The sequence below is a fragment of the Sediminivirga luteola genome, assembly GCF_014639315.1.
GTDB lineage: Bacteria > Actinomycetota > Actinomycetes > Actinomycetales > Brevibacteriaceae > Sediminivirga > Sediminivirga luteola.
This window is the reverse complement of sequence record NZ_BMFY01000001.1, coordinates 171,630-228,525: the sequence shown is the minus strand read 5'-3', so window position 1 is coordinate 228,525 and position 56,896 is coordinate 171,630. Positions and strand designations below refer to the sequence as shown.

The window sequence follows — 56,896 nt, the reverse complement described above, 5'->3', positions numbered from 1 at the left end:
CTGGCCAACTCGCCGCCATCGGCGTAGACCGGCTCGTGCCCGAGCACCACGGCGGCCGGATCGTCCAGCAGCAGGCAGACCAGCCGGCGCCGCACGGGGGCGGTCAGGGCGGCATCGGCGGCCGGGGAGTGCCCTTCTCGCACGGCGAAGCCGAGGCCGGCTTCCGCTGGGGTGTCCTCCCGGGTGAGGTCGGCACCCCACATCCGGTAGCCCTTCTCCAGCCGCATGCTCTCGAAGGCGCGCCTGCCGGCGGCGACGAGCCCATGCTCCCGGCCGGCCTGCCACAGCGCATCCCACAGCGCCCGGCCGAACTCCGCCGGCGTATAGAGTTCCCAGCCGTGCTCACCGACGTAGCTGAGCCGCTGGGCCAGCACCGGCAGGCCGGCCAGGCGCATCTGCCGGGCCTGGTAGAAGCCGAAGCCGGTGTCCTGCCGGTCCTCGGCGGCCAGGACGTCGAGGATCGCCGCTGCCTTCGGTCCCCACAGCCCCAGGCCGCAGGCCCCGGAGGAGACCACCCGGACGCTCAGATGCCCGGGTAGCCGCTCCCGCAGCCAGGCGGTGTCCAGGGGCCCGTTGACCCCGAGCTGGAGTTCCTCCTCCCCGAGGCGGGTGACCGTGACGTCGGAAAGGACGCCCCCGTTGCGATCTAGGAGCAGGGCGTAGACGATCCTGCCCGGCCTGCCCACGGGCCTGCTCAGCAGCCGCGAGAGCGCCTCGGTAGCCCCGTCCCCCGCGACCTGGACCCGCATGAGCGAGGAGATGTCGAACAGCCCGGCACGGGCCCGTGCCGCCCTGGCCTCAGCCGCGGCAATGGGGCTCCAGTGCCGCCCGGCCCAGGCGTCGCGAACGGGATACGGGCCGGCCCGTAGCAGTTCCGCATCCTGCAGGAGGCCAGCGTTCGCCTCGTACCACAGCGGCCGCTCCCAGCCGCCGGCCTCGGCGAAGACGGCGCCCAGCGCGGCCTGGCGGTCGTGGAACGGCGGGGTGCGCATGCCCCTCATCCGCGCGGTCGAGGCGCGGGGGTGCACGATGTCGTAGACCTCGTCATAGGCTTCCTCGCCGCGCTGCCGGGTGAGGCCCGCGCTGACCACGGCCGGGTCGAACCGGTTCAGGTCGAGGCCGTGGGTGTCGATGCCGGGCTCGTCGCGGACGATCCAGTCGGCCATCACCTGCGCCACTCCGGCCGATTGCGTCACCCACACGGCCTGCGCCGACCAGAGCCCCGCGGTGCCCGGCACCGGCCCCAGCAGCGGACCGCCGTCGGGGGTGAAGGAGAAGATGCCGTTGAACGCCCGGGAGGCATCCAGCCGGGCCTCGCGCAGCTCCGGCAGCAGCCGCTGTGCTTCCCGCCAGGTGGGCGCGAAGTCCTCCGGGGTGAAGGGGTGAACGGCCGGGTGGATTCCGGTCGCGGCGAACTCGTCCGGGCCGGCGATGCCCTCCGGCTGCACCGGGATCGGGCGGTGCTCATAGGCGCCGATGGCGATCCGGTCGCCCCATTCGCGCAGGTACATGGCGTGGTCCTGGTGGCGCAGCATGGGGCGGCGCACCTCCTCCGCCTCGCCGATGCCGCTCAGCGCCGGCAGGGGCTCGCTGAAGCCGAAACCGTGCTCCATCGGCTGCATGGGCAGCTCCACGCCCAGCAGCTCGCGCGTCAGACCCGGACCCCACAGGCCCGCGCAGGCGATCACCACATCGGCGTCGATGATCTCGCTTCGCCGGTCATCCGGTGGCCCTGACCGGACCGGGACCACCTCGACGCCGGTCACGCGGCCGTGCGCGGTGCGCAGCCCCACCGCACGGGTGCTCCCCACGATCCGGGCGCCCCCGTCCGCGGCGCGGCGCGCCTGCCACTCGACCGCGCGCACGCCTTTGACCACCGCGTCGGTGGGGGTGAAGAACCCGCCCAGGACGGGGCCGGGGTCCAGGCCGGGCCAGAGCCTGGCCGCTTCCTCGGCGTCGACCAGCCGGGACGGGATGCCCCAGGAGGAGGCGAGGCCGTGCCTGCGGCGCAGCTCCCGCAGCCGTTCGGGTGTGGTCGCGATTTCCAGGCCGCCGGTGCGGCGCGCCACCCAGCTGCCGTCGGGCAGCGTGCGGCCGTCCAGTTTCGCCAGGGTCCGCTGGGCCAGCAGGCTCATGGTGCGGCTGGGGGTGGTCTGGAAGACGAATCCGGGGGCGTGGGAGCTGGATCCGCCGGTGACGTAGAGCGGGCCCTGATCGATCACGGTGACCCGCGCCATCCCCCGCAGCACGAGTTCATCGGCGAGGGCGGCGCCGACTACCCCCAGCCCTATGACGACGATGCGTGGCTGTGCTCCCATGCGGCCGCTCCTTGCCGGGCGTCACTCGAGACGCCGATACTGTTGCGTGATACAGAACGCAACTGTGCATGATGCAACGAGCGTACGGAAGCCGTGCCGACGAGCACAAGGGATCCGGCGGAACTGTTTACCGGGACGTAACGCCGGCAGCCCGCCGCGCGGCACGCAGCAGGCACCGAGGATCTGGCCCTCAGTGCGCTGCGGACTCCGGTCGCAGGTATCCCGAACGAGCGCCCAGGTCATCGGCGCCCTCACGCAGGGCCGCGACGACATCCTCGAAACCCGATTCGGGCAGGCGATAGCTGGGGGCGGTGACGGAGAGAGCCGCGATCACCGCGCCACCGGCGCCGCGCACCGGGACGGCCACGGCGTTCGTGCCCTCCTCCCACTCCGCGACCGCGGTGGCCCAGCCACGCTCACGGACGCGTTCGAGTTCCGCGGCCAGCTGCGCGGGCTCCACGATCGTCGAGGCGGTGAACCTCTCCAGCGGCGCGGTCAGGACCCGCTGCTGCTCGCTCAGGCCGGCGTGCGCCAGCAGGAGCTTGCCGGTGGAGGTCGCGTGCAGGGGCACGCGCTGACCCACGTACTGTCGGGCCACGCCGATCATCTGGTCCCCGGAGGCCTGCGTGATGGTGACCGCCGCATCGGCGTCGAAGATGGACACGTTCATGGTCTCGTTCAGCCGGCCGGCCATCTCGTCGCAGCAGGCCTGCGCATCGCGAGTGAGGTCGCTGCGAGCGGTGAGCGCCCCGGCCATCCGCAGCACGCCCAGACCGAGCCGGTAGTCCCCGCGCACATCGACCTGCTCGACGAGGTTGCGCGCCTCCAGCGTGGCCAGCAGGCGGAACGCGGTGGACCGGTGCACACCGAGCTCCCGGGAGACCTCGCTGACACCCATGGCGGGCTGCTCGCTCAGGAGTTCCAGGATGCGCGCCGCCCGGTCGACCGACTGCACCAGCCCTGGTTCCATCGGGCGTTCGGTGCGCTCGCGGTCCATCGACGGCCTCCTCAACGTGTTTCGCTCAGGTGAAATCCTCCCACAAACCGCCAGACCCCCTTGACGAACCCCCTGTGAGCGGGATCACAATTGTTGTGTATCACGAACACTGTTGCACTATCAGCAACACTCGCGGGAGGCCCCCATGCGGAGAGTCTGCGCACTGAACGATCTGGAGCCCGGTGAGGGATTGCGGATCGACGACACCAGCCCGCCCATCGCCGTCTTCCTCACGGAGGAGGGCACCGTCCACGCGATCGACGACACGTGCACGCATCAAGATGCCTCACTCGCCGCCGGCTGGGTGGAGGACTGCCGGGTGGAATGCCCTCTCCACGCGAGCGCCTTCTCCCTGCTGACCGGAGAGGCGGACCAGCCGCCGGCGCGCCGCCCCGTGCGGGTGCACCGCGCGGAGGTCCACGATGGCGAGGTCTGGGTCGAAGTCTCCACCGCGGCGCCGAACCTCCCGCCGGGGGTGACCCTGCCATGACCGCGTCCATTCCCGGCAGCGTGCTGATCGTCGGCGCCGGCCTGGCCGGGTTCCAGCTCGCGGCGACGCTGCGGCGGAGCGGATACGACGGCGAAATCGAGATCCTCGGCGCCGAACCGCATCGCCCCTATGACCGCCCGCCGCTCAGCAAGGAGTTCCTGACCGGCACGATGAGCGCCCACGATCTGGGGCTGGACGATCCGGGAGCACCGCTCCAGGCGCGGTGGTCGCTCGGCGCACCTGCAGCGGCCCTGGATCCGGCCACGCTGACGGTGCGCACCTCCACCGGCGCGACCCACCGCGCCGAGGCCGTCGTCCTGGCCACCGGCTGCACACCGCGAATTCCCGCTGGCATGGGTCCTGCCGGCGCGGATTCCGTCGGCGGGGGCGCTGCCGGCCTGCCGGAGGGCGCCTTCGTCCTCGGTTGCCTGGACGACGCCGTGGCCCTGCGTCAGGCTCGGGTCGCCGGGGCCCGCGTGGCGGTGCTCGGCGGCGGCTTCATCGCCCTCGAAGCTGCCGCCACCGCCGTCGCGCGGCAAGCGGCCGAAGTCACCCTCGTCGCGCCGGAGTCACTTCCCCTGGCCGGCCGCATCGGCGCTGAGGCGGCGCATGCGCTGCGGGAGCTGCACCTGCGTCACGGTGTCCGGTTCGCCCCGCCCGCCCGCGTCCACGGCCTGAGCGCCGATGCCGGCGGGCGATTGCGCGCGGTCCGGCTGCAGCACGCCGATGGAGCGAGAGCCGAGCTGCGCGCGGACATCGCGATCTGCGGACTCGGCGCCGCCCCCACCACCGGCTGGCTCGCCGGGACCGGCCTGGCCTTCGACGGCGCCGGGCGCATCCTGTGCGACGCGGCCGGCCGCACCTCGCTTCCCGGAGTCTGGGCCGCCGGGGACTGCGCGAACTGGGAACCATCGGGCCCGGTACCGGTGCCGCGGCCGGCGGGCGGGCACTGGCAGGACGCCGTCGATCACGCCACCGTCATCGGCGCCGCCCTCCTGGGTTCCGGGCCGCCGGCGCTGCCGCCACCGTATTTCTGGTCGGAACAGCACGGCGTCCGGCTCCAGGCCGCCGGCCACCTCATCGGCCACCCCCGCCTGAGCGCCGGCGGCATCGAGACCGCGGACCTCCTCCTCGTCTACGAACTGGACGGACAGGAGACCGGGATCCTCGGGATGGACCGGCCGCGCGAGGTCACCCGGTGGCGCCGGGGCCGCGCGCGCCGGCCCGCCGTCGTCGCCGCCTGAGGGCCCGCTGCATCTGGCGGCGGTCTCCGGCGGCCCGGCGGGGGGCACGACACCTCATCCGCTTCACATCCACCGCAAGGAGCACCCATGATCATCGATCAGCTCGAGGCCCCGCTCTCCGGTTCGCTCATGCCGACCCTGCCGGGGCACTCCTACACAGACCCCGACCTGTTCGCCCTGGAGCAGGAGAAGATCTTCGAGCAGATGTGGAACTGCGTCCTGCGCGCGGACGAACTCACCGCGCCCGGCGACTGGCGGGTGGTCACCGTCGGGCGGGAGCGCATCATCGTCACCCGGAACCGGCGCCGGCAGCTGCGCGCGTACTACAACGTGTGCCGGCACCGCGGGATGCGCGTGTGCACAGAAGACGCCGGCAATGCGCGCACCCTGCAATGCGGGTACCACGCCTGGACCTACGATCTGGACGGCACGCTCATCGCCGCGCCCAATCTGACCAAGATGCCCGATGTCGACCGTGAGTCCTACGGGTTGCGGAAGGTCGCCGTGCGCGAATGGCTCGGCTACGTGTGGCTGTGCCTCGCAGAGGACCCGCCGTCGTTCGAGGAGACGGTCCTGGGCGAGGTCTCCGACCGGATGGGCACCACCCACAGCATCGACAGCTACGGCATCGACGGGCTCAAGGTCGGCAAGCGCATCTCCTACGATGTTCAGGCCAATTGGAAGCTCATCATCGAGAACTTCATGGAGTGCTACCACTGCGCGACGATCCACCCTGAGCTGACCGAGGTCATCCCGGAGTTCGCCGAAGGGTGGGCCTCCCAGGCCGGCGAGAAGATCCACGGCGCGGCGTTCGGCGAGGAGGTGCGGGGATTCACGGTGGACGGCTCGGCGGGGGTGTCCACGCTGCCGACGATCGCGCCGGACCAGGACCGCAAGTACTATGCCATCACGGTCCGGCCCCAGGTGTTCATCAACATGGTCCCGGACCATGTGATCTGGCACCGGATGACGCCGGTCTCGGAGTCGCGCACGCTGGTCGAGTGCGACTGGCTCTTCCTGCCGGAGGTGGTCGACGCCGGAACGGACGTCTCACGCTCGGTGGAGCTGTTCCACCGCGTCAACGAGCAGGACTTCGACGCCTGCGAGAAGACCCAGCCGGCGATGTCCTCGCGCTCCTATGCCGGCGGCGGGGCGCTGGTGCCCAGCGAGCACCACATCGCCGGATTCCACGCCTGGGTGCAGGAGGTCCTGGGCGGCTGAGCCCTCCGGCCGCGGGCGCGACCCGGGATCGTCCTGGGCGCGGGCCGCGCGGCTGGGTGCGCCGGACCGCGCTCCGCCTGCCCTCCCACGGACGGCTCGGGGCCAGTCGCTCTCCGGAGCCGCGCCGCCGTCAGCGCCGCGCCGGCCGTGTGGTACTGCGTCTCGGGCTAGGTGCGGGCCGGCAGGGTGGTGGGCCGCCAGGACTCGCGCCGGGCCTCGTAGGCGGTGATGTCCTCCTCGTGCCGCAGGGTGAGCCCGATGTCGTCCAGGCCTTCCATCAGCCGCCACCGGGTGTAGTCGTCGATCTCGAAGGGCACCGTGACGGTGTCGCACCGCACGGTCCTGGTCTCCAGGTCCACGGTCACCTCGGTTCCGGGCTGGTTCTCCAGGATCTTCCAGATTAGCTCGATGTCGGCCTGCTCCACGACGCCGGCCACGAGGCCCTGCTTGCCGGAGTTGCCGCGGAAGATGTCACCGAAGCGGGCCGCCAGCACCGCGCGGAACCCGAAGTCCTTGAGCGCCCAGACCGCGTGCTCGCGGGAGGATCCGGTGCCGAAGTCCGGTCCGGCCACCAGGACCGAGCCCCGGGAGTACGGCTCCCGGTTGAGCACGAACTCCTCGTCCTGCCGCCAGCCGGCGAACAGCGCATCGTCGAATCCGGTCTTGGAGACCCGCTTCAGGTACACCGCCGGGATGATCTGATCGGTGTCGACGTTGCTGCGCCGCAGCGGAACGCCGATGCCGGTGTGCGTGATGACCTTCTCCATGGCTTACGCGCTCCTCCGCTCGATGGTGACATCCGGCTGGGCCGGACCGCCGATTTCCGTCGGCTCGGCCGGTGGCAGGTCCGCCGGGGAGGACAGCTTGCCGCGCACCGCCGTGGCAGCCGCCACCACCGGCGAGACGAGGTGCGTGCGGCCGCCTTTGCCCTGGCGTCCCTCGAAGTTGCGGTTCGAGGTGGAGGCGCACCGCTCGCCGGGGGCAAGCTGGTCGGGGTTCATGCCCAGGCACATCGAGCAGCCTGCGAAACGCCATTCGGCGCCGAACTCCTCGAACACGTGGTGCAGGCCCTCCGCCTCCGCCTGGAGCCGGACCCTCGCGGAACCGGGGACGACCATGACGCGCACGCCATCGGCCTTCTTCCGGCCCTTGATGATGGACGCGAAGGCGCGCAGGTCCTCGATCCGGCTGTTGGTGCACGAGCCCATGAAGACCGTGTCGACCTCGATCTCCTTCAGCGGCGTGCCGGGGGTCAGGTCCATGTACTTCAGGGCGTTCTCCGCCGCGACGCGGTCGGTCTCGTCCTCGAAGTCCTGGGGGTCCGGCACGCGCGCGGAGAGCGGCAGGCCCTGCCCCGGGTTGGTGCCCCAGGTGACGAAGGGCTCGATGTCCTCAGCCTGGAGCACGACCTCGGCGTCGAATACGGCATCGTCGTCGGTGCGCAGCGTCTTCCAGTACTCCACCGCCGAGTCCCAGTCCGCTCCGGTGGGCGCATGCGGGCGGCCCTTGACGTACTCGAACGTCGTCTCGTCCGGGGCGATCATCCCGGCACGGGCGCCGGCCTCGATGGACATGTTGCAGATCGTCATCCGGCCGTCCATGGACAGCTGCTCGATCGCCTTGCCGCGGTACTCCAGCACATAGCCCTGCCCGCCGCCGGTGCCGATCTTCGCGATGATCGCCAGGATGATGTCCTTGGCCGTCGAGCCTTCAGGCAGATCGCCCTCGATGGTGATCGCCATGGTCTTGAAGGGCTTCAGGCTCAGGGTCTGGGTGGCCATGACGTGCTCGACCTCGGAGGTCCCGATGCCGAAGGCCAGAGCGCCGAAGGCACCGTGGGTCGAGGTGTGCGAATCGCCGCAGACGACCGTCATGCCGGGCTGGGTCAGGCCCAGCTGCGGACCGACGACGTGGACGATGCCCTGCTCCGCATCGCCGAGCGAGTGCAGCCGGACACCGAACTCCTCCGCGTTCTTGCGCAGTGTCTCGATCTGCGTCCGGGAGGTGAGGTCCGCGATCGGCTTGAAGATGTCGGCCGTCGGCGTGTTGTGGTCCTCGGTGGCGATGGTCAGGTCCGGCCGGCGGAGCTTGCGGCCGGCCAGGCGCAGTCCCTCGAACGCCTGAGGCGAGGTCACCTCGTGCAGGAGGTGGAGGTCGATGTAGATCGTGTCCGGCTCATTGCCGCCCCCGGAACGCACGACGTGCGCGTCCCAGACCTTCTCGGCCAGGGTCTTGCCCATGGTCCCTCCCTCGCTCGGGTCCGGCCGGGCGTGCAGCGTCCGCTTCGTGAGCGGGCACGGCCGGCCGGGATGCTTGTCCTTGGCATCCGATTCTAAAGAGGCCGTCTTGATATCTGGTGTTGCATCTCAATTATCAAGACTGCAAGATGGAGGGCATGACTTCTGGCAGCGGCGTAGGCGTGATCGACAAAGCCTCCCTCGTTCTCTCCGCCCTCGAAGCGGGTCCGGCTAACCTCGCGGAGCTGGTGGCCGGCACCGGCCTGGCTCGTCCGACGGCGCATCGCCTGGCGGTGGCACTGGAGTATCACCGGCTGGTCAGCCGCGATCTCCAGGGCCGCTTCGTGCTGGGTCCGCGACTGGGAGAGCTTTCCTCCGCGGCGGGCGAGGACCGGCTGCTCGCGGCCGCGGGCCCGGTGCTGGCCAGATTGCGGGACCGCACCGGTGAGAGCGCCCAGCTCTACCGTCGGCAGGGCGAGGGGCGCCTTTGCGTGGCCGCCGCCGAGCGGCCGGTGGGCCTGCGCGACTACGTGCCGGTGGGAGCAACCCTGAGCATGCAGGCCGGCTCCGCCGCGCAGGTGCTGCTGGCCTGGGAGGAACCCGACCGGTTGCATTCGGGCCTGCGCGGCGCCCGCTTCTCCGCCACGGTCCTCTCCGGCGTGCGCCGTCGGGGCTGGGCACAGAGCGTCGCCGAGCGTGAGCCTGGCGTGGCCTCGGTGTCCGCTCCGGTACGGGGGCCGTCCAATCGCGTGGTGGCGGCCGTGTCGATCTCCGGCCCGGTGGAACGCCTGACCCGGCAGCCCGGTCGCCTGCACGCTCCTGCGGTGGTGGAGGCCGCCCGGACGTTGAGCGAAGCCCTGGCCAAGAGCTGACCCGAAAGCCGTGACCCCGATTCCGGGCTTGCAGGCTGAGGCGAAATGCAAGAAGACCCGCGGATTCCTCCACGGGTCTTCTTCGTTCGGTACCCCCGAGCAGATTCGAACTGCCGTTTCCGCCTTGAGAGGGCGGCGTCCTAGGCCCCTAGACGACGGGGGCGGGTTCCTGCCGGAACAACCCTGGCTACCTTACCCGCTGCGCGGGAGATGTCCAAATCAGTTCCGGTTTCATCCGGCGGTCAAGAACGACCGTCGATGAGCTGGGGTACCTGGACTCGAACCAAGACTAAGTGAACCAGAATCACTCGTGCTGCCAATTACACCATACCCCACCACTGCAGCCCCGAAGCGGCGATCTGAGATCGGCTCCGGCGCGCGGCCTCGACCGAGTTTACCCGGCGGCCGCGGCGAGTGCAAAACGCGGCGGCCAGGCTTCCGCACCACTGGAACGGGCCTGTTCCAGGCTGCTGGGACGGGCCCGTTCCAGGAAAGACAGGGCACCGCCGCGCTCCAACCGCGAGGCCAGCGGATCCGGAAGGTCGGGGCACCATGGGAACCGGGCGGCGGATCAGTTCCCCAGGGCTGCGCGCAGCGCCCGGAGCCGGGCGAGCGTGGACTCCTTGCCGAGGATCTCCATCGACTCGAACAGCGGCGGGGAGACACGGCGTCCGGAAACCCCCACCCGCAGCGGCCCGAATGCCAGCCGGGGCTTGATTCCCAGCCCGTCCACCAGGGTGCCCGTGAGCACGTCCTGGAGCCGGCCGGCATCGAACTCCTCCAGCGGCTCCAGCACGTCGAGTGCGGCATCCAGGACCTGCGGGGCATCGGCCTTCAGGGTCTTGAGCCCGTCCTCGGTCAACTCCAGGTCCTCATCGGCAGTGAACAGGAAGCCGATGAGCCCGGGCGCCTCGCCCAGGAGGTTCACACGGGTCTGGATGAGCGGGGCAGCCTGATCCAGCACGGCTTTCTGAGCAGGGGTCGGCTCCTCGTCGACGAGGCCTGCGGCCGCCAGATAGGGCACCAGGCGGGAGGTGAAATCGCTCACGTCCAGGGCCCGGATGTGATCGGCGTTGATGGCGGTGGCCTTCTTCTCGTCGAACCGCGCCGGGTTGGGGTTGACGTCCCTGATGTCGAACGCCTCGACGAACTCCTGCACGGAGAACACATCGCGCTCCGGGCCGATCGACCAGCCCAGCAGCGCCAGGTAGTTGATGAGCCCCTCGGGGATGAACCCGTTGTCCCGGTGCAGGAAGAGGTTCGACTGGGGATCGCGCTTGGAGAGCTTCTTGTTGCCCTCCCCCATCACGTATGGCAGATGCCCGAACTCCGGGATCTGCTTGGCCACGCCGATGTCCTCCAGCGCGCGGTAGAGCGCGATCTGGCGCGGCGTCGAGGAGAGCAGGTCTTCTCCGCGCAGGACGTGCGTGATCTCCATGAGAGCGTCGTCCACCGGGTTCACCAGCGTGTAGAGCGGCTGCCCGTTGGCGCGGACCACCACGTAGTCCGAGACCGCACCGGCCTTGAAGGTGATCTCGCCACGGACCAGATCGGTGAAGACGATGTCCTCATCAGGCATCCGCAGCCGCAGCACCGGCTCGCGGCCTTCCGCGCGGAACGCCGCCTTCTGCTCCTCGGTGAGCTCCCGGTCGTAGTTGTCGTAACCGAGCTTGGGGTCCCGTCCAGCTGCCCGATGCCGCTCCTCCACCTCTTCCGGGGTGCTGAAGGACTCGTAGATGTGACCGGCCTGCAGCAGCTTGGCGATCACCTCGCGGTAGATCTCACCCCGCTCCGACTGCCGGTAGGGCCCGTGCGGGCCGCCGACCTCGACGCCCTCGTCCCAGTCCAGGCCAAGCCAGCGCAGCGCCTCGACGACCTGCGCGTAGCTCTCCTCGGAGTCACGGGCGGCGTCGGTGTCCTCGATCCGGAAGACGAAGGTGCCGCCGGTGTGCCGGGCGTAGGCCCAGTTGAACAGCGCGGTGCGCACCAGCCCCACATGCGGGGTGCCGGTGGGCGAGGGACAGAATCGGACTCGGACGGTCACGAGGTGCTCTTCCTTTGGTCGTGGTTGATGCTGGGGCGCCGGAGGGTCAGGCTTCCATGACGGGGTTCGCCAGGACGCCGATGCCCTCCACCGAGACACGCACCTGGTCCCCGGCGTCGATCCGGCCGACGCCGGCGGGGGTGCCGGTGAGGATCACATCGCCGGGAAGCAGGGTGATGGTCTCGGAGATGTGAGCGATGAGCTCGGGGATGTCGAAGACGAAGTCCTCGGTGGTGCCGTCCTGGCGAAGTTCCCCGTTCACCCAGCTGCGAACCGCCAGGTCGCGGGTGTCCAGCTCCGTCTCGATCCACGGCCCCAGCGGGCAGGAGGTGTCGAAGCCCTTGGCGCGGGACCACTGACCGTCGCTGCGCTGGATGTCCCGGAGGGTCACGTCGTTGGCGCAGGTGTAGCCGAGGATGTGCTCGCGGGCCTTCTCCGCGGGCACGCCCTTGGCGATCTTGCCGATGACGACGGCCAGCTCGGCCTCGTAAGAGACCTCATCGCTGACCGCTGGCAGGCGGATCGGATCGCCGGGGCCGATGACGGCGGTGTTCGGCTTGAAGAAGGTGAGGGGACTCGGCGGCACTTCGCCGCCCATCTCCTTGGCGTGATCGGCGAAGTTCTTACCCACACCCACAACCTTGGAGCGGGGAATGATGGGCGAGAGCAGCCGGACGTCCGCCAGCGGGATTCTCTCACCGGTGGACTGGGTGGGCTGGAAGAAGGGGTCCCCGGATAGGACGGCCAGCTGCAGACCTGAGAGGTCCAGCTCGCCGTCGGGGCCCGGCTCGGGGAGGTCGCCCTCCACGACGCCGTAGGCGGGATCCTCACCGGAGATGAAACGGGCGATGCGCATGGCATCGAGTCTAACGCGCGGTGAGAGGCATCAGGCTGGCTGCCCGGGTGCGGGCGAAGCATGCGTGGCGGCACAATGGAGGGATGCAGGTTCTCCCTCCCGGACAGTGGCGGCCGGCTGCCGAGGCGCATCGGGCGGCAGCCGAGCAGCGCACCGCCGCGCACCGCGAGCGCCGTGCCCGCGGTGAGGCGCATCCCGTCTGGGACTTCCTGTTCACCTACTACCCCTTCTCTCCCGCCAAGCTGGCGCAGTGGCATCCCGGCGCGGGTGTCGCGCTGCTGGAAGCACCGGAGTACGCGGACCGGAAGTTCTACCGCACGGTGGCCACGGAACACGGGCCGGCGGTCACCCTGGACGAGGAGGCGTTCCTGGCTGCTCGCGGCACCGGCCTGGGTTTCACGCTCGAACTGCTGGAACGCACCGCGGCCCGCAGAGCGGAGTTCGGCTGCTTCGGGATGCATGAATGGGCGATGGTCTACCGCACCGGTCCCGATGACGTGCGGCACAGCGCCGCCGGCCTGCGGCTAGGGCACGAGGGGACCGATGAGGTCGTCGAGAGCCACCGCATCAAGTGCTCCCACTTCGACGCCTTCCGGTTCTTCACCCCGGAGGCGGCGCCGCGCAACGAGCTCTCTCCCAGCCGCGAGGGCATGCGGTCCATGGAACAGCCCGGCTGCCTGCACGCCGGGATGGACCTGTACAAATGGGCGATGAAGCTCAGCCCGGCGGCGCCGTCGTCGCTCGTGCTGGACTGCTTCGATCTGGCCTGTGACATCCGCGAGCTGGACATGCGCGCCTCCCCGTATGATCTGCGGGACTGGGGGTTCAAGCCGGTGCCTGTGGAGACCCCTGAAGGGAAGGCCGAGTACGTGGCCGCGCAGCGCGGTTTCAGTGAGCGCGGCCAGGAGCTGCGCGCACGGCTGCGCCAGGCCCTGGCCCCGCTGGGGCGGCTCAGCTCAGAGCGTGCAGCACCAAGCCGCCCGCGAGCGCGAACATGAGCAGGGAGACGCCGCCGTCGATGCAGCGCCAGGCGCGCTGGGAGCGGAAGAACCGGCTCATCCTGCTGGCGGCGAAGACGAGGCTGCTGAACCAGACCGCACTGGCGGCGATGGCGCCCGCCCCGAACCACCAGCGGCCCTCCAGGCCGTAGGAGTTCGCCAGCGTCCCCAGGAGCACGATCACGTCGACGTAGACGTGCGGGTTCAGGTAGGTCAGCGCCAGGAGCGTGAGCACCACGGGCAGCATCGGCGTTCTGACGCGGTCCCGGGTGGCAGTGGTCGTGCCGGAGGCCGGCGCGGTCACGGCGGTGGCCGCACCGCCGCCGGGCACATCGCCGGCCCGGTTCGCACCGTGCGTCCCCTCTGCGGTGAGGACCGCATCGCCGGTGCCGTCAGGAACGACGCCGAAGGCGGGCGCACGTGACGGCGCCTCGCCGCGGTTCGTGCAGGGCGGGGCGCTTTCATGTGCGACCGTCCCATTACTGCCATCGGCGGACGCGGCATCCGCGGCGAGCGGGAGCCGGGGTGTCCCTGCTCCGGTACGGAGAGGACACCCGTTGCCGTCGGAATGCCCGATGCCGGGGGCGGCCCCTGCCGCAGGCGACCGGTCCCCGGGGATTACCGACTGCTCGGTTGCGGCATCGGTGGCCGGTGTGGCATCGGCGGCCGGGAACAGCGCGGAACGGGAGGCGTGGATGCCGTACAGGGTCAGGAAGGCCACGCCAGCCCAGGTCAGTGCCACGGTGAACCATGGAGCGATCCGGTCCAGGTAGGCCACGGCCGCGATCCCGCCGAGGATCAGCAGGACATCGGAGAGCACGCAGATGGCAAGCATCACGCGCAGATGCTGGCGCTTGAGTGCCTGTTTCAGGACGAAGGCGTTCTGCGCGCCGATGGACGCGATGATCCCCAGGCCGGTGATGAAGCCGGTGAGCACGACGGATTGCACGACAGACCTCCTGGCGTCGCTGTGCATGAAGGAAGGACGGGAAGCAGCGAAGCCGGCGGAACCCCGGGGACGGCCCGTCGGGCACGGCCACCGTGAATTGCCAGCCAGGGCGGCTGTCCCGATGCCTCAGCACCCCGCGCCGGGCGACTCGCTGCGTATGTGTTCAGGCTAGTGAGGTCAGCGATACCACGTCCAGCTAAATATTCTTCAGTATCATTAGAAAAGCTGTTGTCAGCGTCGACTCGGGCAGATATGACCCAATCTGCAGGACCACGTCGGCCCGCATCAGGGCTGCCGACGGTTCCATACCGGTGCGAACCAGCCGCAGGGTCACGACTGCCCGCGTCCAAGGCTGGCGAGGGTTGTGCGGGTACGAGCCGGCCCACAGGACGATGACGACCCCGCATCAGGGCTGCCGACGGTCGCGCGCGGGCACCCGCCGGTAGCCATGACACACCGAGAGGAGCGCCGATGGATGTCGACGCCGGTCAGCTGCGGACGCTGGCGGCCGTGATCGACCACGGCACGTTCGACGCCGCGGCCGCCGAGCTGGGGATCAGCCCGTCTGCGGTGAGCCAGCGGATGAAGGCGCTGGAATCAGAGGTCGGCGCGGTACTGCTGGTGCGCAGCAAACCGCTGCGGCCGACTCCGGCGGGAGAGGTCGTGCTGCGGATGGCGCGGCAGTTCGCGCTGCTGAGCCAGGAGACCGAGACCGCGCTGAGTCAGGCGCTGGGCACGGTCGGCAGGACCGTCATCTCCCTGGCGGCCAATGCCGACTCCCTCGCCACCTGGCTGATGCCCGCGCTCAGCGACGCCGCGATCAACTCCGGTGTGCTGTTCACCGTTCACCGGGTCGATCAGGCCTTCAGCGCCAGGCTACTGCAGCGCGGGGAGGCGATGGCCGCCGTGACCTCGGATCCGAGGGACATCGCCGGTTGCACGCTCACCCCGCTGGGCGTGATGCGGTACTGGCCCAGGGCGCATCCGGACTTCATCGCCGAGCACTTCGCGGACGGTTTCACCGAGGAGGCCGTGGCCTGGGCGCCGATGCTGAACTTCGATGCGAACGACGAGCTTCAATACGACTACCTGAGCGGGATCTTCGGCCGCAGGCTCCGGCCTCCGGCTCACTTCCTGCCCGAGGCCCGCCAGTTCCATGTGGCGGTGGCGGCGGGAATGGGCTGGTCCCTGGTGCCGAATCAGTTCCTGAACGTGGTCGCCGATGACGATGGCCAGCACCCGCGCGACCTCGCGTTCGAGAAGATCCCGGGTGCCGCGCACATGGACGTCACGCTGTACTGGCACCAGTGGAACCTAGGCGGGGCGGCGCTGGACGAGCTCCGGGCAAGCGTCCAGGCAGCGGCCCGCCACTCGCTGCTCAAGGTGCCACCGGAGCCGGACCAGTGACTACCGGCGGTCCCCTGCGAGGGCCAGGCCACCGCACCTTTCATGACGAGCCGGCAGCCGCACCTTTCGCATCGCGGGCGGACAGACCTCCGCATACCAGCCGAGAGACTGCGCGGCGAGGCCTGAGGAGACCTGCCACAGAGTTTTACGCCGTGCCGCAGGGGCGTAGCGACAGGTGTATGTGCGTGATAACCCTGAGGGGGTCATGCGTCATGCGCGGCGTTTCAGCGCCACCCCTGTCCGCAGGGAGGCTCAGGCCTTGCGCGTTCCCGGGATCCAGGCGCCGTCCTCGACGGTGTAGTCGGCGAAGATGGCGGGCGCCTCGGCGCGCATGATCTCGCCGATCCGGCCGAACACCAGGCGGATCTCCTCCTCCGCACCCGGTGCGGTGCGCATCTCGACGATGTGCCGGAGGGAACGGAGGTTCGCAGTGAGCACGATGCCCGTGCCCAGCCCCTCGGGAGCAAAGCGGCGCATGAAGGAGGTCTTGTGCTTCTTCTCCGAGAACGGCACGCCCTCGGCATCGAGCTGGAAATGCTCAGCCATCCAGCGCTGATGCTCCTCCATCTTCTCCAGCAGCTCCATCGAGCGACGCATCAGCTCTTCGTCCTCACGCGCCCATTCGGGGAACCAGAACGGGATGTCGTCCAGACGCACGAAGCGAAGCGATTCCTGACTGTAGGCGCAGCCGGCGCGGTGACGGATGAGCTCGTGCGTGAGCACGCGCGAGACGTTGTGCAGGATGAAGGAGTAGTTGGCGTGCTCCAGGACCGAGCCGTGCTGGGAGTTGATGACGTTGCCGAGGTAGGAGGCTGAGTCGGTACGCACCCGCGAGACGTTGGGGTTCAGGCCCGGTTCCCAGGAGCGGTAGCACATGCGCCCGGCGAATTCGAGCAGGTCTTCCCCGTCGGGGGAATCGGCCTGCTGGACGCGTTCGGCCCAGGAGGACCCGCCGACCTCGTCCAGATACGCGTTGATCTCGTCCCAATCGATCTGCGGCTTGGCGATCAACTGCACGCTCGGCTCGACCTGTCGCACGGCGCTCCTTCAAGGCTTCGGCTTCGGTGTGTCGGCCCCCGGCATCGGCGGCGCGATCCGCTCAATCCTAACCGACCCGACCACTCGGCGCCGGGCGGCCGAGGAGCGTCCGGCGCAGATCAATCGTGCCGCGCCTGCGCAGCCGAGCCAGGCATCGTCGGTCGTGGGGCAGACTTGCCCGGCCGGCCGGTTGCTGGATGTGCCCGAAATGGTCTCGCGTTGATCGTGACCTCACGGGCAACGTGACCATTCCGGCCACATCGAGGGCGCACCCGCACGACGGGCGGCTGTGCTCTTCTCCGGGAGATCTCTGTCCCGCGCCGCTCGAACCGCAAACATCGACCGGTTGATGTTTCGAGGAATGTTGGCTACCGTCGCATCAAGGGTTCCGCTCTACGGCTCGCAGCCTGGAACCACGCGCGATGTCATTCAAGGAGGAATGCACATGCTGGTTGAACAACGCACGTACGACATCTCACCCGGAATACCACTGAAGGATTTCCTGGACAACTATGAACGCCTTGGACTACCGGCGCAGAAGCGCATACTTGGAGGATTCCTCGGTTACTTCACCACGGAGTTCGGGACGCAGAACCAAGTACGCCACTTCTGGGCGTACAGCGATCTCGAAGACAGACGTCAGAGAAGAGCAGCACTCGCAGCAGATCACGAATGGCAGGCCTGCATTGAGATCGTGCGGCCGATGATCATTCGATGGGACAACAGCATCATGTATCCCACCTCGTTCTCACCGATCCGTCAGCTGCCGGTTCGTGCCGACGACGAAGAGGGAACAATCTTCAACCCCCTCGGTGGAGGTTCACGATGAACCTCCACGCATTGATGCAGCGTCGCTTCGACACGTCGGGGCCTATCCGTGTCGGTGTGATCGGCGCCGGCAAGTTCGCCTCAATGTTCCTCACTCAGGCTGTTAACCAGCCACAGCTTCACATAGTGGGCCTCGCAGATCTCGCGATCGAGCGCGCGGAAGAGTCACTCGCGCGCACCGGATGGTCAGCTGATCGATACGGCCGGCTCCCCCTGAAAGAAGCAAAGAGAACTGGGCGCACAGCAGTCATCGACGACTCGACGGCACTCATCACCGACCCGGACGTAGAGGTCATCGTGGAGGCAACCGGCAACCCTCTCGCCGGCTCCAGCCACGCGCTTGCGGCAATCGAGAATGGCAAGCACGTAGTCATGGTCAACGTGGAAGCCGACTGCATGGTGGGACCTGTCCTGAAAGAAAAGGCCGACGCGGCAGGTGTGGTGTACACGCTCGCGTACGGAGATCAGCCGGCTCTCATTGCGGAGTTGGTCGACTGGTGTCGCACGGTGGGCTATGAAATTGTCGCGGCAGGGAAGGGGACTAAGTATCTCCCCGCCTATGAAACCTCGACCCCCGACACCGTATGGGACCATTACGGCCTTACTCCCGAGCAAGCCGCCCGTGGCGGAATGAATCCGCAGATGTTTAACTCATTCCTTGACGGGACGAAATCGGCGATTGAAATGGCGGCGGTCGCAAACGCCGCTGGCCTCGTCGCTCCGACAAACGGGCTCACGTTCCCGCCGGTCGACGTCGACGATCTCCCGCACACCCTCATCCCCTCCGCAGATGGCGGTGTACTCGAACAGAGCGGCACCGTGGAAGTGGTGTCGAGCCTGCACCGTGACGGCACGCCAGTTGCGCGCGATTTGCGCTGGGGTGTCTATGTAACATTCCGCGCTCAGACGGAATACGCCCGCACCTGCTTCACCGAGTACGGAGTACTCACCGACCCCAGCGGTCAGTATGCATCGCTCTTCCGCCCGTACCACATGATCGGCATGGAGCTCGGCGTGAGCATCGCATCTGCGACTCTGCGGCATGAGGCCACCGGAGCGCCAGCCTCTTATCGGGCCGATGTCGTCGCCGTTGCCAAGAAGGACCTCGCCGTCGGCGAGGTCCTGGACGGCGAAGGCGGCTACACAGTCCGAGGCGTACTGACCACAGCAGAACGTTCCCTCCAGTTCCGTGCCCTTCCTATGGGGCTCGGACACGGCTTGACTGTCACACGCCCAGTGGCGGCCGGTTCCGTCGTCACTTGGGACGACGTGACTCCGCCTGCTGACAGCGCTGCTGTGAGCCTGCGCCGTGAACTCGAGGAACAAGCCAGGGCACGTCTTACAACTGGAGGCTCCGCCTGATAAGGAGGCCGTCAATGTCGACGACCAGACAACCGCCAAAACCCGGGTGGAAACGGGCAACACGCATAGCCGGCTCCGTTCCCGGCGCGCTCATGATCTACCCGTTGTTCCTTGGCGCAGTCGTCAATACGTTCTTCCCACAAGTACTCGACGTCGGAAGCTTCACCTCTGATCTCTTCCGAGACGGCACCGGAGCGCTCCTCGGCCTGTTCTTCTTCTGCATGGGAGCTCAGATCGACTTCCGTCAAGGATTCGTGACCATCGAGAAAGGGGTGACGGTCTTCACGGCCAAGGTCGGGATCGGAGTGGCCATCGGGCTTGGGGTCGCATTCCTCACTCCGGACGGTTCGCTGATTGGCCTGACTCCTCTCGCACTGATCGCCGCGATCACCAACTCGAATTCCGCCCTGTTCGTCGCCCTAACCAAACAGTTCGGCAACTTGAGTGACCGCGGATCGGTGTCAATCCTGTCGATCAACGACGGTCCTTTCATCACCCTGATCGCGCTTGGCGCCGCGGGACTAGTGGACTTTCCTCTTGAGATGCTCGTCGGGCTACTTCTCCCGCTCGCAGCTGGCTTTGTCATCGGCAACGCGAGTAACACAGCACGAACATTCCTGCGTCCCGGCGAGGCACTGCTTATTCCGTTCCTGGGTTTCGTGGTCGGGCGTGGCATCGACTTCAGCACGCTCGGGCAAGCAGGACTACAGGGGATCCTACTGGGCCTTATTACGCTCACCGTGGTCGGAGCCGGCTCCATGGCGCTCTTGTATCTTCTGCACCTCATTCGACGGCGCCCACCTAGAGCGCGAAACCTGATCGCCGGAGCAGCCGAGTCAACTACAGCCGGGAACGCGATCGCGACACCAGCTGCAGTTGCCCTGGTCGACCCATCGTACGAAGCAATCCAGTCGGTTGCTACTGCGCAGGTAGCCGCAGCAACAATCACCACCGCGCTGCTCGTCCCATTCCTGGTTGCCTTGGTCTCCCGATGGCAATTGCGACGAGGCGTTTCGCCTGAAGCGGAAGACGAGTGGAACTTTCACCACAGCCCAAAGACAGAACTGAACGAACCCCGGCGGACGCCGGATCCCCAAAGGAGAAGCAACACGTGAACGAGGCACTGCGTAACAAACTGGCTGCAAACGAGACTGCGTTCGGACTCTGGGTCACCTCAGAAGCTTCGGCGGTTACCGAAGTCGCCGGTCTACTCGGGATCGACTGGATCTGCATCGATATGGAGCACGGTTACCTTGACTATCGCGATATCCAGACGCATCTGAGCGCTGCACGAGGCACCAACCTCACAGTACTCGTGCGGCCTCCCTCACAGGAGCTCGAACCGATCAAGCGGGCTCTTGACGTAGGTGCGCACGGCGCGATTGTTCCCCTTATTGACTCGGCCGAGGAGCTTCATGCTGTGCATGAACACTTCTATTATCCGCCTCTGGGGCGCCGCGGCATCGGAGGCGAGCGCAGTGTGAAGTGGGGCCTGGATCTAGAACAATACGTCACTAACGCGAACGACGAGCTACTGCTGATCCCGATGATCGAGACACAGCGCGCATATGAGAACCTCGATGAGATCCTGTCCGCTGACAAGCTCGAGACCGTTTTCTTGGGCCCAGGCGATATGTCAGCAAGTCGCGGCGCTGTCGGGGAGTGGGAAGGGCCAGGGGTCGCGGAGATGAACTTAGACATCCTTCGTCGCGCAACCGACCGTGGAATTTCCTCAGGAATCGTCGCCCGCAGTACCGAGGAAGCGATCACGCGCCGTGACCAAGGCTTCGGAATGGTATCTCTCGGATCGGACATCGGGCTGATGATCCGGCAGATTAAGACCATGGCCGAAGCACTCGGGAAGGAGACTACAGGGCACCGCTGGTTCTGATAACGAAATAACCGAACGTGCGTAGCTGAGACACTCGTTCCACGGAGTCGCAGTGACGAGGCGCTCAATGGGTGGGTCAGCTGGCTCTTGTAGCCGGTTGACCCGCCCATTGCCATGCGCACCGCGACGTCGCTATTTCACCGGGGCAAACAACGGCGGCAGGCACGGCCTAGGCAGTCCGCGTCAAGACAGCGAGACATCATGTTCCGAAGGGTTTTCGCTCCACCTGGTTCTTGTGCTGACCAGCATTGATGCGGTCCTGTAATCTGAGCCAAGCGGCATCAAACACCATGTCAGAACGACGGAGGAGCGAATGACAGAGCGAGCTTTTCCGCCGATCAGGGACGCACGGCGCGCTTCTGTGGCGGACGTCGTGCAGCACGTCGTCCAAAGCACGGTCGCCCTCGGCATGGCGCCGGGTGACCGGCTGCCGCCGGAACGTCGCCTCACCGAGATGTTGGGTGTCGGCCGATCCCCGCTCCGGGAAGCTCTGAAGTGCCTCGATATTCTGGGCTTCATTGAGATTCGCCAAGGAGATGGCACTTATCTCGCGGCCAACGCATCGCAGGTTCTCCCGCAGGTGGTGTCCTGGGGCCTACTGCTAGGGACCCGCGAAGCGCAGGAACTCATCGAGGCTCGCTACTACATTGAGGTAACCCTCGCGCGTTTGGCGGCGACTCGCCGCGGGCCAGACGTAGCGGGCCGGCTGACAGAGCTCCTTGCCGAGATGGCGAACGCGAGCACACCTGAAGCGTTCGCTAGCGCAGACACAGCCTTTCACCTCGAAATCGCTCACGCAGCACAGAATCCACCCTTGGCTTCGGTGCTTGAGAGCGTGAAATCCCTTCTGGATGTCTGGGTCGTTCGCGTCGTGGAGGCCACGCCCGATCGCGATGACCTGGTGACACAGCACCGGCGCATCGCAGAGGCAATCGCAGCAGCCGATCCTGATGCGGCGGCAAACTTCATGGGCGAACACATCGCGGCCGTGACGACCCTCCTGCAGGGGACTGTTAGCTAATCCATCGGTGCCGACCTACGGGCGTCGTCCACCGTGGGCCGGTCTTGCCCAGTCGCCGGCGGCCCTCCTCCGCTGAGCACCTTCACCCGTGCGTTCAGCGGAGGATCTCGTGGGTGGTCTCCCGGGTGGACCAAGCCATCACCAGGACCGCGACGATCACGAGGGCGCCGGTCAGGGCGAAGGTCAGCGGCAGGCCCAGCACCGGCCACAGCAGCGAGCCGAATGCCAGCGGCGCCAGGCCGATGGCCACGCGCGACGCGGCCGACGCCCAGCCGAAGCCCGAGCCCCGCAGCTCGGTCGGGTACAGCTCGGAGACGTAGGTGTAGAGCGCCGGAATGGACATCTGGATGAGGAACCCGAACGCCAGGATGCACAGGCGCGCGGCCAGGCTCAGCTCGGTGCCCTGCTCCAGCAGCACCGCGAAAGCCACCAGGAACACCGCCGCGAGCACGCTCGTCGCCCCGAGCATCCACTTGCGCCCGGTGCGATCCACCAGGACGGCGCAGACCAGGACGCCGATGATGCCCACGCCGGTCATGGCGGAGGTCACCAGGAACGCGGCGTGGTTCTCCATGCCCTGCTGCCGCAGGATGTTCGGCAGCCAGGTCAGCGCGGCGTAGTACAGCAGCAGGATCGCGATGAACAGCAGCCAGGACGTGGCGGTGATCCGCGGAGAGTACCGCCACAGGGCGAGCAGCTGCCCCGCCCAGGCGGTACCCGTCTGCGTACCGCCCTCCCCCGGCTCGGGTAGCCGCCACCGGGTCTGCGTGCCGCCAGTGCGCCGCACGAGTGCCGCGACCACCCGATCGGCTTCCTCGTGCCGGCCAGCCCGGGCCAGGTACAGCGGGGACTCCGGCACGTACAGCCGGACGAAGAACACCAGCAGCGCCGGCAGCACCATCACCAGGAGGATGAGCCGCCAATCGCCGAACTGCGCGATCAGCCAGGCCGAGACCAGGCCGCACAGCGATACGCCCACCGGCCACCAGCCGTCCATCGCGGTGAGCACCCGACCGCGCTGCCGCCGCGGGGTGAACTCTCCCACGAGCGCATAGTCCACCGGGATGCAGCCGCCCAGGCCGAAGCCGGCCAGGAAGCGGAAGACGCAGAACACCACGAGATTGGGACTCAGCGCACCCAGGACCGTGAAGATCGCGAAGGTCAGCAGCGTCAGTGAGAACGCCCGCTTACGGCCGATCCGATCGGCGATGCCACCCCAGGTGAAGGCGCCCACCGCCATGCCGAGGAGATTGGAGGTGGCGATCCACGCGGCTTGACCGGCGCTCAAGCCCCACTCCTCCATCAGGAGCGGGATGAGGAATCCGTTGAGCGCCACGTCCCAGGCATCGAACATGAAGCCCAGGCCGCCGATCAGGAAGATCGAGCCGTGGACGCGCCACCTCCACGGGAGCCCGGCGACGACCTCGTCAGAGGTCGGCAGACCGGAATCCCGCTGCTCAGGCAAGGCGGTAGAGCCAGCCGCGCTCATCCTCCACGCGGCCGTACTGCAGATCCAGCAGCCGCGAGCGCAGCTGCATCGTGACCTCGCCGGCCTCGTCACCGAGCTGCAGTTCGAAGTCCGGGGCCTTGAGCGTCCCGATGGGTGTGACGACGGCGGCGGTGCCGCAGGCGAACGCCTCCGTGATCTCGCCACTGGCCACGCCGTCCTTCCATTCCTGGAGGGAGACCAGCCGTTCCTCGGGCTTGTAGCCGAGCTGCTCGGCCAGTTCGATCAGCGAGCGCCGGGTGACGCCGTCCAGGATGGAATCCCCCAGGGCGGGCGTGACCAGACGGCCGTCCTCGTAGACCAGGAAAAGGTTCATCCCGCCGAGTTCCTCCAAGTACCGGTTCTCGGCGGCGTCGGTGAACAGCACCTGCGCGCAGCCGTGCTCGGCGGCCTCCTTCTGCGCGGCGAGGGAGGCGGCGTAGTTGCCGCCGCACTTTGCGAAGCCCGTGCCGCCGGGAGCGGCGCGGTTGACCTTCTGAGACACCCAGATGGACACCGGACCGACGGTGCCGCTGAAGTACGCCTGAGCGGGCGAGGCGATCACGTAGTAGTCGACCTCAACGCTGGGGCGCACGCCCAGGAACTTCTCCGAGGCGAAGGCGAACGGCCGCAGGTAGAGGCTGACCTCGTCGTTGTCGTCCTTGGGGGTGGGCACCCAAGCGCTGTCGGCGGAGACCAGGGACTTCAGGGACTCCAGGAACAGTTCCTCCGGCAGCTCGGGCAGCGCCAGGCGTGCCGCCGAGCGGTTGAACCGGCGGGCGTTGAGCTCGGGACGGAAGGTCCACACGCTGCCGTCGGCGTGCCGGTATGCCTTGAGCCCTTCGAAGATCTCCTGCGCGTAGTGCAGCACCGCGGCGGCCGGGTCCAGGACGAGCGGACCGTAGGGCTTGACCTGCGCGCCGTGCCAGCCGAGTTCCTCGGTGTAGCGGACGTGCGCCATATGGTCGGTGAAGTGCTTGCCGAAGCCGGAATCGGCCAGGATCTTCTCACGCAGCGGCTCCGGAGTGGGCATCGCGTGCTTGAGGAGCTCGAAAGTGGACATGTAGCTGCTCTTTTCAATGTGTATACGGGCTGTGGCGTCCTTGCCGGACGTGCAGCAGAGCCACACGTGGGCCACGCCACTTCAGACTAGCGCAGCACCGGCCCGTGCGCAGTCGGCGGGACGGTGCTGTCGAGAAGCCAGGCCCACCGTGCCGGGCTGTGCGGCCCGGGTGACGGTGCCCGTCGTGGTGCGCGGCGCCTGCACAGGGCTTTCTTCCCTCGGCTGCGCCGCTCGCCTGCCTTCCCGGACGGGACGCAGGCGGTGTGAGGCGGTTCCTCCCGGTCATCCGGCGGCACATCGGGTGGGCCAGCCGGATGACCGGGACGGGCTCATGTGTGCGGGGGCGACCGGCTGCCTTCAGCCGATCCGGGCGGCGATGGCGTCGCCGACCTCAGAGGTGCCGCGCGCGGCATCGCCACGAGCGGCGAGGTCTTCCTCCACCGCGCGGTCGATGGCCTCGGCGACCTGTGTCAGGCCCAGGTGGCCGGCCATGAGCGCCGCGGAGAGGATGCTCGCGGTGGGATCGGCGATGCCTTTGCCGGCGATGTCCGGCGCGGAGCCGTGGATGGGCTCGAACAGGCTGGGCCCGGTGCCCTCGACGTTCAGGTTGCCGCTGGCGGCCAGGCCGATGCCGCCGGTGACGGCGGCGGCCAGATCGGTGACGATATCGCCGAAGAGATTGTCCGTGACGATGACGTCGTAGCGGCCCGGGTCCTGCACCAGGTAGATCATCGCGGCATCGGTGTGCTCGTAGTTGACCGTGACGTCCGGGTATTCCTGGCCGACGTGCTCCACGACCCGGCGCCAGAGGTGCCCGGCGTGGACCATGACGTTGTGCTTGTGCAGGTAGGTCAGCTTCTTCCGGCGCTCCTGCGCGCGGGCGAAGGCGTACCGCACGGCACGCTCGACGCCGTACCAGGTGTTGACCGTGACCTCGTTGGCCACCTCCTGCGGCGTGTTGTAGCGCAGCGAGCCGCCCTGACCTGCGTAGGCGCCCTCGGTGCCCTCGCGGACGACGAGGAAGTCGATCTCCCCCGGGTCCGCCAGCGGGGAGCGGACGCCGGGATAGAGCTTCGACGGCCGCAGGTTCACCGCGTGCTCGAATCCGAACCGCATCTTGAGGATGATCCCGCGCTCCAGGGTGCCGGAGGGGACGTTCGGGTCGCCGACGGCGCCGAAGAAGATGGCGTCGTGGCCGCGCAGCTGCTCGAGCTCCTCGTCGGTGAGGGTCTCGCCGGTGCGGTGCCACCGCTCGGCTCCCGCGTCGAAGTCCGAGTACTCGACCTGGGTGCCGGGCGCGTGGGCGGCGAGCGCGGCGCGGAAGACCTTGAGGCCCTCGGGCACGACCTCGTGACCGATTCCGTCGCCGGGCAGGACTGCGATCTTGAAGCTGCTCATGCGCCCAGCCTAGGCCAGTCTCATTCTGCGGTGCACCTGGGTCTCATAATACGGCCACGCGGAGGCCTGCGGTCAGTCCTCGGTCAGCACCACCGAGGAGGCGTCGGTGGCGTCGATGGCGCCCGCGACCGCGGCGACGACCTCTGCCGGCACCGGCGAGTCCACCGCGAGCACGGACAGCGCCAGACCGCCCTCATCGGTCCGGGAGACCTGCATCCCGGCGATGTTGACGTTGCTGCGGCCCAGCGACTGGCCCAGCTGGCCGATCACGCCGGGACGATCCTCGTACAGGAAGACCAGCAGGAAGTCCGTCAGCGGGATCTCCAGTTCGAAGCCGTTGACCTCGACGAGCTTCTGCACCTGCTTGGGCCCGGTGAGGGTTCCCGAGACGGAGATCCGGCCACCGCTGGCGGTGGAGGCCCGCAGGGTGATCACATTGCGGAACCCGTCGGCGTGGGCGTCCTGCAGCAGCCGCACGTCCACGCCGCGCTGCTCGGCCAGGACCGGCGCGTTGACATAGGAGACCTGCTCGGAGACGACGTCCTTGAACAGGCCCTTGAGGGCGGCGAGCTTGAAGACCGAGACGTCCTTCTCGGAGATCTCGCCGTGTACCTCCACGTCGAGGGCCGTGATCGAGGAGTCCGCCAGGGCGGTGACCACGCGACCCAGGCGCTCCACGAGCGGGATGCCGGGCCGGACGTCGGCGTCGATCTGACCACCGGCGACGTTGACCGCATCGGGCACCAGCTCCCCCGAGAGCGCCAGCCGGACCGAACGCGCCACGGCGACTCCCGCTTTCTCCTGCGCCTCGTGCGTGGAGGCACCCAGGTGCGGGGTGACGGAGACGGCGTCGAGATCGAACAGCGGCGAGCTCGTGGTCGGCTCGGTGGCGAAGACGTCGATGCCGGCTCCCGCGACGCGACCGGAGCGGATGGCGTCGGCCAGGGCCTCCTCGTCGACGATGCCGCCGCGGGCGACGTTGACGATGCGCACGGACGGCTTGACCTTGGCGAAGGCCTCAGCGCCGAGGAGCCCGATGGTCTCGGGGGTTTTGGGCATGTGCACCGTGATGAAGTCCGATTCGGCCAGCAGCTCGTCCAGGCTCATCAAGGTGACGCCCATCTGCGCGGCGCGGGCGTCGGAGATGTACGGGTCGTAGGCGACCAGCTTCATGCCGAAGCCCTGCGCGCGCTGCGCGACGAGGGCGCCGATGCGTCCCAGGCCGATGATGCCCAGGGTCTTCTCGTACAACTCGACGCCGGTGTACGCGCTGCGCTTCCACTGCCCGCCCTTGAGCGCGGCATTGCCGGAGGCGAGGTTCCGCGCGCTGGAGAGAATGTGCGCCATGGTCAGCTCGGCGGCGGAGATGATGTTGGACGTCGGGGCGTTGACCACCATGACGCCTGCGGCGGTGGCGGCCGGGACGTCCACGTTGTCCAGGCCGACGCCGGCCCGCGCGATGATCTTCAGCGTGCTGCCGGCTGAGATGGCCTCGGCGTCGACCTGGGTGGCGGAGCGGACCAGGACCGCGTGGGCCCCCGGGAGTGCCGCCAGCAGGGCGGCGCGATCGGTGCCGTCGACGTGCCGGATGTCGAAATCGGGTCCGAGCGCCTCGACTGTGGCGGGCGAGAGCTCCTCGGCGATGAGCACGACGGGCTTGGTCACGGCTGGGGCCTCCTGGGCTGTGCGGGCCGCGCGGGCGGTCCGGCGTCTGCGGTGCTGGTGCGGTGATCACGGTCCGGTGCGGCGGCTGCACGCGCGCCTGCCCCGGGACCCGGGCCGGTGCGAGCGGCCCGCAGACCATGGTAGCCAGCTTGTGAATACTTTCACGAACCGGCTCAGGATGTGAGCACCCGTCTGGCCGGACGCCCGTGCGGCCGAGCCCCGTGCCCGTGAAACCGCGCGGCCGAACCCGTGCGAGGTGGACCCGCGCGGCGCCAACGGCCTCGCGCGGCCGAACCCGTGCGGGGTGGACACGCGCGGCACCCACGGTCTCACGCGGCCGAACCCGTGCCCGGTGAACCCGTGCGGCCAAGCCCCGTGCCCGACGAAGTCGCAGAAAACGACACCCCAGTGACAGAACAACACCGTAGACGGTGTCGTTCTGTCACTCAGTGTCGTTCTGTCACCGGGGTATTGTTCTGGCGCTTACGCGTCACGGCTTACTCGTTGTCCTGTCACTCACATGTCGTCCCGCCGATGCGGCGCATCCGGCCCCAGGCGGCGCCGGCTCGACTCAAAACCAGCTCGACTCAAAACCAGCTCGACTCAAAACCAGCTCAGCTCAAGACCAGCTCGACTCAAAACCAGCTCGACTCAAAGCCGGGCCACCTCAGAACCGGGTCGACTTAAAACCGGGCCACCTCAAAACCGGGCCTACTCAAAACCGAGCTGACTCAGAAGTGGCTCGGGGCGTAGGGCGGTCGTTCCAGGGCCAGCAGCGATCGCGCACGCACCGCGGCACCCGGTGCCAGCTCGGTCAGGCGTCCCGCGCGTGCCAGCAGGGCCGCATCGGCGCCGCCGAGGTAGAGGGAAGCGAGGTCGCCGGTGTCCAGTGCGAGGTCCGCGGGCGCGTCCTCGCTGAGTGCTTCGACGCGCGCGGTGCCGTCGGCGACGGTGAGTTCCCAGGTACCCGCTGTGAATCCCAGGCGATCGCTCACCCGCAGCCGCAGGGTCGCTGACACCGGCCCCCAGCCTCGCCCCTCGAATGCCGCCGGAAGATCCAGCAGGCGCAGCCAGACCCCATCCTCGCTGGTCTTGGTCCGCATCCGCCGGCCGTCGGCCAGCAGCCAGGGCAAGGCGCTGTCCCGGGCGGCGTCGCCGTAACGGATCACCTGGACGAGGTCGAGCGTGCCCAGGAACTGCCAGAGCGAACGGTACGCCTCGTCGCTGACGGCGATCAGGTCGATGACCTTCACCGTCGGCGGCTCCCAGCCGGTGAACTTGTAGGTCACATAGCCGTCCGGGGCGCCCTCGGGGTCGTAGTGCACCGCCGCGCGCACGGCCGGATCCGGTTTGCCGCTCTCCGGGTCGAGTTCGCCGCTGATGATCCGCCAGTAAGCGTGCTTGCGTTCGAGCGCGCCGGGCGTGCGTTCCTGGAACCGGGCATAGATCTGCGGCGCCAGGCGCTTGACCGCGGCCGGTTCGGCCAGTTCCACGCGGCCGCTGGGTTCGACGCGGAACGCCAGGCCGGGACTGGCGTCGATCTCGATCTCGGACTGCCACTCCACCGGGCCGAAGCCGAAGCGGCTGTAGATGCTTCCCTCGCTGGCGGTCAGGGCGGCCAGCGGCTTGCCCGCAGCCGCCGCGGCGCGCAGGTCCGTCTCCATCAGCCTGCGCAGCAAGCCGCGGCGCCGATGGGTGGGCCGGACCGTGACGCCGGTGATCAGGTGCGCGCCGAGCTGCCGCCCATGGCCGGTGTTGATGCGCTTGCCAAAGGTCACGAAGGTGGCGACCGGGACCTCCGCGCTCAGGGCTCCTTCCGGGGCGCTGGCGGGGTAGGCCGCGGTGAGCATCTGGTGGTCGGCGACGAAGGATGCGGCCATGCTCCGCAGTCGTTCCGCGTCCGGTTCGCTGTCGTAGAAGCCGGCCCGCACGGCGCGCACGAACGCGGCGGTGCGCGCGTCCGGGTCCCCTTCGGTGCTGGCGGGGTCCAGCGCGGCGGGAAAGGTCTCGAAACGGTAGTCGTGCTGGGGTTCTGGCATGAGGTCAGCCTATAGGCGCCGGCCGCGTGCCCAGCACCGGCAACGGAATCAAGCGGCGACGCCTCCGGCAGCTCCCTCGCAAGGTCGGTTCCGGGCAGCTCCGCACGTACGGAAAACCACACCTGAGTGACAGGACCACACCGTCTACGGTGTCGTTTCGTCACTTACGTGTGGTTCTGTCGCTCGCCCACGCACGGGACAAGCCGGATACCGGGCGGCGACCGGCGGACCCGCGGCGAGGAAATCGCCACGGGGCCTGACAGCCCCCACCCGGTACCCAGCCTGTGCGCGGGATTCCGGGGCCTCAGCGGGCCGCGGTGCCCTCGGTGTAGTCGTCCTCGAGCTCCTGGATCCAGGCGAACATCTTCCGCAGCTCGCGGCCCGTCGCCTCGATCGGGTGGCCTTCCTCCTGGGCGCGGAGCTCCTGGAATTCCTTGCCCCCGTTGGCCTGGTCGTCCATGAACCGCTGGGCGAAGGCGCCGTTCTGGATGTCGGCGAGGACGGCCTTCATGTTCTCCTTCACGTCGGCCGGCAGCACGCGCTTGCCGGAGACGTAGTCGCCGTACTCGGCGGTGTCAGAGATGGACCAGCGCTGCTTGGCGATGCCGCCCTCGACCATGAGGTCGACGATCAGCTTGAGCTCGTGCAGCACCTCGAAGTAGGCGATCTCCGGCTGGTAGCCGGCCTCGGTGAGGGTCTCGAAGCCGTACTGGATCAGCTTGGAGACGCCACCGCACAGCACGGTCTGCTCACCGAAGAGGTCCGACTCGGTCTCCTCCGTGAAGGTCGTCTTGATGGCACCGGCACGCAGTCCGCCGATGGCCTTGGCGTAGGACAGCACGAGATCCCATGCCTTGCCGGAGCCGTCCTGCTCCACGGCCACCAGTACCGGGACGCCGCGCCCGTCGACGTACTCGCGGCGCACCACGTGGCCGGGCCCCTTGGGGGCGACCATGATGACGTCGACGCCCTCCGGCGCCTTGATGTAGCCGTAGCGGATGTTGAAGCCGTGGGCGAAGAGCAGCGCCTTGCCCGGGGCGAGGTTGGGCGCGATCTCGTCGTCGTAGATCTTCGCCTGCACCTGGTCCGGCGCGAGGATCACGATGAGGTCGGCCCAGGCGGAGACTTCGGCCGGGGTGCCCACGCCGAGGCCCTCGTTCTCGGCCTTCTGCCGGGACTTCGATCCCTCGGCCAGGCCGACGCGGACCTCCACGCCCGAGTCGCGCAGGCTCAGCGCGTGGGCGTGCCCCTGGCTGCCGTAGCCGATGACGGCGACCTTCGTGCCCTGGATGACGGAGAGATCGGCGTCCTTGTCGTAGTAGAGCTCTGCCACGGTGTTGACTCCTTGATCGTTGTGTTGGTGTTCGTTGCGTGTCGTCGTTTCCGTACCGGCCGCGCCGGCGCCCGTCAGGGGCGCAGGGAGCGGTCGGTGATGGACTTGGGCCCGCGCTGGACCGCGATCGTTCCTGATTGCACGATCTCACGGATTCCGAACGGCTCGAGCACCTCTTGCAGCGCTTCGAGCTTGGCGAGCTCGCCGGTCGCCTCGACGGTGAGTGAGTCGGGGGCGACATCGACGATCGAGCCGCGGAAGAGCTCGACGGCGGAGACCACCTGGGATCGCTGGGTGGCATCCGCCTTGACCTTGAACAGGACATGGGCGCGCCGGACGGAGCTCTGCGGCTCCAGCTCGACGACTTTGATGACGTTGACGAGTTTATTGAGCTGCTTGGTGACCTGCTCCAGCGGGGCGGATTCGACGTCCACCACCATCGTGATGCGGGAGAGCCCGTCCACCTCGGTGACGCCCACGGCGAGGGAGTGGATGTTGAAGCCGCGCCGGGCGATCAGGCCCGAGAGCCTGGCCAGCACACCGGGGCGGTCTTCGACCAGGACGGACAGCGTATGGCGACTCATCCCTGCTCTTCCTCCTCGAAGCCGTCGAACTGCGGGCGCACGCCGCGGGCGTACTGGATCTCGTCGTTGCTCACGCCCGCGGCGACCATCGGCCACACCATCGCGTCGCGGTGCACGGTGAAGTCCACCACGACCGGCCGGTCGTTGATCTCCAGCGCCTTGCGGATGGTGTCGTCGATGTCCTCGTTCGTCTCGCAGCGCAGCCCGGCGCAGCCGTAGGCCTCGGCGAGCTTGACGAAGTCCGGCACGCGAATGGTGTCCGGGCCGGTGTTCAGGTCGGTGTTGGAGTAGCGGCCGTTGTAGAACAGCGTCTGCCACTGCCGGACCATGCCCAGCGATGAGTTGTTGATGATGGCGACCTTGATCGGGATGTTGTTGATCACGCAGGTGGCCAGCTCCTGGTTGGTCATCTGGAAGCAGCCGTCACCGTCGATGGCCCACACCACGCGGTCCGGCTCCCCCACCTTGGCGCCCATCGCCGCCGGCACCGAGTAGCCCATGGTGCCCAGGCCGCCGGAGTTCAGCCAGGAGCGGGGCCGCTCGTAGCTGACGAACTGCGCGGCCCACATCTGGTGCTGGCCGACCCCTGCGGTGTACACCGCCTCCGGGCCGGTCAGCGCGCTGATTCGCTGGATGACGTACTGCGGATCGCAGGCCTCGTCCTTGGACTCGTAGCCCAGCGGATAGGTCTCCTTGAGCTGGTCCAGCTGCGCCCACCACGCCTCGCGGCGGTCCTGGAGCGCCTCCGGCCAGGAGTTCTCCAGTTCTTCGGAGAGCTGGGCCAGGACCTCGCGCGCATCGCCGACGATGGGCACATCGGCGTGCCGGTTCTTGGAGATCTCGGCCGGGTCGATATCGGCGTGGATGACCGTCGCCCGGGGCGCGAAGCTGGAGAGCTCCCCGGTGACCCGGTCGTCGAAGCGGGATCCCACGGCGATGAGCAGATCGGACTTCTGGATGCTCACCACCGCCGGGACGGAGCCGTGCATGCCGGGCATGCCCAGGTGCTGCGGATGGGAGTCGGGGAAGGCCCCGCGCGCCATCAGCGTGGTCGTCACCGGGATCCGGGCCAGCTCCGCCAGGCGGCGGAGTTCCTCGTGGGCGCCGGCTCGGATCACGCCGCCGCCCACGTAGAGCACCGGGCGGCGCGCCCCGGCGATCAGGCGAGCCGCCTCGCGGATCTGCTTGGAATGCGGGCGCATCACTGGCCGGTAGCCAGGCATCTCGATGTTCTCCGGCCAGCGGAACTCGGACGTCTTCACCTGCGCGTCCTTGGTGATGTCCACCAGGACCGGGCCGGGACGGCCGGAGGAGGCGATGTGGAAGGCACGGGCGATGGCCTGCGGGATGTCCTCGGTGCGGGTCACCAGGAAGGAGTGCTTGGTGACCGGCATCGTCATACCGACGATGTCCGCTTCCTGGAAGGCATCCGTGCCCAGGAGGTGGGAGGCCTGCTGACCGGTGATGGCCACCAGCGGCACGGAGTCCATATGGGCATCGGCGATGGCGGTGATGAGGTTGGTCGCACCGGGACCCGAGGTGGCGATGCACACGCCGACCCGGCCGGTGGCCGCGGCGTATCCTTCCGCGGCGTGCCCGGCGCCCTGCTCGTGCCGGACCAGGATGTGCCGGATGGACTCCGAGTCCATCAGCGGATCGTAGGTCGGGAGGATGGTCCCGCCGGGAAGGCCGAAGACGGTGTCGACCCCGAGCAGTTCGAGACTGCGTACGACCGCCTGAGCGCCGCTCAGGATCTCGGGTTCGCGCCGCCCCTGGTCCCGTACCGCACCGAGGTGGGCGGGACCGCCGTGCTGGGCGCTCCTGGTCGCGATCTTCGCCGGGGAGGGAGCCGCGCGCAGGCGGCTCGCCGCAGCGCCCTCAGGTGCCGGCTGCCCGGGCAGTTCAGACTGCTCAGCCCTGTCCTGGGCAGCAGGCTGCGGGCCTGACGTCCTGGCCATCGAAACTCCTCACAGTTCCTCTTACGAAAAAGCCGGACTTGAGGTCCGGTTCCCGTACTGTCACAGCACCCCGCGAGCGGGGTGTTCGTCGTGGTCACCGCCATGACTCGTTGTGCAACTCGGCATAAAAAAACCCTTCCGAAGTTTTCTTCGAAAGGGCGCGCGGGACGTCGTCTGCGTCAGCTGAGCGGGGTCTCCGCGCGCTGCATAATGACGACGACAAGGTTCTTACGCATGCCATTAGAGTTTCACGCCGTTACAAGCATGTCAACAGACGGTCGGAATATCCCAGCATGCGATACGGGCGCCGCGGCGCGCGGCCGGCCCAGACCCCGCTCCCTCTTCCGCCCGGATCTCGCTTTGCACGGGCGGCGGAACCGGCCCGCAGGCACGGGCGCGGGGGCCGGAACCTACCTGTCGGACCTCAACGGCGCGCCGAAGCAGCGCGGGCATGGGTGGGCGGTGGAACCGGCAGCGGGCTGCTCACGCGTGCGCCCGTGCAGGGGACGCCGTATTCACAGGATCCACCCCTCTTTTCGACGACCCACGCGTGCGTCCGTGCGGTGGACGCGGGCGGTACGGCTCCCGCCGTGGCCGCGTCCACGGCGCGGTCACCGCGCGATCGGCTCAGGCGTCCTCGACCCCGCACCACTCCGCGATGAACAGGGCGATGGACTTGGTGATGCGGCGCACCGACTCCAGCTCGACCCGCTCGTCGTACCCGTGGATCCGCTCGGAGACGGGGCCGTAGGTGAGGGCGGGAATACCGGCGTACTGCACGAAGATCCGTCCGTCCAGGTAGCCGGGGGTGGTGAAGGACTGCAGTTCCCTGCCGTCGAAGGCAGCCCGGTGGGCGCGGCGCAGCGCCTCCTCCGCCTCGGAGCCCTCCTCGATCACGTACCCTTCCGCGTAGAAGCCGGTCCGGGTGGCCGCGGCCTGGATGGCGTTGCCCGCCGCGTCCTGGGTGATGCCTGCCAGCAGCGCGGTGATCTCGGCCCAGGCCTCGTCGGCGCTGACCCCGGGGTAGAGGGCGATGCGCAGGTCCGCCTCGCACCAGGCCGGCACCGAGGACCCCCAGTCGCCGCCGTTGATCTTGCCGAGGTTCAGGTTGATCGGATGGTCCAGATCCTCGAAGTACCGGTGCTCGGCCTTCTGCGCGTTCCAGCGTTCCTCCAGTTCCCGGAGCCTGGCCACCACCGAGTAGAGCGCGTCGATGGCGTTGAAACCGCTCTTCATCTCGCGCGGATGCGTCGGATTACCGGCCACCCGCAGGCGGAACCAGATGACGCCGACGTTGGCGCGGACCAGCATGTCCTCCTCCGGCTCAGGGATCAGCACGGCATCGGCGGTGTACCCGCGCATCAGGGCGGACAGCGTGCCGTTGCCCGTGCACTCCTCCTCGGGGACGGATTCGACGTGGATGCGGCCGGCGGGCTTCAGGCCGGCGGCCCGCAGGGCGTCGAGGGCGAACAGATTCGCCGCGAGGCCGGCCTTCATATCCCCGGCGCCGCGGCCGTACAGCCACCCGTCTTTGATCGCGGCATCCCAGGGCGAGCGCTCCCACTGCTCCTCGGGCCCCTCCGGGACGACGTCGATGTGCCCGTTGAGGATCAGCGAGCGCCCACGCTCGACGTCCGGCGAGTAGGTGCCCACGACCGTGTCGACCCCCTCGTAGGAGACCTCGACGACGCCGGCCCCGTGATGCGTGGCCAGCTCCTCGGGATCGAGCTCCCATCGGTCCATCTCCAGACCGCGGCTCTGCATCGCCTCGTACATGAGGTCCTGCGCGCCGGCCTCCCGGGTCCGCACGGAGGGATGCCGGACGAGCTCCTGCGTGAAGCGGATCTGCTCGTCGAAGGCGGCGTCGACGGCCTGGAGGATCCGTTCCCGGCGGTCCTGCGTGAGCGGCCCCGGAGCGGTCGCGGGGGCGGTTCCTTCGGTGGTCATCGGCGTCCTCCTGATCAGCGCGCAGCGCTCGCACCGTCCGGTTCCCGGTGGCGCGGCGGCATCTTCGTCTCCCCTGCCACGCTAGTGCGGATTTCCCGCCCCTGGGGAGAGCAGCGCAGCACCCGCGGCACGGCCTATCATGTGCGAATGCACACCTCTGCATCGATCACCCATGCCGCGCGCGCCCAGCTAAGGCGGATCGACATGCTCGTGATCCGGTACCGGGGCGCGGTGCGCGAACTTCCCGGGTATCTGCCCAGTGCCATCACCGACGCGGAGCTGGACCGCACCTCGCGCGAAGTCCTCACCCTCCTGCTGCGGCACATCGCCGGCGACGAGGTGCACCGAGAGCTGACCGCCTACTCCCAAGACATCGGGCGCCGCCGCGCCCGCCAGGGGCTGCCGCTGGACTCCCTGCTGCGCACAGTGCGCATGGACTTCCGCTTCCTCTGGGAGGCGCTCGTACCGGAGCGCGTCCCCGCCGGCCGGGCCGAGCTCAGCGCCGATGTGCTGGCCATCTGGGACGCGGTGGAACTGCACACCTCGCAGGTGCAATCCGCCTATATCGAGGAGTCCATGCAGTTGCGCCGCGAGCTGGAGGCGGAACGCGGGTACCTGCTCGAACGGCTGCTCTCCGGCGAGGTCCGCGAGGAGAACCAGCTGCGCCACGCCGCCGAGGCGCTCGGCTTACAGCCGGACGCCCGCATCCTCCTGCTGGTAGCGGCGCCGGCCTATCGCCGGGAGTTCCGCTCCGGCCTCCGGCGCGCCTTCCCGGAGGCCCAGGTGCACACCGCCGAGGGCGCCGATGTCGCCCTGCTGGACTCCGGGCGCCTCGATGCTCAGGGATGGCAGCGCGTGCGCTCGCTTCCGGCCGGGATCCCGCCGAGCCCGGGCAGTCTGGGAGAGCTGCACGATGTCTGGCCAGTCGCGCGCCGACTGGCCAGGCAGGTCCGCTCCGCCGAAGCCGGAGCCGAGTTCGGCGAGCACTGGGAGAGCGCGCTGGACGAGGGCTTCGCGGTCGCCGTCGAGGCCCACCGCGCCGATGTGATGCGCCGCCTGGACGAACTGCCCGAGCACGCCAGAGCGGATCTGCAGGCGACGGTCCGGCACTACCTGCGCTCCGGTTCGATCCTGGAGACCTCACGCGCGCTGTTCTGCCACCGCAACACCGTGCTCAAGCGCCTGCACCGCTTCACCGAGCTGACCGGGCTGGACCCCGCGGTGCCGTGGGACGCCGCCACGATCCGGCTGCTGCTGCGCTGACCCGAGCCGCGAGCGGTGCGGCCCCCGTTGCGGTCGGCGGCCCCAGTGGCAACCGGGGCCGTTGCCCACACCCGGGGCCGCCGGCCAGGGAACGCGAGCGTGGCAGCAGGTCCTTCCCGCACCCGGGAGCCGAGACGCCTGCTCCCGGCCCTACGGCACCTTTCACCGCGCACCCGTGCGGCACGACCCCGGGCGCAGGTGGTGGCCCCGGGCGCGGGCGGGGCCGTCACCTGCACCCGGGGCCACCGAGGCAGGGAGCGTAAGAATGTCAAGGATGTTTGACACGGCATGTCAAGAGTGCTTAACATGGTTCATGTAAACGATCCTTGACACCGAGAGGGGCCGCCGATGCCACCAGACACTTCCGCCTGGGTGGGCGTGCGCGAGCGCCGGAAGGACCGGGGCCTCACCCAAGCACAGCTCGCTCAGCTGGCCGGCGTCTCCCGGCAGACCATCATCTCGATCGAACGCGGCGACTACGCCCCCAGCGTGTACCTGGCGCTCCGCATCGCTGCTCAGCTCGACTCCACCGTCGAAGAACTCTTCCACCTGGAAGGAGAACCCTCATGACCCGCTCCTCTGCCATGCGCGCCGCCTACGCCCTCACCGGATTGAACGACCCCTCCATGGGCGACGAGCGCGAGCGCGACGTCATCCTCCGGTCCTATTCCTTCGCGCTCGTCCTCGCCATGTTCCTGGGCTTCCTGGCCTCGATCCTGCTGGCCGTCGTCGGCCTCGGGCTCTGGTCGATCGTCCCGATCTTCGTCGTGGGCATCCCCTCCTGGGCCGCGATCTGGTTCGCGGCGAAAGAGGGCGTGGACCTGGTCGCGCTGCTGGACAAGGCCAGTAAAAGCCGCACCCGGCTGATGTGGGCGGGCACCTTCGGGTTCATCCTGCTCTGGGGCGGCGCCCTGTCCTTCCACATCCTGATGGGAAACCCGCTCGTAGACATCCGCATCGACATCGGCGACGACGCTGGCCTCGGGCCGGTGCTCGGCGGCGGCATCGGCGCGGTGGTCGGGCTGGTGGCGGCGATCGTCGCGCTCAAGGCCCGGTCCCGTAAGACCCAGCGGCAGCTGGCCGCGGCCGACGACGACTGAAAGGCCGCGGGCCAGCCGCACCGTCGCCGGCACGCATCGCTCGCGCGGTCATCGCCGGGCTCGCCAGCCGGCGGGACGGGCCGGCCGGCGAGTCGGGCTCAGCCGGCGAGTCGGGCTCAGCCGGTGACGGCGCCGATGGCGGCGGACTTCACCAGCTTGGCATACTTGCCCAGCACGCCGTTGAGCCGCGGGTTGTGCGGCACCGTCCATGCCTCGCGGCGGCGGTCCAGCTCGTCCTGCGGCACATGCAGCTCGATGCTCCGGGCGGCGATGTCCACCGTGATCCGGTCGCCGTCCTGCACCAGGGCGATGGGGCCGCCGTCCACCGCCTCCGGGGCCACATGGCCGATGCACAGGCCGGTGGAGCCACCGGAGAACCGGCCGTCGGTGATGAGCAGCACGTCCTTGCCGATGCCGGCTCCCTTGATGGCGCCGGTGATGGCCAGCATCTCCCGCATGCCGGGCCCGCCCTTGGGGCCTTCATAGCGGATGACGATGACATCGCCCTTCTTCAGCTCACCGTTCAGGACCGCGTCCATGGCTGGCTGCTCCTGATCGAAGACCCGCGCAGTGCCGTCGAACACATCGGCGTCGAATCCCGCGCTCTTGACCACGGCGCCCCCGGGGGCCAGGGAGCCCTTCAGGACCGTCAGGCCGCCGGTCGCGTGGATCGGGTTGTCCAGGGCCCGCAGGATCTTCCCGTCCGGATCCGGCGGGTTGATGTCCGCCAGGTTCTCCGCGACGGTCTTGCCGGTGACGGTCAGGCAGTCGCCGTTGAGCAGTCCGGCATCCAGCAGCGCCTTCATGACCACGGGCACGCCGCCGATCTTGAAGACGTCGTTCATGACGTAACGACCGAAAGGCTTCAGATCGCCCAGGTGCGGGACGCGGTCGCCGATCTCGTTGAAGTCGTCCAGGCCCAGGTCCACGCCGGTCTCATGGGCGATCGCCAGCAGGTGCAGCACCGCATTGGTGGAGCCGCCGAAGGCCATCACGACCGCGATCGCGTTGCGCAGGGACTCGCGGGTGATGATGTCGCGGGCGGTGATGCCACGACGGAGCAACTCCACCACGGCTTTGCCGGACTCACGCGCGTAGAAGTCACGGTTCCGGTGAATGGCCGGCGGGGCGGCGGAACCCGGCAGGGACATGCCCATCGCCTCGGCGGCGGAGGCCATCGTATTGGCGGTGTACATGCCACCGCAGGCGCCTTCGCCCGGGCAGACGGCGCGTTCGATGGCGTCCACGTCCTCGCGGCTCATCTTGCCCGCGCGGCAGGCACCCACGGCCTCGAAGGCGTCGATCAGCGTGACCTCCTTCTCGGTGCCGTCCGAGAGCTTGGCCTTGCCGGGCATGATGGAGCCGTTATAGAGGAACACGCTGGCCAGGCCCAGGCGGCCGGCGGCCATCAGCATGCCGGGAATGGACTTGTCGCAGCCGGCCAGGAGCACGGAGCCGTCCAGCCGTTCCGCGCTCATCACGGCTTCCACCGAGTCGGTGATGATCTCACGGGAGACGAGCGAGTAGTGCATGCCCTCGTGGCCCATCGAGATGCCGTCGGAAACGGAGATGGTGCCGAACTCCAGGGGGTAGCCGCCGCCTTCGTGCACGCCTTCCTTGGCCTGCTTGGCGAGCCGCTCCAGCGAGAGGTTGCACGGGGTGATCTCGTTCCAGGAGGAGGCCACGCCGATCTGCGGCTTCTCCCAGTCCTCGTCGCCCATGCCCACGGCCCGCAGCATGCCGCGCGCGGCGGCCTTCTCCAGGCCGTCGGTGACGTCGCGTGAACGGGGCTTGATATCGATGGTCTCGTCCGGCACGGACGCGCCGGTATCGGTAGCGCTCATGGAACGGAGTCTAGGCCCAGCAGCGCAGAATCTGAGACCGGCTTTCGCATGCTAAGACTGCCGTGTCCGGCGCGCCCCGTGCGCCCGGAGCGACCTCCGGCCGGTGCCTGCGAGCGCACCCGGCACGGGGAGACCCGCGATTCTCCTGCGTTCGCGCGGCCCGCTGCCCGTCCATCGTCCGACCGCTGCGGCCGGTCCTGAGAGCGGTCCGGCCTTAGCGTCGCGACATTGCCGATGTCCGGGATTCCGGTGGGCACAGGAATTTCGGCACGCAGGTCTTGCCTTTGCGACGAGGTCACGACCCCCTATGGCGGGCCCGGGCACGGCCGGTCCGGTCCTGCGGACGGCCGCGGAACGCATCGGCGCCGAAGCCCGCCTTTCGGTGTCCACGAGAATCTCGGTAGGCAGGTCTCGCCCTCGCGGCGAACTACCGAACGGGCCGCTCCCCGACGACGCCTCCCCGGGGTGATCGCGGCATCGAAAAGCCACGGCCATTTCGAATTCCCGCTGCTGATCTACGGCGGGAATTCGGCGGGAATTCGAAACAGCCGTGGGTTTTCAAAGGCAGCGTCCGCTGCGGACCGCCGCCGGTCGACGGGCGCCCCGGCGGACGCCGTCAGGAGACGAGGTTGCGCAGCTCGCGTCCTTCGGCGATGCGGGTGAGCTGATCGGCCAGCAGCGCGACGATCCTGGGTTCGAAGGCGCTGGTGTCCCCGCCGACATGCGGGGTGATGAGCGTGTTGGGGGTGCTCCACAGCGGATGGTCCCGCGGAAGCGGCTCGGGATCGGTGACGTCGAGCGCGGCCGCCAGCCGGCCCGTCCGGAGCTCGGCGACCAGGGCCTCGGTCTCCACCACCCGGCCGCGGGCGACGTTCACCACCAGAGCGCCGTCGGGAAGGGCGGCGAGGAACTCGCGGTCCACTAGGTGCTCGGTCAGCTCGGTCAGCGGCGTGATGAGGATGACCACCTCGGTCTGCGGCAGCAGCTGCGGCAGCTCGTCGACGCCGTGCACCTGCCCCCGCGCGTCCTGCCGGGCGCGCGTGCCCACCCGGATCAGCTCGACCTCGAAGGGGTCCAGGCGGCGGGCGATCTCCTCGCCGATGCCGCCGACGCCGATCACCATCACCCTGCGGTCGGCCAGGGAGGGCCGGCGCAGATGGTTCCAGCTGGCGGTGGTCATGTCCCGGGCCGCCTCGTCGATGCCCCGCAGGCTGGCCAGGGTCAGTCCGAGCGCCAGCTCTGCGGTGGCTGCGGCGTGCACGCCCCGGGCCGTGGCGATGGCCACGCCCTCCCCCACGGCCGCGGGAACGCCGTCGTACCCGGTCGTCTGCGTGTGGGCGAGCTTCAGCCGGGTCAGTTCCCCGGCCCTCGCCAGAGTCCGGCCGGAATCCAGGTAGGGCAGGATGACGGCGTCGATGCCGGCCGGATCGGCGTCGGGATGCTCGGCCGACCACACCACGAGGTCCAGGGTCTCGCGGTGCTCGGCTGGCAGTTCGCGGGCCACCCGGTCCCGCAGGACCGGCTCGGGGAAGGCGATGGTGGAGATGTCGAGGGTCGTCATGGCGCCATTCTGCCATCGACAGGCGGCCGCCACCGGCACGTGGCGCCCTGCCTGGCGCCCTGCCCGAGAAGTTACGTCGTCGCCGCGCCCGTACATCGCCGCTCTCCAGACCTGGGCGGTGACGACCTACGGGTGCAGCGGCGATCTAAGGGGGCCGTAGCGATTGAAGGGTGCCGAAACGAGGGCACGTCCCGAACCGACTACGGCGACCAGCGGCAGCGACTGGCCCCGCCTCGGGTGAGGGACTTCAGATCCAGATGGCAGGATCCGTGAGCACATCATGCTCCGGCTCCCGCGCTTCCCGGCTGCGCTTGATCTGCGCCGGCACGCCCACAGCGACGGAATCGGCCGGCACGTCCTTGACCACGACCGCGTTGGCGCCCACGGCCGAGCGCGCGCCGATCACGACCGGGCCGATCACTTTGGCGCCGGCGCCGACCACCACATCGTCCTCCAGGGTGGGATGCCGTTTGCCCTGCTCCAGCGACCGGCCGCCCAGGGTGACGCCCTGGTAGAGCATCACGCCGTCGCCGATCTCGGTGGTCTCGCCGATGACGACGCCTGCGGCGTGGTCGATGAAGAACCGGCGCCCGATGCTCGCCCCCGGGTGGATCTCCACTCCGGTCAGGGTGCGCACGAACTGAGAGAGCAGCCGGGCGGGAACCTGCCCGCCGGGCCGCTGCCACAGGTGGTGCAGCCCCCGGTAGGCCCAGATCGCGTGCAATCCGGGGTAACTGAGCAGCGTCACGAGGTCGTTGCGCGCCGCGGGATCGTGCTCGCGCGCATTGGCGAGATCCTCGGCGAGCGTCTCGCGGACGGACTTCTTGGACGCCAGGGTGGCGGCGGCGGTGAGCGTGGCCGCCGCAGCCACCCCGGCGAGGGTTTTCAGGGTCTTTGCGGGACGGGCCACGTTCAGTCCATGTACTCCGCGAACAGCGGCGTGGAGAGGTAGCGTTCGCCGAAGTCCGGGAGCACGACGACGACCCGCTTGCCCTGGTGCTCCGGGCGCGCGGCGATCTCCAGCGCGGCGGTGAGGGCCGCGCCGGAGGAGATCCCGACCAGGATGCCCTCGTCCTTGGCCAGCTGGCGTGCCTTGGCGAAGGCGTCGTCGTTGGTGACGCCGATGACCTCGTCGTAGATGTCGGTGTCCAGGATCTCAGGCACGAAGTTGGCGCCGATGCCCTGGATCATGTGGCCGCCGGGCTGCCCACCGGCCAGCAGCGGCGAATCGGCCGGTTCGACGGCGATCACCTGGATGGAGGAGTCGTGCTCCTTGAGCACCTGGCCCACGCCCGTGATGGTCCCGCCGGTGCCGATGCCGGAGACGAACGCAGAGAGCTCACCGCCGGTGTCGTCGAGGATCTCCTTGGCGGTGGTGCGCCGGTGCACCTCGACATTGGCGGGATTGGCGAACTGCCGCACCAGGACCGCGCCCTCCGCAGCGAGGGCCTCGGCCTTCTGCACGGCGCCGCGCATCCCGTCGGCCTTGGGCGTGAGCTCCAGCTGCGCGCCGAACGCCCGCAGCAGCGCGCGCCGCTCCTTGGACATCGACTCCGGCATGGTCAGCACCACGTTGTAGCCACGGGCCGCGCCGACCATGGCCAGGGCGATGCCCGTGTTGCCCGAGGTCGCCTCGACGATGGTGCCGCCCGGCTTGAGCTCGCCCGACTTCTCGGCGGCATCGATCATGGCGACGCCGATGCGGTCCTTGACGCTGTTGGCCGGGTTGAACGACTCGAGCTTGGCGAGGATCTCGGCTCCCGTGGCCTCGCTGGCTTTGCTGAGCCTGACCAGGGGGGTGCGGCCGACGGCCTCGGAAATATCGGCGTAGATCGCCATGGGGCTCGCTTCCTTCCGTACGTAAGAGCTGCACTCGATGGCCCTGAGTGCCGCACTGAATGCTATGGGGCTTCGACGAAGGTCCTACGCCAGTGGGAGACGAGCGGTCAGGCCGCGCGGCCTTCACGGGGCGCGGGGCGAATGCACTCGAAGCTCCCGCACACCAGCCAATGGCTTCAGCTGCTGCACTTCCTTGACGCCCTGCCAGTCTAATACGGCCGCAGACGGCTCGGCGCCGGCACCGGAACGAGCCTGCCGGGCACAGCCCCGCAGGGCCAGGGAGGACCGTCGCCCACGGCTCACCGGCGACGACATCTTCCCGTCACATGAGTGCGGGAACATGGTCGGGCAGTTCGACACCCGCGTGCCGGGCCCACAAGGCCGTCGCGGCGCGCACCGCTACCGGGAGACGACCTCTATGACCGAGCACAGCGCCACCCCCGCCGCCGCGTCCGCAACCGGCACCGCCACGTCCGCGCACGCCACCGGCGGCCACGTGCCTGCACCGGCAGGCGCCGGACAGGCCTCCGGCCATCACGCGTACACCATCGGCGACTATCTGCTGGACCGGCTGGCCGAACTCGGCGTCACCGAGCTCTTCGGCGTGCCGGGCGATTTCAACCTGCATTTCCTGGACCACGTCGTCGCCCATCCCCGGATCCGCTGGGTGGGCGCGGCGAACGAGCTCGGCGCCGGGTATGCCGCCGACGGGTACGCCCGCATCCGCGGCATCGGCGCCTTCCTCACCACCTATGGGGTGGGCGAGCTCTCCGCCATCAACGCGGTCGCCGGTTCCTATGCCGAGTCGGTTCCCGTCGTGCAGATCGTCGGTGCCCCGCCCAAGGAGACCCAGGCGTCCGGCGCGAAGATCCATCACTCGCTCGGGGACGGCGATTTCCGGCATTTCGTACGGATGGCCGAGGAGGTCACCTGCGCGCACGCGGACCTGGACGCCGCCACCGCCACCTGGGAGATCGACCGGGTGCTGCGCGACGTGGTGTTCCGGAAGAAACCGGGGTACCTGATGCTCGCGCACGACGTCGCCAAGGTTCCCGCCTATCCGCCCTCGGAGCCGCTGCGCACCGACCTGCCGGTGACCACGCCGGGAGCCGAGCACGCCTTCGAGGCGGCGCTGCGGCACTTCCTGCCCGGCCGCCGCACGGCGGTGCTGGCCGATCTGCTGGTGCACAGACTGCATGCCGGCGAACGGCTCGCCCGGTTCCTGGAGTCCTCCCGCCTGCCGGTCGCGACGCTCGCCTGGGGAAAGACGCTCGTGGACGAGTCGGCGGAGAACTTCATCGGCATCTACGCCGGGGCCGCCTCCCAGCCCCACGTCCGGGAGGCGGTCGAAGGCGCCGAGGCGCTCATCACCCTCGGCGTGGAGTACACCGACAACACGACTGCGGGATTCTCGATGGACCTGCACCGGCCGAATCTGGTCGAGGTCTCCCGGTTCGAGGCACGCGTCGGCGACCAGGTCTTCACGCCGATCTCCCTCGAAGCCGCGCTCGAGGTCCTGGACCGGGTCATCGGCGAGATCGAGGTGCCGCCGATGCCCGTGCCTGCTCCGCGGGAGACCGCTGCGAGCCGGGAGCCCGGGGAGGGGCCGCTGCGCCAGGACGCCCTGTGGGAGATCCTCGCCGCGCACCTGCAATCGGCCACCATCGTCGCGGCCGAGCAGGGCACGAGCTACTTCGGCATGGCGACGCACCGGTTCCCGGCGGGGTCGACGTTCATCGGGCAGCCGATGTGGGGCTCGATCGGCTATACGCTGCCGGCGATCCTGGGCGCCGGGCTCGCTGACCCGGCACGCAGGCCTGTGCTGCTGATCGGCGACGGCTCGGCCCAGCTGACCATCCAGGAGCTGGGCACCATCGTGCGGGAGCGGCTGCCGGCCGTGATCGTGCTGGTGAACAACGACGGCTACACGGTCGAGCGTGCCATTCACGGTGCCGAGCAGCCGTACAACGACATCGCCACGTGGAACTGGGAACTGGCGCCGCGGATGTTCGGCGCTCCCGAGGACGGGTACCTCTACCGCCGTGCGGCCACGGAGCCCGAGCTGCTCGCCGCCTGCCGGGACGCCCTGGCCGCGCCGGAGAAGCTGGTGTTCATCGAGGCGATCACGGCCCGCGACGATGTGCCGCGCCTGCTCCAGGACGTGGCGGAGGCCCTGCAGAAGAAGTGACGGCGGGGCGAGCGGTCACGGTCGTCCCCTGCCCGCGCCGGGAATTCCCGGCGCGGGCAGCGCCTTGGCAGTGAGGGGCCCGGCTGCCCGGGCCAGCGAATCGCCGCATCGCAAGGAGGAACACCCATGATCTCGATCGACCTCTCCGGAAGGACCGCGTTCGTCAGCGGTTCGACCCAGGGCATCGGCCTGGCCATCGCCCGCCGGCTCGCGGAGGCCGGCGCCCGCGTGGCGGTCAACGGCCGCAGCGCCGCCAAGGTGCAGACCGCCATCGACGCCCTGGCCGGCGCCGGCGTCCCGGCGGACCGGCTGCTCCCGGCCGCTGGCGATCTCACCGCCGAGGACGGCCTGGCCAGCGCGCTCAAGGCGGCCGGGGATGTGGACATCCTGGTGAACAACCTCGGCGTCTTCGGCGCGCAGCCGGCCCTGGAGATCCCCGACAGCGAATGGCAGCGGTTCTGGGACACGAATGTGCTGACCGCGGTGCGGCTGATCCGGGCTCTGCTGCCCGGGATGACCGCCCGCGGCTGGGGACGCGTGCTGAACATCGCGAGCGACTCCGCCGTGGTGATCCCGGAGGAGATGGTGCACTACGGCGCCACGAAGTCCGCCCTGCTCGCGGTCTCGCGCGGGTTCGCGAAGGACGCTGCCGGATCCGGGGTGACGGTGAACTCCGTGATCGCCGGGCCCACGCACACCGAGGGCGTCGAAGAGTTCGTCTACCAGCTGGTGGACCGGGACCTGCCGTGGGAGGAGGCACAGCGGGAGTTCATGCGGAGTCACCGGCCGCAGTCCCTGCTGCATCGCCTGATCGAGCCGGAGGAGATCGCCAATCTGGTGGTCTACCTGAGCTCCCCGCTGGCTTCCGCCACGACGGGCGGAGCGGTGCGCGTCGACGGCGGCTACGTCGACTCGATCCTGCCATGAGCCCCGCCTCCGCCTGAGACCGGGTCTCTGCTCTGAACCGCTGTTCCACACGGGCCGGCGCCGGCTCCGAGCGCGCCGAAGAGGCAAGTCAGGCTGTGACCATTTGGGCCCGAGGGCCCATTGACGCTGTGGTCACGGAACCATAACGATGGATGCATGGACATTACGAGGCGCAGCCTGATAGCCCTCAGCGCCGGCACTGCCGTCGCAGCCGGGGGCACCGTGTTCATGGCGTCTGCGAGCACCGCAGCCGACCGCATTGCCGCCCGTCCCGGGGCGCGCGGACTGGAGACCGAATACGACCTGAAGGGCCTGCAGGCGAACCCGGGCAATCGCCTCGGCTGCCCGCTGGGCAAGGGGGCATGAGCCGATGCCGACCCCCGTGTGGAAGTACACCGAGAACTACACAGGCGGGCGCGAGGGCACCGTCGTGGACCGCATCGTCATCCACTACATCGTCGGCACGCTCGCCGCGGCCGACGCGACCTTCGCCGATCCGGCCTCCGGCGTGAGCGCCCACTACGGCATCGGCGAAGGGGCCCTGCACCAGTACGTGAGCGAGATGAACACGGCCTGGCACGCCGGGAACTGGTCGATGAACCTGCGCGGCATCGGCATCGAGCACTCCGCCGACGCCGACCGCGCCCCGGACGCCTTCACCTATGACACCTCGATCGAGCTGTGCGCGCGGATCTGCGCCGACTACGGTCTCGATCCGCAAACTCAGATCATCCCGCACAGCTCCGTCGTTCCCACCGCGTGCCCGGGGACGGTGAGCCTGCAGCGGATCCGCGACGGCGTGAGCGCGCTGCTCTGAGCTGGAGTTCAGCGGCACCGTGATTGCTGTGCCTCGGCGGTCCTGTGATTTCCGCAGCCCTGATGCCGGCGGCGCTCCTCAGCGCGGCGCACCGAGCACCCCGGCGACCATCGCGACATCCTCGTCCGTGTTGCACAGGTGAAAGCCGAGGCGTGCCCTGCCGGCGCGCACCGCCGCCCGCACCCCGGCATCGGCGAGCCGCTCGGCGGCACCCTCGATGTCAAGCGAGACGATGGCGCTGCCGCGCGGAGGAAGCCCGAGGCGGCCGAGGAGATCATCGGCGAGGCCGGCGCAGTGGGCCCGGACCGCCTCGGCATCGAGCGCGGCCAGATACGGCAGTGACTCCGCCGCGCCGACGAAGGCGTACCAGGCCGGGGAGAGATCGAACGCCCGGGCGTCCTGGGCCAGCCGGAGCGGCAGCCCGTAGACGCTGCTCCAACGGTCTTCCCCGGCGTACCAGTTCGCGGCCACCGGGACGGTGCGCTCGTGGGCACGGGGATGGACGGCCAGCCAGGCGCATCCGCGCGGGGCCAGCAGCCACTTGTATCCGGCGCCGACCACCCAGTCGGCCCAGTCCAGCTGCAGCGGCAGCCAGCCGGCGGCCTGCGTGACGTCCAGCAGGACGGGGACCCCTGACCGGTCGGCGGCCTCGCGCAGCGCATCCAGGTCCGCCACGGCGCCATCGGCGGACTGCACGACGGCTACCGCCACCAGATCGTGCCCCGGGACGTGAGCGGGAAGCTCGGCGAAGGGCACCTCGTGCACCGTCACGTCCGGGCGCGCGGCGAAGGGAAAGGTCACCGAGGTGAACTCGCCCTGGGCCGCCAGCACAGTGGCGCCGGCGGGGACTCCCGCGGCGACGGCGGAGATCAGCTGCGCGGCCGAGGACCCCACCGCGACGCGGTCCGCGGGCACGCCGATGATCTGACCGAAGGCTTCGCGGGAGGTCTCCACAGCCGCGTCGAAGTCGGGCGCGCGGTCGGCGCCGCGACGCCATCGGCGGATCGATTCCTCCACCGCCTCCGCGGTCCGGACCGGCGGCAGTCCCACGCTGGGGGTGTCCAGGTATCCCGCATCGACGTCGAAAACGGCTCCGAATGCCTCACGCATGGCACCACTGTAGCCGTAGCGCGCGCATCTCCCCGCTACGCGATGAAATACCCTTCTGCAGCACGCCGCGCACGCTTCTTTCCCCTAGGAGACGGTACTGTCTCCTCTGAGGCACGGCGCCATCACCGGCCGGCATCACGGGGATACGCCCCTCGGCCGGGACGCCCGGAAACGCCTCAGCTCGTGCCGGACGAGGCCCGCGCCCGGCGGCCGGCATAGCGGGCAATCATCTCCGGGCCCGCGGCCGGCCCCGCGGCGTAGACGAAACGGGCCTGGCTCACCTCCGCCCCGGAAGCCGGGTCGACGACGAGGGGCTCCACCTCGCGGCCGGTCTCCTCATCCATCAGCACCATGGCGCGCTGTTCCGGCGCGAGCTGGGCGTTGCGCCATGCCGCCATGGCGACGAGAACCGGCCGTAGCGACCGCCCGAACTCGGTCAGCACATACTCGTAGCGCGGCGGCCGCTCCTGGTACAGCCGCTTGTCGAGGACCCCTCGTGCGACCAGTTCCTTCAGCCGCGCCGTGAGCATGCTCGAGGACAAGCCGATGTTCGCCTGGAACTCGTCGAAACGGGAAAACCCGTCGAAGCAGTCGTGGAGGATCAGAATGGTCCACCACTCCCCCACGTATCCCATGGTCGCCGAGAGCGGGCATTCCCGGTCCTCCAGCCTCACCCGTGCACCCATCAGCTCTCCTCGTCGCTCCTCACCGGCGGAATCGCGGCCGACGGTTCTTGGCATCCTCACTCGCTGCTAAAGTAGCAGTAACGAGTTACTTCGATTTTAGAAGTCACTAGTGGCCGAGATGAATATCCCTCATGAATGGAGCACGCCCATGACGACCGGTTCCGCCTCCGACCAGCTCCGCCAGCAGGTGCCCGCAGCGGTGCTCCGCGTGATCGAGCACGGTTCCGGCGCGCCGGATCCCGAACTGCTAGCGGGCTTCACTGCTGGGGCCGTGGTGCAGGACGACGGCCGCACCCACAGCGGCCGGGCGGCCATCGCCTCCTGGCTGGCCGAGGCCTCCACCGCCTTCGACTACACGTCCACGCTCATCGGCTACCAGCCGGGAAGGGCGGCGGTGCGGATCGAGGGGAACTTCCCCGGAGGCGTGGCCGATCTGACCTACGCCTTCGATCTCGATGAGGACGGAAGGATCACCAGGCTCACCATCGGATGAGCCGCACCGGCCACGCACGCATCCGTTCACCCGCCCGCCGGAAACACGTCACTGACGCTGTCAGGGGGCACGGCTAGACTCTGCGGCGATGAACGAGGACGACTGGCTGAGCGACGACCGTCCCATCCGTCGCGTGCACATGTACCGGAACGGCGGTGGCGGTGGTGGTCGCGGTGATGGCAAATGGCTGTTCTCGATCCCGGCCATCGCGCAGTTCATCGAGACCGCACGCGACGGCGGCTGGGAGTTCCGGCCCGGCGTGACGTTCCTGGTCGGTGAGAACGGTTCGGGGAAGTCCACTCTCATCGAGGGCGTGGCCGAGGCCTTCGGCTTGCCGCCGGAGGGTGGCAGCATCAACGGCGGCACCACCACCCGGCGCACCGAATCACCGCTGGGCAGCTGGCTGTGGATCGAACGCAGCCCTGCCGCGCACCGGTGGGGCTTCTTCCTCCGGGCCGAGACCATGCACGGCTACTACACCTATCTGGAGGACCTCGGCGGACCGGGGCCGGAACTGCACCGGCTCAGTCACGGCGAATCGTTCAACGCCCTGCTCGACGACAAGCTCGACCACCACCAGTTCGTCACCGGTCTGGCCTGCCTGGACGAGCCGGAAGCGGGACTGTCCTTCTCCTCCTGCCTGCGCTGGCTCGCCGGGCTGGACCGGATGCGCTCGCGCGGCACCCAGGTCATCTGCGCGACGCACTCGCCGATGCTCGCCTCACTGCCGGGCGCGACGATCCTCGAACTCGGGGAATGGGGCATCCGCGAGACCACCTGGGAGGATCTGGAACTGGTGCAGCAGCACCGCAACTACCTCGCGGCGCCCGAACGCTACCTGCGGCACCTGCTGGACTGATCCGGGCAGCCCGGGCGCAGACCGTCCCGCTGATGTCGTCCTTACGACCTCCCTGCGCCCGTACGTCGTCAGCCTCCCCGCCCGGGCAGCGATGACATACCGCAGGCGGCAGAACGGTATACGAACGCCCCGGGAGGATTCAGACGATGCGCTTTCCCGCCCTCCAGACGGCATGGGTCAGGGGCATGCCCGGCCGGTAGGCGAGGTGGATCGCCGCTGGGGCCTGCAGCAGATGCAGATCGGCGCGCTTGCCGACCTCGATGGACCCCACCTCGTCCTGGGCACGCAAGGCCAGGGCACCACCGTAGGTGCCGGCGCGGACGGCCTCATCCAGGCTCAGGCCCATCTGCAGCACGGCGGTGCCCACGCAGAAGTTCATCGAGGTGGTGTAGCTGGTGCCGGGGTTGCAGTTGGAGGCCAGTGCGACCTCGACGCCGGCGTCCAGCAGCAGCCGGCCCGGCGCCAGAGGTTCCCGGGTGGACAGATCGCAGGCAGGCAGGCACGTCGCCACCGTGCCCGGTTCCCCCTCCGCCGAGTCCCGGTCCCAGCCCGTCCAGCTCCCGGCGAGGGCATCGACATCGGCCTGCTCAAGATGGTTCACATGGTCCACGCTGGCGGCTGCCACCTCCACAGCGATCCGCACGCCCGGACCGGGACCGAGCTGATTGCCGTGCACGCGCAATCCCAAGCCCGCCTCACGGCAGGCCAGCAGCACCCGCCGGGACTGTTCCTCATCGAACGCTCCGCGCTCGCAGAACACGTCCGCCCACTGCGCGTAGGGCCGCACGGCCGCGAGCATCGGCCCGCAGACCAGGTCCGTGTATTCCCCCGCATCGGCGCCCGCCGGAACCAGATGCGCTCCCAGGAACGTCACCGCGTCCACCTCACCGGCGGCGATCCTGGCGTGGCGCGCCTCTTCCGCCACATCCAGTCCGTACCCGGTCTTGGTCTCCAGATAGGTGGTGCCACCGCGCACGGCCTCGGCGATGCGCGCTCGCAGCAGTGCGGCGAGCTGTTCATCCCCGGCCTCGCGGGTGGCGCGGGTGGTCACGTTGATGCCGCCGGCCGCATAGGACTGTCCCGCCATCCGCGCCTCGAACTCGGCGCTGCGGTCCCCGGCGAAGACCATATGGGTGTGCGAATCGACCCAGCCGGGCAGCATCGCGCGGCCTCCGGCGTCCACGCGTTCGTCCGCGGCCGGGGCCTTGGCCGCGGACCCGAGCCAGGCGATGCGGTCACCGTCGACGATGATCGCGGCGTCGTGCAGCACACGCCGCTCAGGGTCCTGTGTGGTCAGCTCGGCGATGCCGGTGATGAGAGTGGACACGGGCCGTGTCTCCTTCCTTCGGGCGCTGATCAGCGGGCGGTGGCCACAGGTGCGGCAGTGTCTAGATCCCGGATGCCGCGCCGCCGCTGGAGAGGACCTCACGGTACAGCTCTGCCGGCGGACCCAGGCGGGTGTGCACGCCGTCCCGGGCCACCTCGGTGCCGTTGATGACGACGGAGACGACGTCCGCGGCCGTCGCGGTCAGCGGCAGCTGCTCCGGCCGGCTTCCCGCGGTGCGCAGGGAACCGGTGCCGACGAGGATATGGTCGTCGTTCTCGGGCAGGCCGAGGCTGCGCAGCCCGCCTGCGCGCGCGGCGGCGCCGATCTCGTCGGGACTGAACCGGCCGCGAGTGCCGCTGCGCAGGCGTTCGCCATGCTCGAGCGCGCGCATCTCCAGATAGGGGTCGACGACGGCGTGCTGATCCGTGCCCAGGGCAATGACGGCCCCGGCGTCGGCGAGTTCGCGGGCGGGGCCGATCCCGTCGGCCAGGTCCGCCTCCGTGGTGGGGCACATGACGACGGTGACGCCGTGTTCACCCAGCAACCGGATGTCCTCCGGGCTCAGGTGCGTGGCGTGCACCGCCGAGAGCCGCGGGCCGAGCAGCCCGTGACGGGCCAGGAGCCCAGTGGGCGAGGTCCCGTAGGCCGCCTCGACGGCGGTGTTCTCCGCCGGCTGCTCGGACAGGTGGATGTGCAGCGGCTCCTCCGGGTGTTCACGCGCCCAGGCCGCCAGCGGCTCCAGCGCTTCCTCGGGAACCGCGCGCAACGAGTGGAACGCAGCACCGAGGGTGACCAGCCCGCTGCCGCCGTCCTCCTCCGCCAGGGCGGCGACCAGGCTCTCCCAGCGGGTGATCCAGCCGTCCGCATCGCGGTCGGAGAATCGCCGCTGGGTATCGTTCAGCGGCAGGCGCGCGCCCCTGGAGTCCAGCCCGCCGCTGAGGTAGCAGGTGTCCAGCAGGGTGAGCCGGATGCCCGCGGCGACGGCTGCGCGGGCCAGAGCACGCTCCATATCGTGACCGGGGTACGGCTGCCCGCCCGGGCGGTGGTGCAGGTAGTGGAACTCGCCGACGGCGCTGAATCCGGTCACGACCATTTCCGCGAACACGGCGGTGGCGAGCTTCTCGTACTCCTCGGGGGTCAGGGCCGCCGCGGCGTCGTACATCTGCTCCCGCCAGACCCAGAAGTCCCCGGCGCCCGACGTCGACCTGCCGGATCCGCCGGTGCCGGCGAGACCTGTGCCGGGGACTGCCGCGGCGTGGGTCCGGCCGCGCAGGATCCGGTGGAATGCGTGCGAATGGGCGTTGACCGGGGCGGGCACCCGGATGAGGCCGCCATCGCCGGTCACAGCAGCGCCTCCAGGGCGTCCGCGAGCGCCAGCACTCCGGCATCGGCGTCCGAGGGTTCCACGTGCTCCTCCGGCGAATGGCTGATGCCGGACGGGTTCCGCACGAAGAGCATCCCGGAGGGCACTGCCGAAGCCAGCACCCCGGCATCGTGCCCGGCGCCGGTGTCCAGGACCGGTGCCCGGGGCGTGCCGCGGCGGACCGCGTCCTGGAGTGCCCGGGTGAGATCGGGCGTGAAATGCACGGTCCGGGAGTAGGACTCCTCCGTCATGGTCATGGTGCAGCCCTCCGCAGCGGCGAGCTCCCGCGCGCGCCGGTGGATCTCCTCGACGAGCGCCGCGGTCACCGCATCGTCCGGATGACGTACGTCCAGCCACAGGTCCACCCGGGAGGCGATGACATTGGTGCCGCCGGGTACCGGCTCGACGCGGCCGACGGTCCCGCGAGCGCCCTCGCGCGCGGCGGCGGCCTGCTTGACCGCCAGGACGATCTGGGCGGCGGCGACCATCGGATCGGCGCGGTCGGTCATCAGCGTGGTCCCGGCGTGGTTGCCCTGGCCGTGGACGCTGAGCCGCCAGCGGCCGTGTCCCAGGATGGAGGACCCCACCGCGACCGGCGGCTGAGCGCCGTCCGGGGCAGTGAACCCGGGCGTATTGAGGCCCCTTCCCTGCTCGACGTGCAGTTCGACGAAGTCACCGATGAGGCGCATCGTGTCCGGGTCGTGGCCGACCAGCGCCGGGTCCAGGCCGTTCTTCCGGATCGCCTCCCCGAAGGTGATGCCCTCGGCGTCGGTGAGGTTCAGCGCCCGCTCCGGTGCGATGGCCCCGGTGAGCAGACGCGAGCCCAGGCAGGCGACGCCGAAGCGGGAGCCTTCCTCCTCGGGGAAGACGCTGATGGCCAGCGGGCGCCGGCGTTTGAGCGCGCCCGTCGTCTCCCGCTGCTTGAGCAGGTCCACGGCCGCCAGTGCGGAGGCCACGCCGAGGGGTCCGTCGAAGGCACCGCCGCCCGGTACGGAGTCCAGATGCGAGCCGGTGACGAGCGCGCCCTGGCGAGGCGCGACACCGCCACCGGCCAGGGGCAGATCCCACCAGGCCCAGATGATGCCGTTGCGGTCGGTGCGGACGTCCAGCCGTCGTGCCTGCGCCTCGGCGACGAACCACTCGCGCAGCGTCAGCTCCGCGTCCGAGTAGACCGGACGGCTGTAGCCGCCCCGTTTCGGATCGGTGCCGATGTCCGCGATGGCGGACATCAGCGCGTTCACATCGGTGCTCATCACGGTCTCCTCATGGCGTCACCCGGACGGGCCACTGGGGGTTGCGTTCAGGCCTTGGGGTTCATCGGGATGCGGACTCCGCGCTCCACGGCGACCTCCTGCGCCTTCTCGTAGCCGGCGTCGACGTGGCGGATGACGCCCATGGCCGGGTCGTTGGTCAGCAGCGCCTCCAGCTTGGCCGCGGCCAGTTCGGTACCGTCGGCGACGCCGACCTGGCCGGCGTGGATGGACCGCCCGATGCCGACGCCGCCGCCGTGGTGGATGGAGACCCAGGTGGCGCCGGAGCTGGCGGCGGTCAGCGCGTTCAGCAGCGGCCAGTCGGCGATGGCGTCGGAGCCGTCCAGCATCGCTTCGGTCTCCCGGTAGGGAGAGGCCACGGAGCCGGAGTCCAGATGGTCGCGGCCGATGACGATGGGCGCGGACACCTTGCCCTCGGCGACGAGACGGTTGAACAGCAGCCCGGCCTTGTGCCGGTCGCCGTAGCCGAGCCAGCAGATCCGGGCGGGCAGGCCCTCGAACTCCACGTATTCCGCGGCGGCGTCGATCCAGCGGTGCAGGTGCTCGTTCTCGGGGAAGAGCTCTTTGATCGCCTCGTCGGTGACGCGGATGTCCTCCGGATCGCCGGAGAGCGCCACCCAGCGGAACGGGCCCAGGCCTTCGCAGAAGAGCGGGCGGATATAGGCCGGGACGAAGCCGGGGAAGTCGAAAGCGCGGTCGTAGCCGGCGGCGCGGGCCTCGTCGCGGATGGAGTTGCCGTAGTCGAAGACCTCGGCCCCGGCGTCCTGGAACCCCACCATCGCCTCGACGTGACGCGCCATGGATTCGCGGGCCTTCTTGGTGAAGCCCTCCGGGTCGTCCGCGGCGGCGTCCTGCCATTCATCGACGGTGTGCTCGACGGGCAGGTAGGAGAGCGGGTCGTGGGCGCTGGTCTGGTCGGTGACGATGTCGAACTCGACCTCGCCCGCCCGGTGCCGCCGCAGCAGCTCGGGGAACACCTCGGCGGCGTTGCCGACGTACCCCACCGAGAGGGCGCGCTTGTCGTTCTTCGCGGCGACGACCTTGGCCAGGGCGGTGTCCAGGTCCGTTTCGACCTCGTCCAGGTAGCGCTTGGAACGGCGGCGCTTCAGCCGGTCCTCGGACACGTCGACGATGAGCACCGCGCCGCCGTTGAGGGTCACGGCCAGGGGCTGCGCCCCGCCCATGCCGCCGCAGCCGCCGGTGAGGGTGAGGGTGCCGGCGAGGGTGCCGCCGAACCGCTTGCGCCCGATGGCCGCGAAGGTCTCGAAGGTGCCCTGGAGGATGCCCTGGGTGGCGATGTAGATCCAGGATCCGGCCGTCATCTGGCCGTACATCATCAGCCCTTCGGCCTCCAGCTTGCGGAATTCGGGCCAGGTGGCCCAGTCCCCCACCAGATTGGAGTTGGCGAGCAGTACGCGCGGTGCCCAGCGGTTGGTGCGCAGCACGCCGACGGGCTTGCCGGACTGCACCAGGAGGGTCTCGTCCTCTTCCAGGTCCTTCAGGGTCGCGACGATGGCGTCGTAGGCCTCCCAGCTGCGCGCCGCCCGCCCGGTGCCGCCGTAGACCACCAGGTCCTCGGGGCGCTCGGCGACCTCCGGGTCGAGGTTGTTCATGAGCATGCGCAGCGGCGCCTCGGTCTGCCAGGACTTGGCACTGATCTCAGTGCCGCGGGGAGCCCGGATGGTCCGGGAGGGATCGTGCTGCGTGAAGCCGGCGGGCATGGGCGCTCCTTGTGCATTCAATGGCAGATGAGTTTCATACATTGAAACGTGAATTCCGCCCGGTGGCAAGAGTGCGCGGCATCGGGCTCCGGCCGGCGTTGAAGGACACGGGCAGCATCAGAGCATCACCGCGAGCTCCGCCAGCAGCTCCTGCGCCTTCTCCATCTCCGGCCTGAGGTCGTGGTCCTCGTCCACGACCGGCAGCGCCTCGCGCAACCGGGCCGCCACGGCGTCGAGCCGGCCGGGCATGGCGGTTCCCTGCTGATGGGCCGCCCGGTGCGCCGAGAGCAGCTCGACCGCGAGCAGGGGCCGGTAGTGCCGGACGGCCCGCTCGAGCTGGACGACCGCCTGGCTAGCGAAGCTCGCGTCCTCCTCCGCCCCGCGCGAGAGCACCACGGAGCCCAGCGATGCCGGCTGCGCGGCGTTGCGCAGTTCCGCCGCCGCGGCCGCGGCGATGTACTCGGTCATCATGTGCCCGGAGGACCCGGCGGGCCCGGTCGCCAGGAACGGCCGGCCGCCGTTGAACATCGGATCGTGGAGCATCGCGATGCGCGCCAGCACCAGGGGCGCGCTCTGGGCCAGCCCGAGGTTCAGCGCATCCACCGCAAGCCCCAGCGCCACCTGGTGGAAGTTTCCGTGGTGCACCACGCGCGAGTGGCGGAAGTCGAAGAGCGGGTTCTCCTGACCTGCCGAGGCGAGCCGCTCCACGCGGACGCGGAGATCGTCCATCGCCGCGACGACCGCGGCCTGGGAGGGCACATAGGCACGGAAGCCGAACGGATCCTGGACCCGGGCCGGATAGGGGATCCGGCCCGTGAGCAGCCGCATCTCGCGCGCCACCCGGACCGCGCCGGGTGCGGCGCATGCCTGCGCGGCGGCCTCGGAGAACGCCTGGGTGTTGGCGCGGACGGCCCGGGCGGACAGCGCGGCGATCACGCGCCCCGCCCGGTCCAGGCGGCGCAGTTCCTCCAGGGCCAGCACCGCGCGGGCCAGGGTGAGGGCGCTGCTGCTCATGAACGGCAAAGCGCTTTCCATGCCGAACGGTGCGAGCGGCTCGAACGGGACCGCCGTCGGGCGCTCGCCGGTCAGCGCCAGAGCGGTCCCGGCCAGGGCAGCGAGGTCCGCCGTCCCGATGCTGCCGAGTTCGCGCAGTTCCGGCAGGGCCCCGGTCCGCAGCATCCGCTCCAGGCCGGCCACGATCCTCGGTTCGATGCCGCTCTTGCCGCGCGCCAGCTGGGACAGGCGGATGGCGAGCATCGCGCGGACCGTGGGAGCGGGGAT

At 69.4% G+C, this 56,896-nt stretch carries 48 protein-coding genes and 2 tRNA genes (2 of these 50 only partly in view); 20 read left to right on the top strand and 30 right to left on the bottom strand.

Going from position 1 to position 56,896, the window contains the following annotated elements; translation table 11 throughout:
- Positions 1–2,318: the 5' portion of an FAD-dependent oxidoreductase gene (locus IEW13_RS01025; RefSeq protein ID WP_188549057.1), read on the bottom strand. It extends 232 nt beyond the left edge of the window; only the first 2,318 of its 2,550 coding nucleotides appear in the window; its start codon is at positions 2,316–2,318; its stop codon lies off the left edge, out of view.
- A gap of 190 nt (positions 2,319–2,508) precedes the next feature.
- Positions 2,509–3,315, bottom strand: a complete 807-nt coding sequence (locus tag IEW13_RS01020; RefSeq protein WP_229744841.1) for an IclR family transcriptional regulator — start codon at positions 3,313–3,315, stop codon at positions 2,509–2,511.
- A gap of 145 nt (positions 3,316–3,460) precedes the next feature.
- Here IEW13_RS01020 and IEW13_RS01015 point away from each other — a divergent pair, with 145 nt between their 5' ends.
- From IEW13_RS01015 to IEW13_RS01005, 3 genes are all read left to right on the top strand, one after another.
- On the top strand, positions 3,461–3,805 hold the full coding sequence (locus tag IEW13_RS01015; RefSeq protein WP_188549056.1) for a bifunctional 3-phenylpropionate/cinnamic acid dioxygenase ferredoxin subunit: 345 nt from the start codon (positions 3,461–3,463) through the stop codon (positions 3,803–3,805).
- Positions 3,802–5,049, top strand: coding sequence for an FAD-dependent oxidoreductase (locus IEW13_RS01010; protein ID WP_188549055.1), 1,248 nt, complete (start codon positions 3,802–3,804; stop codon positions 5,047–5,049). Before IEW13_RS01015 ends, IEW13_RS01010 begins: the two co-directional genes overlap by 4 nt.
- An 87-nt stretch (positions 5,050–5,136) precedes the next feature.
- Positions 5,137–6,270 carry an aromatic ring-hydroxylating oxygenase subunit alpha gene (locus IEW13_RS01005; protein WP_188549054.1) on the top strand — a complete coding sequence of 378 codons (1,134 nt, stop codon included), beginning with the start codon at positions 5,137–5,139 and terminating at the stop codon, positions 6,268–6,270.
- 167 nt (positions 6,271–6,437) lie between these two features.
- Here IEW13_RS01005 and leuD read toward each other — a convergent pair whose 3' ends face one another.
- On the bottom strand, positions 6,438–7,037 hold the full coding sequence (gene leuD, locus IEW13_RS01000) for a 3-isopropylmalate dehydratase small subunit (protein WP_188549053.1): 600 nt from the start codon (positions 7,035–7,037) through the stop codon (positions 6,438–6,440).
- A 3-nt stretch (positions 7,038–7,040) separates the two neighbouring features.
- Entirely contained in the window at positions 7,041–8,510 is a 1,470-nt protein-coding gene (gene leuC, locus IEW13_RS00995; protein ID WP_188549052.1) for a 3-isopropylmalate dehydratase large subunit, read from the bottom strand.
- A 155-nt stretch (positions 8,511–8,665) separates the two neighbouring features.
- Between leuC and IEW13_RS00990 the strand changes: the two genes are divergently transcribed.
- Complete coding sequence (locus IEW13_RS00990) at positions 8,666–9,379, top strand: IclR family transcriptional regulator (RefSeq protein WP_188549051.1); 714 nt, start codon at positions 8,666–8,668, stop codon at positions 9,377–9,379.
- Between the two features lie 90 nt (positions 9,380–9,469).
- On the opposite strand, the gene IEW13_RS00985 is transcribed toward IEW13_RS00990, so the two are convergent.
- From IEW13_RS00985 to IEW13_RS00970, 4 genes are all read right to left on the bottom strand, one after another.
- Positions 9,470–9,542: transfer RNA gene (locus tag IEW13_RS00985), tRNA-Glu, on the bottom strand.
- A gap of 100 nt (positions 9,543–9,642) precedes the next feature.
- A tRNA-Gln gene (locus IEW13_RS00980) sits at positions 9,643–9,714 on the bottom strand.
- Between the two features lie 236 nt (positions 9,715–9,950).
- Complete coding sequence (gene gltX / locus IEW13_RS00975) at positions 9,951–11,423, bottom strand: glutamate--tRNA ligase (protein WP_188549050.1); 1,473 nt, start codon at positions 11,421–11,423, stop codon at positions 9,951–9,953.
- A gap of 46 nt (positions 11,424–11,469) precedes the next feature.
- Entirely contained in the window at positions 11,470–12,279 is an 810-nt protein-coding gene (locus IEW13_RS00970; RefSeq protein ID WP_188549049.1) for a fumarylacetoacetate hydrolase family protein, read from the bottom strand.
- 83 nt (positions 12,280–12,362) lie between these two features.
- Between IEW13_RS00970 and IEW13_RS00965 the strand changes: the two genes are divergently transcribed.
- Entirely contained in the window at positions 12,363–13,277 is a 915-nt protein-coding gene (locus IEW13_RS00965; RefSeq protein ID WP_188549048.1) for a 3-methyladenine DNA glycosylase, read from the top strand.
- Here the strand turns inward: IEW13_RS00965 and IEW13_RS00960 are convergent.
- Positions 13,231–14,226, bottom strand: a complete 996-nt coding sequence (locus IEW13_RS00960) for a LysE/ArgO family amino acid transporter (protein WP_188549047.1) — start codon at positions 14,224–14,226, stop codon at positions 13,231–13,233. The genes IEW13_RS00965 and IEW13_RS00960 overlap by 47 nt on opposite strands.
- Positions 14,227–14,697: 471 nt before the next feature.
- Here IEW13_RS00960 and IEW13_RS00955 point away from each other — a divergent pair, with 471 nt between their 5' ends.
- Positions 14,698–15,633, top strand: coding sequence for an ArgP/LysG family DNA-binding transcriptional regulator (locus IEW13_RS00955; RefSeq protein ID WP_188549046.1), 936 nt, complete (start codon positions 14,698–14,700; stop codon positions 15,631–15,633).
- Positions 15,634–15,885: 252 nt separating this feature from the next.
- On the opposite strand, the gene thyX is transcribed toward IEW13_RS00955, so the two are convergent.
- Positions 15,886–16,671: an FAD-dependent thymidylate synthase gene (gene thyX / locus IEW13_RS00950; protein WP_188549045.1), complete on the bottom strand. Its 786-nt coding sequence runs from the start codon at positions 16,669–16,671 to the stop codon at positions 15,886–15,888.
- Between the two features lie 445 nt (positions 16,672–17,116).
- On the opposite strand from thyX, the gene IEW13_RS00945 reads away from it, so the two are divergent.
- The 5 genes from IEW13_RS00945 to IEW13_RS00925 all read left to right on the top strand — a co-directional run bounded on the left by IEW13_RS00945 (position 17,117) and on the right by IEW13_RS00925 (position 21,773).
- Positions 17,117–17,500, top strand: coding sequence for an NIPSNAP family protein (locus IEW13_RS00945; RefSeq protein ID WP_188549044.1), 384 nt, complete (start codon positions 17,117–17,119; stop codon positions 17,498–17,500).
- Positions 17,497–18,861: an NAD(P)H-dependent oxidoreductase gene (locus IEW13_RS00940; RefSeq protein ID WP_188549043.1), complete on the top strand. Its 1,365-nt coding sequence runs from the start codon at positions 17,497–17,499 to the stop codon at positions 18,859–18,861. Before IEW13_RS00945 ends, IEW13_RS00940 begins: the two co-directional genes overlap by 4 nt.
- Positions 18,862–18,875: 14 nt before the next feature.
- On the top strand, positions 18,876–19,976 hold the full coding sequence (locus IEW13_RS00935; protein ID WP_188549042.1) for a 2-keto-3-deoxygluconate permease: 1,101 nt from the start codon (positions 18,876–18,878) through the stop codon (positions 19,974–19,976).
- Positions 19,973–20,752, top strand: coding sequence for an HpcH/HpaI aldolase family protein (locus IEW13_RS00930; protein ID WP_188549041.1), 780 nt, complete (start codon positions 19,973–19,975; stop codon positions 20,750–20,752). Before IEW13_RS00935 ends, IEW13_RS00930 begins: the two co-directional genes overlap by 4 nt.
- A gap of 313 nt (positions 20,753–21,065) precedes the next feature.
- Positions 21,066–21,773, top strand: a complete 708-nt coding sequence (locus IEW13_RS00925) for a FadR/GntR family transcriptional regulator (protein ID WP_188549040.1) — start codon at positions 21,066–21,068, stop codon at positions 21,771–21,773.
- 94 nt (positions 21,774–21,867) lie between these two features.
- Here the strand turns inward: IEW13_RS00925 and IEW13_RS00920 are convergent, their stop codons facing one another.
- The 9 genes from IEW13_RS00920 to IEW13_RS00880 form a co-directional block, all read right to left on the bottom strand.
- A complete protein-coding gene (locus IEW13_RS00920; protein ID WP_188549039.1) occupies positions 21,868–23,262 on the bottom strand; it encodes an MFS transporter in 1,395 nt (464 codons plus the stop codon).
- Positions 23,231–24,322: a branched-chain amino acid aminotransferase gene (locus tag IEW13_RS00915; RefSeq protein ID WP_188549038.1), complete on the bottom strand. Its 1,092-nt coding sequence runs from the start codon at positions 24,320–24,322 to the stop codon at positions 23,231–23,233. The genes IEW13_RS00920 and IEW13_RS00915 overlap by 32 nt, the downstream gene beginning before the upstream one ends.
- A 357-nt stretch (positions 24,323–24,679) precedes the next feature.
- A complete protein-coding gene (locus tag IEW13_RS00910; RefSeq protein ID WP_188549037.1) occupies positions 24,680–25,720 on the bottom strand; it encodes a 3-isopropylmalate dehydrogenase in 1,041 nt (346 codons plus the stop codon).
- Positions 25,721–25,792: 72 nt separating this feature from the next.
- Positions 25,793–27,385, bottom strand: coding sequence for a phosphoglycerate dehydrogenase (gene serA, locus IEW13_RS00905; RefSeq protein WP_188549036.1), 1,593 nt, complete (start codon positions 27,383–27,385; stop codon positions 25,793–25,795).
- A 731-nt stretch (positions 27,386–28,116) separates the two neighbouring features.
- Positions 28,117–29,424 carry a GNAT family N-acetyltransferase gene (locus IEW13_RS00900; protein ID WP_188549035.1) on the bottom strand — a complete coding sequence of 436 codons (1,308 nt, stop codon included), beginning with the start codon at positions 29,422–29,424 and terminating at the stop codon, positions 28,117–28,119.
- A 304-nt stretch (positions 29,425–29,728) separates the two neighbouring features.
- Positions 29,729–30,757, bottom strand: a complete 1,029-nt coding sequence (gene ilvC, locus IEW13_RS00895) for a ketol-acid reductoisomerase (protein ID WP_188549034.1) — start codon at positions 30,755–30,757, stop codon at positions 29,729–29,731.
- 74 nt (positions 30,758–30,831) lie between these two features.
- Positions 30,832–31,341: an acetolactate synthase small subunit gene (gene ilvN, locus IEW13_RS00890; RefSeq protein ID WP_188549033.1), complete on the bottom strand. Its 510-nt coding sequence runs from the start codon at positions 31,339–31,341 to the stop codon at positions 30,832–30,834.
- Positions 31,338–33,299, bottom strand: a complete 1,962-nt coding sequence (locus IEW13_RS00885) for an acetolactate synthase large subunit (RefSeq protein ID WP_188549032.1) — start codon at positions 33,297–33,299, stop codon at positions 31,338–31,340. Before IEW13_RS00885 ends, ilvN begins: the two co-directional genes overlap by 4 nt.
- A 627-nt stretch (positions 33,300–33,926) precedes the next feature.
- A complete protein-coding gene (locus IEW13_RS00880; protein ID WP_188549031.1) occupies positions 33,927–35,246 on the bottom strand; it encodes an ArgE/DapE family deacylase in 1,320 nt (439 codons plus the stop codon).
- Between the two features lie 147 nt (positions 35,247–35,393).
- On the opposite strand from IEW13_RS00880, the gene IEW13_RS00875 reads away from it, so the two are divergent.
- The 3 genes from IEW13_RS00875 (at position 35,394) to IEW13_RS00865 (ending at position 37,609) form a co-directional block, all read left to right on the top strand.
- Positions 35,394–36,509, top strand: coding sequence for an RsbRD N-terminal domain-containing protein (locus tag IEW13_RS00875; protein ID WP_188549030.1), 1,116 nt, complete (start codon positions 35,394–35,396; stop codon positions 36,507–36,509).
- A 348-nt stretch (positions 36,510–36,857) separates the two neighbouring features.
- Positions 36,858–37,079, top strand: a complete 222-nt coding sequence (locus IEW13_RS00870; protein ID WP_188549029.1) for a helix-turn-helix transcriptional regulator — start codon at positions 36,858–36,860, stop codon at positions 37,077–37,079.
- Entirely contained in the window at positions 37,076–37,609 is a 534-nt protein-coding gene (locus tag IEW13_RS00865; RefSeq protein ID WP_188549028.1) for a hypothetical protein, read from the top strand. The genes IEW13_RS00870 and IEW13_RS00865 overlap by 4 nt, the downstream gene beginning before the upstream one ends.
- Positions 37,610–37,725: 116 nt before the next feature.
- Here IEW13_RS00865 and ilvD read toward each other — a convergent pair whose 3' ends face one another.
- The 4 genes from ilvD to cysK all read right to left on the bottom strand — a co-directional run bounded on the left by ilvD (position 37,726) and on the right by cysK (position 42,853).
- On the bottom strand, positions 37,726–39,453 hold the full coding sequence (gene ilvD, locus IEW13_RS00860) for a dihydroxy-acid dehydratase (RefSeq protein ID WP_188549027.1): 1,728 nt from the start codon (positions 39,451–39,453) through the stop codon (positions 37,726–37,728).
- Positions 39,454–40,069: 616 nt separating this feature from the next.
- The gene (locus IEW13_RS00855) at positions 40,070–41,014 is read right to left on the bottom strand and encodes a 2-hydroxyacid dehydrogenase (protein WP_188549026.1); all 945 of its coding nucleotides are present in this window, start codon (positions 41,012–41,014) and stop codon (positions 40,070–40,072) included.
- 247 nt (positions 41,015–41,261) lie between these two features.
- On the bottom strand, positions 41,262–41,849 hold the full coding sequence (epsC, locus tag IEW13_RS00850; protein ID WP_229744864.1) for a serine O-acetyltransferase EpsC: 588 nt from the start codon (positions 41,847–41,849) through the stop codon (positions 41,262–41,264).
- A gap of 77 nt (positions 41,850–41,926) precedes the next feature.
- Positions 41,927–42,853, bottom strand: a complete 927-nt coding sequence (gene cysK / locus IEW13_RS00845; protein ID WP_188549025.1) for a cysteine synthase A — start codon at positions 42,851–42,853, stop codon at positions 41,927–41,929.
- 418 nt (positions 42,854–43,271) lie between these two features.
- On the opposite strand from cysK, the gene IEW13_RS00840 reads away from it, so the two are divergent.
- The 4 genes from IEW13_RS00840 to IEW13_RS00825 all read left to right on the top strand — a co-directional run bounded on the left by IEW13_RS00840 (position 43,272) and on the right by IEW13_RS00825 (position 46,785).
- Entirely contained in the window at positions 43,272–45,041 is a 1,770-nt protein-coding gene (locus IEW13_RS00840; protein WP_188549024.1) for an alpha-keto acid decarboxylase family protein, read from the top strand.
- A 129-nt stretch (positions 45,042–45,170) separates the two neighbouring features.
- Positions 45,171–45,968 (top strand): SDR family NAD(P)-dependent oxidoreductase, encoded by a 798-nt coding sequence (locus IEW13_RS00835; RefSeq protein WP_188549216.1) that lies wholly within the window; start codon positions 45,171–45,173, stop codon positions 45,966–45,968.
- Between the two features lie 156 nt (positions 45,969–46,124).
- A complete protein-coding gene (locus IEW13_RS00830; protein ID WP_188549023.1) occupies positions 46,125–46,334 on the top strand; it encodes a hypothetical protein in 210 nt (69 codons plus the stop codon).
- A 4-nt stretch (positions 46,335–46,338) separates the two neighbouring features.
- Positions 46,339–46,785 (top strand): N-acetylmuramoyl-L-alanine amidase, encoded by a 447-nt coding sequence (locus IEW13_RS00825; protein ID WP_188549022.1) that lies wholly within the window; start codon positions 46,339–46,341, stop codon positions 46,783–46,785.
- A 78-nt stretch (positions 46,786–46,863) separates the two neighbouring features.
- Here IEW13_RS00825 and IEW13_RS00820 read toward each other — a convergent pair whose 3' ends face one another.
- Together IEW13_RS00820 and IEW13_RS00815 are read right to left on the bottom strand one after the other, a co-directional pair.
- Positions 46,864–47,895 (bottom strand): aminotransferase class V-fold PLP-dependent enzyme, encoded by a 1,032-nt coding sequence (locus tag IEW13_RS00820; protein WP_188549021.1) that lies wholly within the window; start codon positions 47,893–47,895, stop codon positions 46,864–46,866.
- Between the two features lie 176 nt (positions 47,896–48,071).
- On the bottom strand, positions 48,072–48,581 hold the full coding sequence (locus tag IEW13_RS00815) for a winged helix-turn-helix transcriptional regulator (protein ID WP_188549020.1): 510 nt from the start codon (positions 48,579–48,581) through the stop codon (positions 48,072–48,074).
- Positions 48,582–48,729: 148 nt separating this feature from the next.
- Between IEW13_RS00815 and IEW13_RS00810 the strand changes: the two genes are divergently transcribed.
- Together IEW13_RS00810 and IEW13_RS00805 are read left to right on the top strand one after the other, a co-directional pair.
- The gene (locus tag IEW13_RS00810; protein WP_229744840.1) at positions 48,730–49,074 is read left to right on the top strand and encodes a hypothetical protein; all 345 of its coding nucleotides are present in this window, start codon (positions 48,730–48,732) and stop codon (positions 49,072–49,074) included.
- An 88-nt stretch (positions 49,075–49,162) separates the two neighbouring features.
- On the top strand, positions 49,163–49,933 hold the full coding sequence (locus IEW13_RS00805) for an AAA family ATPase (protein ID WP_229744839.1): 771 nt from the start codon (positions 49,163–49,165) through the stop codon (positions 49,931–49,933).
- A 139-nt stretch (positions 49,934–50,072) separates the two neighbouring features.
- Here IEW13_RS00805 and hutI read toward each other — a convergent pair whose 3' ends face one another.
- From hutI to IEW13_RS00780, 5 genes are all read right to left on the bottom strand, one after another.
- Positions 50,073–51,260, bottom strand: a complete 1,188-nt coding sequence (hutI, locus tag IEW13_RS00800) for an imidazolonepropionase (RefSeq protein WP_188549019.1) — start codon at positions 51,258–51,260, stop codon at positions 50,073–50,075.
- A gap of 61 nt (positions 51,261–51,321) precedes the next feature.
- Positions 51,322–52,605: a formimidoylglutamate deiminase gene (locus IEW13_RS00795; RefSeq protein WP_188549018.1), complete on the bottom strand. Its 1,284-nt coding sequence runs from the start codon at positions 52,603–52,605 to the stop codon at positions 51,322–51,324.
- Positions 52,602–53,876: an allantoate amidohydrolase gene (locus tag IEW13_RS00790; RefSeq protein WP_188549017.1), complete on the bottom strand. Its 1,275-nt coding sequence runs from the start codon at positions 53,874–53,876 to the stop codon at positions 52,602–52,604. Before IEW13_RS00790 ends, IEW13_RS00795 begins: the two co-directional genes overlap by 4 nt.
- A 47-nt stretch (positions 53,877–53,923) precedes the next feature.
- Positions 53,924–55,615 (bottom strand): urocanate hydratase, encoded by a 1,692-nt coding sequence (gene hutU, locus IEW13_RS00785; RefSeq protein ID WP_188549016.1) that lies wholly within the window; start codon positions 55,613–55,615, stop codon positions 53,924–53,926.
- Positions 55,616–55,732: 117 nt separating this feature from the next.
- Positions 55,733–56,896: the 3' portion of an aromatic amino acid lyase gene (locus IEW13_RS00780; protein WP_188549015.1), read on the bottom strand. Its footprint extends 318 nt past the window's final position; only the last 1,164 of its 1,482 coding nucleotides appear in the window; its start codon lies beyond the right edge, outside the window; it ends in the stop codon at positions 55,733–55,735.

What these genes read in the sequence shown, in the direction of transcription:
- IEW13_RS00920 (WP_188549039.1), bottom strand. Translation starts at nt 23,262, where the DNA reads ATGAGCGCGGCTGGCTCTACCGCCTTGCCTGAGCAGCGGGATTCCGGT.
- IEW13_RS00970 (WP_188549049.1), bottom strand. Translation starts at nt 12,279, where the DNA reads ATGCGCATCGCCCGTTTCATCTCCGGTGAGGATCCCGCCTACGGCGTC.
- IEW13_RS01020 (WP_229744841.1), bottom strand. Translation starts at nt 3,315, where the DNA reads ATGGACCGCGAGCGCACCGAACGCCCGATGGAACCAGGGCTGGTGCAG.
- IEW13_RS00870 (WP_188549029.1), top strand. Translation starts at nt 36,858, where the DNA reads ATGCCACCAGACACTTCCGCCTGGGTGGGCGTGCGCGAGCGCCGGAAG.
- IEW13_RS00925 (WP_188549040.1), top strand. Translation starts at nt 21,066, where the DNA reads ATGACAGAGCGAGCTTTTCCGCCGATCAGGGACGCACGGCGCGCTTCT.
- leuC (WP_188549052.1), bottom strand. Translation starts at nt 8,510, where the DNA reads ATGGGCAAGACCCTGGCCGAGAAGGTCTGGGACGCGCACGTCGTGCGT.
- IEW13_RS00790 (WP_188549017.1), bottom strand. Translation starts at nt 53,876, where the DNA reads ATGAGCACCGATGTGAACGCGCTGATGTCCGCCATCGCGGACATCGGC.
- ilvN (WP_188549033.1), bottom strand. Translation starts at nt 31,341, where the DNA reads ATGAGTCGCCATACGCTGTCCGTCCTGGTCGAAGACCGCCCCGGTGTG.
- IEW13_RS00915 (WP_188549038.1), bottom strand. Translation starts at nt 24,322, where the DNA reads ATGTCCACTTTCGAGCTCCTCAAGCACGCGATGCCCACTCCGGAGCCG.
- leuD (WP_188549053.1), bottom strand. Translation starts at nt 7,037, where the DNA reads ATGGAGAAGGTCATCACGCACACCGGCATCGGCGTTCCGCTGCGGCGC.
- IEW13_RS00990 (WP_188549051.1), top strand. Translation starts at nt 8,666, where the DNA reads ATGACTTCTGGCAGCGGCGTAGGCGTGATCGACAAAGCCTCCCTCGTT.
- IEW13_RS01005 (WP_188549054.1), top strand. Translation starts at nt 5,137, where the DNA reads ATGATCATCGATCAGCTCGAGGCCCCGCTCTCCGGTTCGCTCATGCCG.
- IEW13_RS00955 (WP_188549046.1), top strand. Translation starts at nt 14,698, where the DNA reads ATGGATGTCGACGCCGGTCAGCTGCGGACGCTGGCGGCCGTGATCGAC.
- IEW13_RS00865 (WP_188549028.1), top strand. Translation starts at nt 37,076, where the DNA reads ATGACCCGCTCCTCTGCCATGCGCGCCGCCTACGCCCTCACCGGATTG.
- IEW13_RS00910 (WP_188549037.1), bottom strand. Translation starts at nt 25,720, where the DNA reads ATGAGCAGCTTCAAGATCGCAGTCCTGCCCGGCGACGGAATCGGTCAC.
- IEW13_RS00825 (WP_188549022.1), top strand. Translation starts at nt 46,339, where the DNA reads ATGCCGACCCCCGTGTGGAAGTACACCGAGAACTACACAGGCGGGCGC.
- IEW13_RS00900 (WP_188549035.1), bottom strand. Translation starts at nt 29,424, where the DNA reads ATGCCAGAACCCCAGCACGACTACCGTTTCGAGACCTTTCCCGCCGCG.
- IEW13_RS00840 (WP_188549024.1), top strand. Translation starts at nt 43,272, where the DNA reads ATGACCGAGCACAGCGCCACCCCCGCCGCCGCGTCCGCAACCGGCACC.
- IEW13_RS00945 (WP_188549044.1), top strand. Translation starts at nt 17,117, where the DNA reads ATGCTGGTTGAACAACGCACGTACGACATCTCACCCGGAATACCACTG.
- IEW13_RS00875 (WP_188549030.1), top strand. Translation starts at nt 35,394, where the DNA reads ATGCACACCTCTGCATCGATCACCCATGCCGCGCGCGCCCAGCTAAGG.
- IEW13_RS00880 (WP_188549031.1), bottom strand. Translation starts at nt 35,246, where the DNA reads ATGACCACCGAAGGAACCGCCCCCGCGACCGCTCCGGGGCCGCTCACG.
- IEW13_RS00965 (WP_188549048.1), top strand. Translation starts at nt 12,363, where the DNA reads ATGCAGGTTCTCCCTCCCGGACAGTGGCGGCCGGCTGCCGAGGCGCAT.
- IEW13_RS00830 (WP_188549023.1), top strand. Translation starts at nt 46,125, where the DNA reads ATGGACATTACGAGGCGCAGCCTGATAGCCCTCAGCGCCGGCACTGCC.
- ilvD (WP_188549027.1), bottom strand. Translation starts at nt 39,453, where the DNA reads ATGAGCGCTACCGATACCGGCGCGTCCGTGCCGGACGAGACCATCGAT.
- IEW13_RS00940 (WP_188549043.1), top strand. Translation starts at nt 17,497, where the DNA reads ATGAACCTCCACGCATTGATGCAGCGTCGCTTCGACACGTCGGGGCCT.
- hutU (WP_188549016.1), bottom strand. Translation starts at nt 55,615, where the DNA reads ATGCCCGCCGGCTTCACGCAGCACGATCCCTCCCGGACCATCCGGGCT.
- IEW13_RS01010 (WP_188549055.1), top strand. Translation starts at nt 3,802, where the DNA reads ATGACCGCGTCCATTCCCGGCAGCGTGCTGATCGTCGGCGCCGGCCTG.
- IEW13_RS00855 (WP_188549026.1), bottom strand. Translation starts at nt 41,014, where the DNA reads ATGACGACCCTCGACATCTCCACCATCGCCTTCCCCGAGCCGGTCCTG.
- IEW13_RS00885 (WP_188549032.1), bottom strand. Translation starts at nt 33,299, where the DNA reads ATGGCCAGGACGTCAGGCCCGCAGCCTGCTGCCCAGGACAGGGCTGAG.
- cysK (WP_188549025.1), bottom strand. Translation starts at nt 42,853, where the DNA reads ATGGCGATCTACGCCGATATTTCCGAGGCCGTCGGCCGCACCCCCCTG.
- IEW13_RS00815 (WP_188549020.1), bottom strand. Translation starts at nt 48,581, where the DNA reads ATGGGTGCACGGGTGAGGCTGGAGGACCGGGAATGCCCGCTCTCGGCG.
- IEW13_RS00810 (WP_229744840.1), top strand. Translation starts at nt 48,730, where the DNA reads ATGACGACCGGTTCCGCCTCCGACCAGCTCCGCCAGCAGGTGCCCGCA.
- IEW13_RS00805 (WP_229744839.1), top strand. Translation starts at nt 49,163, where the DNA reads ATGAACGAGGACGACTGGCTGAGCGACGACCGTCCCATCCGTCGCGTG.
- IEW13_RS01015 (WP_188549056.1), top strand. Translation starts at nt 3,461, where the DNA reads ATGCGGAGAGTCTGCGCACTGAACGATCTGGAGCCCGGTGAGGGATTG.
- IEW13_RS00935 (WP_188549042.1), top strand. Translation starts at nt 18,876, where the DNA reads ATGTCGACGACCAGACAACCGCCAAAACCCGGGTGGAAACGGGCAACA.
- IEW13_RS00820 (WP_188549021.1), bottom strand. Translation starts at nt 47,895, where the DNA reads ATGCGTGAGGCATTCGGAGCCGTTTTCGACGTCGATGCGGGATACCTG.